Here is a 51,853-nt window from a genome sequence, read left to right as displayed (position 1 = left end):
AGGGGAGCCTTCGCCGGTGCGCTATGGCGTTGTCCGTCCTTCGCCGGACCTTCCGCCGGCGAGTGTCCAGCGCCGCCGCATCGAGATGGCCGGGAGCGACGTCATCGTGGCCGACGGCGCACACAGGCTTTGGGCCGCACGCCCCCTGCTGGCGCCGGGCGACGAGATCCTGGTGTACGCGCTGGAAGCGTTCGGCCTGACCACGGGGGAACTCGCCCGGCTGCTCCGCCGCCTCCTCGAGATCGGCGTGACTCTGCGGATCGTCGGGGGATCCCAGGGCGAGACACTGACGCCGGAAGGCGGCGTGCCGCGGGCCCTTGCGCTGCTGGCGGACTACGAGGCGCGGCATCCGCGCGCGGTCGGCGAGCGCCGCCGCGGGCGGGCGACGGGCTCGCCCCTCACCCAGCACCAGCTCAAGTTCGCACGGCAGATGCATCGGCGCGGACACTCGATGCGCGCCATCGGCCTCATCTTCCAGCAATCGCCGACCGAGATGGCCGCCCTGCTTCGTGAGACGGCGGAGGAGGGCGAGGACGACGGCGCCCTCCCCGAGCCGCCCGACGCCCGGACGGGGCCCACACCGCCGTAGCGGCCCGCGGCGAGGCTATCCGGCGCGGAGCAGGCCCCGCGCCGTCTTGCCTAGAACTTGGCCGTCAGGCCGACGCTGTAGCTCTGGCCGATCTTGTAGGAATTGGTTTCGAACCGCCGGCCGTTCAGCGCCTGGTACTCGAAGGAGTCCCGGCCGGTCAGGTTCCGCGCCTCGAAAGATGCGGACAGTTCGCGGTCCATGATCGTGAAGGTCTGGCGGTAGACGAAGTCGATCCGCAGGCCCGGGTTCTGGACCAGGTCGGGCAGGTCGATGCTGCTGGCCCGCGCCGAGACGCGCTTGCTGGCGTAGGTCACCAGGAACGTCGCCTGCGAGCCCGCCTCGTCGTCCTCGAAGCCAAGCTGCAGGTTCGCGAGGTGGTCCGACTGGCCCTGCAGCGGCTCTCCGCTCACGATGTAGTCCGTGGCCGCGGGCGTGGTCCGCACGCCGGTCGTGTTCAGCACGATCGTGTCGCCCGCACCGGCCTTCAGCTCGGACTTCGTGTAGGTGTAGTTGACCGCCACCAGCCAGCGCTTGCCGTCGACCCAGCCATAGCCGGTGTCGAACTCGAAGTACTTCTTCACCTCGGCCTCGAGGCCGTAGAGGTCGGCCGACGGCGCATTGAAGAAGGTCTGCTGGAAGTTGCCGTCGGAACCGAGGACCGCCAGGACCTCCACCGGCTTGTCGAGCCGCTTGTAGAAGCCTCCGAGCGTGAGGTACTGGCCGCGCGCGAAGTAGTACTCGTAGCGCAGGTCGGCGTTCTTGAAGCGCGTGTCCTCGAGGAACGGGTTGCCCGTCAGGATCCTGTCCGTCTCGCTGTCGCGATAGCGCTGCGGCGCAAGCTCGCGGAACTGGGGCCGGCCGATCGTCTTGGAGAGGCCCAGGCGCAGCTGCTGGTCCTCGGCGAAGTTCCAGGTCAGCGTCGCCGCGGGCAGGATGTAGTCGTTCGAGATGCGGCGGCTGAACTGCGCGCCCGCCGCGCGGTTGAAGATGTCGAAGGTCGAGATCGTCTCCTCCGCATCCTCGTAGCGCACGCCGATGCTGCCCCGCAGGAGGGGCCGGATCTCGGAGTCGATCTGGACGTAGCCCGCGTAGGTCTTCAGTCCTGCGTTGTAGAGCGCGGTGTCGCCGGTCAGGGCCGAGCCCGTGAGTTCGCGCAGGACGATGATGTCGTCGTTGATGTTGCGATCCGAGACCAGGAAGTCGATGCGCTCGCCCGCGTACCGCGCGGGGTCCCAGTTGCGGCCGGCGTCGTAGGTGAAGTCCCGACGCACGGAGACCCGGTCGTTCTCCTGCCAGGCCAGGCCCATGCGCAGCTCGGCCTGCCGGACGAAGTCCACGGGCAGGTCGTAGCGCACGTCGAGGTTGGCGGTGGCGATGTTCTCGTCCAGGTCCGAGAACGAGACCAGCTGGTTGGCGCCGGACAGGAGCGCGACGCGGGTCCCGTTGGCGCCGAGGCCATAGCGATAGAGCCGCTCGTACGGCGCTTCGCGGGTCGTGCGGCCGTAGGTGCCGCGCCAGTCCACGTCGAAGTCGCCCAGCTTGTGCTTGCCGGACAGCTGGCTCATCTGCAGCTCGCGCCGAAACCACTCGGTGTTGAACGAATTGACGTTCGCGCTGCCCGACGAGACGGCGGAGTTCTGGGTGATGCGGGCGCGCTTCGAGGTCGAGCGGATCCACAGGCCCGTGTAGCGGATCTCGTTGTCGCCGAACTCCCAGGCCAGGCCGCCCAGGCCGCTCCAGTTGATGTCGTTCTGGTTCGACTCGAACTGCGCGTCGCTGGCGAGCGCGATGCCGCCGACGTCGGGCAGCGTCGTCTGGCGCACGCCGACGCGCTCCAGCCAGCTGTTGCGGTAGCTGAGCACGCCCACGACGCCGACGCGGCCGTAGTCGGTGTCCAGGCCGGCGCCGCCGGCGAGGTCGAGGCTTCCGTTCAGCGGGATGCGGTCGCGCTGGATCAGGTTGAGCGGCGCATTGTTGAAGCTGCGGCCGACCGCCTTGAACTCGTCGAGGGTGAGCCCGCCCTGCGAGCCCGTGAACACGACCGGACGGGTGGCGGCGAACTGGCGCACGCCCACCGGCAGCTTGCGGGCGCCGTCGTCGAAGCCCGTCTCGTCGATCTTCGAGCCGTAGTACGTCAGGCCCTTCTCGTCGCTGATCTGGGTGTCGAAGCCGACGCTGCCGCCGACGTTGAGATAGGCCTTGTCCGGCACGCCGATCGTCTGCAGGTCGATGACCCCGCCGCCGAATTCGCCCGGGTAGTTGGCCGAGAACGTCTTCTGCACGGCCGTGCCGGCCAGGATCGACGCCGGGAACAGGTCCAGCGGCACGACCCGCTGCAGCGGCTCGGGGCTGGGCAGCGGCGAGCCGTTGAGCAGCGCCTGCGAATAGCGCTCGCCCAGCCCGCGGACGTAGACGAAGCGGCCGGAGACGACCGAGAGACCGGTGACCCGGGTCAGGGCCTGGGCGGCGGTGTCGTCGCCGGCGCGCTGGACGTCCTCGATGGTCAGGAAGTTCGCCACCTCGGGCGTGTCGCGGATCTGGTCCGGGATGAACTTGCCCTGGACGATGATCTCCTCGACCTCGGTGTCGGTGGCCGGCGCGGGCGTGGCCGGGGCCTGGGCCCAGGCCGGAGCGGCCGCGGTCAGCGCGGCGCTGGCGAACAGCATCGCCCGGAGGCTGCGAAGGTTGGCTTGCATCGATGTCTGGCCTTCGTCGGAAGGAAAGGGATCGGGCGGCGGCTCAGGCCGCCGCCCGTGCTCCGGGGATCAGCAGCTGGCCGCGCCGGCGAGGCCGCAGGTCCAGCCCACGTACCAGTTGTCGTTCGGGCCAGAGACCGCGCCGATGTAGTTCACGCCCAGGAAGAAGGCGGAGGTCGGCGTCGGGTTGGTCGCCACGCGGCCGCTCTCGTTGCTTCCGTTGATGAACACCTGGCTGAAGGTCGGCGTGAAGCCGGTCGAGATGTTGTTCGTCCCGGCGGTGAAGCGCTGTGCAGGACCGTCGTTCTGGTTGTTGTCGGTGGTCCGGAAGGGACCGGCGCCGCAGGACAGGGCCACGGAGGCGAAGTTCGGGGCCGGCGCCGCGAGTGTCGCGGCGTCGTCGATGTCCAGGCACGGGATGGCGGGGTTGGCCGAGTAGATCACCCCGTTGAGCAGATCGAAGCCGGTGCCGCTGTTCAGGACCATGCCCTGGTGCTGACGACTGTCGAACACGGTGTTCTGAAGGCCCTGGCGGCAGACGAAGTTGGACACCTTCGGACGCGAGCGCAGCAGCGGCGCGCCGTTGGCGGTCGAGCCGGCGCTGGACGCCTCGAAGCAGCGGCTTTCCTCGGTCGGGCTGTCGGAGAACACCATCAGGAACTGGATGGAGCCGCTGTAGCCCTCGTCGGTGTCGAGCCCGTCGTCGTCGTACTGGTCGATCACCACGTGACGCATGTTGACCGTGCCGCCGAAGAGCTCGATGCCGTCGTCGGCGCCCTTGTGGACCTGCACGAAGTCGACCGTGGTGCCGCTGCCGACGCCGCCGAACGTGATGCCGTTCAGCTCCTCGTTCGGCGCCACCTCGTAGCCCGCTTCCTTCACCTGCACGTAGCGCAGGACGCCGCTGGACTCGGTCGGCGCATTGCCGCCCCAGTTGATGGTCTGGATCGCCTCGAACCGGAACTCGCAGTTCGACGGATTGGCGGGGAAGCTGGTGGCGGTCGGCGGGCAGCGATTGATCGGCGCGCGGCCGGCAATGACGATTCCCCCCCACTGGCCCGAGAGGTCAGGGCCGCCGTTGAGGTCGTTCAGGCTGGTGAAGATGATCGGCCGCGAGGCGGTGCCGTCGGCGACGATGCGCGAGCCGCGATTGACGACCAGGTACTCGGCGATGCCGCCGAAGATCGTCACGCCGGGCTCGATGGTGAGGACGCCTGACGCCGCCCCGGCGCGCGGCGCCTGGGCGTCCGGCCCCTGGTCCTGCCCGACGGCCACGACGCCATCGATGCGGTAGGCGGTGCCCGGCCGGAACGGGATCGTGAGATTGCCGGTGACGGTGCGCGGGATGCCGCACGACCGCAGCGTCCCGTTGGCCACCGTGCCCAGGTTGATGAACCCGGTGGGGCAGTCGGCCGACGCCTGGCCGTTGCCGACGGTTCCGCCGCCGGTCCCGCCCGTGCCGCCGGTCGCGAACTGCCCTTCCCCGGGCGAGGACACGGACGAACCACCGCCGCCGCAGGACGTCAGCAGCAGCGCAGCCAGCGCGCTCAGGGCGAATGGCTTCAGCGAGTTCAAGGCTGGCATCGGGATCTCCCACCGTTCGACGACGCGCGGGCAAGCGGCCGCATCGGAGAGTCCCCGCCCGAGCCCACTGCCCAGTCCGGACACTTACGGGCCCTTCGTGACGGCTCGGCTGCGCTCTTGTGACGGTTCGGATTCGCTGGGCTGGGCGCGGCGCCCGGGCTGCATCTGCGCGACACGGCGACCGGGGCCGGGCTCTGAGACCGTCGCAATGCTGTCGCATCGAGGCCCTAACCGCCGCGACAAAGTGATCTGGCCGCGCGCCGCCCCCTTGGGCTAGTGTGAAGGCCTCATGGGTGGGGCGTACATGAAGCGGGGCGACGCACATCGCACGGTCTTGGCGGCAGCGCTCTGCCTGTCCGCCATGACGGCCGGCGCGGCCTCGGCCCAGGTGCTCTCCATCGGCGACGACGGCGCCGTGACCACCTACGCGGGCCCGATGGTGTACAGCGACAGCGGCGCGACCCTGATCGTGCGGCCCTCGCCGGCGGCGACGCCCGAGACCGCCCCGCCGCAGGAGGTCGTCCGGCTGATCCACGAGTCCTCCGCGCGGCACGCGGTGCCGGCGCATCTGGTCGAGGCGGTCGCCTGGCAGGAATCCCGGTTCAACAACAGGGCGGTGTCACCGAAGGGCGCGCTGGGTGTCATGCAACTGTTACCCAAGACGGCTAGCGACCTCGGCGTGGATCCTTCCGACCTCCGCGGCAACATCGAAGGCGGCGCGGCCTATCTGGCCCAGCAGCTGCGCCGTTTCGGCGACGTGCGGCTGGCGCTCGCGGCCTACAACGCCGGGCCGGAGGCCGTGCGCCGCTACGGCGGGATCCCGCCCTATGCCGAAACCCAGGCCTATGTCCGCGCGATCCTGGCGCGGCTCGCCGCCGCCCGACCCGAGTGACCTGATGAGAACGACCTACGCCCTGGCTGGCCTGGCGGCCCTGATCGCGGCGCCCGCGCAGGCCCAGGCCCAGGATCCCGCCGGATCGGCGCCGATCCTGGCCGCGCTCAACTGGGTCCAGAACACCCTGCTGGGCAATGTCGCCACCACGGCGGCCGTCATCGCCGTGGCCGCCGTCGGCTTCCTGATGCTGACCGGCCGGATCGAATGGAAGCGGGGCCTGACGGTGATCGTCGGCGCCTTCATCATCTTCGGGGCCGTCTCGATCGTGGCCGGCATCCGGTCGCTGGCGGGAGGCTGATCCCGTGAGCCGCCTCGCGTCCGATCCCGTCTTCGCCGCCCTGACGCGGCCGCAGATGATCGGCGGCGTCACCTACCCGTACATGGTCCTGAACCTGATCGTGACGCTGGAGGTGTTCCTGATCACCCGGTCGTGGTGGTCGCTGGGCATCGCGGTGGTGGTGCACGCCATCGGCTACGTGGGCTCCCTGCGCGAGCCGCGCTTCTTCGACCTCTGGATGACCCGTCTGCAGACCTGCCCGCGCGTGCGGAACTTCAGCTTCTGGGGCGGGAACTCGTACCGGCCATGAGCGACCACTTCATCACCACCGCCGCCGCCAAGGTGCTGGCGCCGCGCGAGGCGGCGGTGGGAGACCGGCTGCCCTACGAAGGCCACGTCGACGACGTGACGCTGCGCACCCGTGACGGGCTGCTGGTCCAGGTGCTGCATCTGGCGGGCTTCCCCTTCGAGACCGCGGCGGACGAGGAGCTGAACTACCGCAAGGCGATCCGCGAGACCGTGCTGCGCGGCGCGGCCAGTTCGCGCCTGGGGGTCTGGCACCACGTGGTGCGCCGGCGCGTGACGCCGAAGTTCCCGGCTCCGCCCGAGGAGCCGTTCTGCAATGCGCTGGACGGACGCTGGCGCGAGCAGCTGGCCAGCCGCCGCCTGTACGTGAACGAGATCTTCCTGACCCTGGTCCTGCGGCCGACGCAGGGCAGCGCCGGGTTCATCGAGCGGCTCCTGAAGGGGCCCCGGGCCCGCGACGCCGACATCACGCGCGACCTGCGCGAGCTGCACGCCACCCGCGAGGCCTTCGCCGCCGCCCTGGCGCCCTACGGCGCGCGGACCCTCGGCCTGTACGACGCCCCCGGCGGCGCGCGGCGCTCGGAGCCGGCGGAGTTCCTGAGCCTGCTGCTGAACGGCGACGTGCGACCGGTGCTGGCGCCCTCGGGCGACCTGTCCCACGCCATCGCGGCCCGCCGCCTCAGCTTCGGGCTCGAGGCCATGGAGTTCGGCGGGGGCTCGGGCGAGCCCGCGTTCGGCGCGATGATCTCGATGAAGGACTACCCGGCGCGGACGGCCCCGGGCCTGCTCGATGGCGTGCTGCGCCTGCCGATGGAGTTGGTGCTCACCGAGAGTTTCGCCTTCGTCGACCGCCAGGCGGCGCTCGACCGGATGGGCCTGGCCCTGCGCCGGCTCAAGGCGGCCGAGGACGACGCCTACAGCCTGCGCGCCGAACTGGCCCAGGCCCGCGACGACGTGGGCGCCGGGCGGGCCGCCTATGGCGAGCACCACCTGACCATCCTGGCCAAGGCCGATACGCTCGAAGACCTCGACTTCGCGGTCGCCGACGTGCAGTCGGCGCTGGCCGAGGCGGGCGCGGTCGCCGTGCGCGAGGACGTCAATCTCGAACCCGCGTTCTGGGCGCAGTTCCCCGGCAACTTCAAATACATCGCCCGCAAGGGCCTGATCTCGGCCGGCAATTTCGCGGGGCTGGCGAGCTTCCACAACCACCCGAGCGGCACGGCGGAAGGCAACCACTGGGGACCGGCCATCGCCGTGCTCGAGACCACCGCCTTCGGGCCCTACCATTTCAACTTCCACCAGGGCGACCTCGGCAACTTCACGGTGATCGGGCCTTCCGGCTCGGGGAAGACGGTCCTGCTGACCTTCCTGCTCGCCCAGGCCGAGCGGCTGAAGCCGCGCATCGCCTACTTCGACAAGGACCGCGGCGCAGAGCCGTTCATCCGCGCCGTCGGCGGCCGCTACGACGTGCTGTCGCCCGGCGAGCCCACGGGCTTCAACCCGCTGGCCCTGCCCGACACGCCCGCCAACCGGGCCTTCCTGTCCGAGTGGGTGGCCCAGCTCCTGACCTCGGAAGGCGACACGCTCGACAGCGAGGACCGCGCGATGATCGCCGACGCGATCGACGCCAACTTCGCCCAGCCGCCCAGCCACCGGCGGCTGCGCTATCTGCGCGAGCTGTTCCGCGGCGCGCGGCGGCCACAGGCCGGCGACCTGGCGGCGCGCCTGTCGGCGTGGTGCGACGGCGGCGACCACGCCTGGCTGTTCGACAACGCCGACGACCTGCTCGACCTCGAGACCCGCATCCTCGGGTTCGACATGACCCGCCTTCTGGACGCGCCCACGGTGCGCATCCCGGCGATGATGTACCTGTTCCACCGCCTCGAGCAGCGGCTGGACGGCGAGCCGGCCATGTTCATCGTCGACGAGGGCTGGAAGGTCCTGGACGACCCGGTGTTCGTCCGCCGGATCAAGGACTGGGAAAAGACCATCCGCAAGCGCAACGGGCTCGTGGGCTTCTGCACCCAGTCGGCCTCGGACGCGCTCGACAGCCGGATCGCCTCGGCGATCATCGAGCAGGCCGCGACCCAGATCTTCTTCCCCAACGCGCGCGCCAAGGCGGCCGACTACATCGACGGCTTCGGCCTTTCCGAGCACGAGTTCGGCCTGGTGAAGAACCTGCCCGATACGTCCCGCTGCTTCCTCATCAAGCGCGGCGATCACTCGGTGGTCGCGCGCCTGGACCTCTCGGGCCTGTCGGGCGAGCTGGCGGTGCTGGCGGGCACCGAACGGGCGGTGCGCCGGCTGGACGCGCTGCGTGCGCAGGTGGGCGATGCGCCGGCCGACTGGCTGCCGTCGTTCATGGAAGGCCGGAACGCGGCATGAGCGGAGCCTGCGCCAGTGTCGTCGACGACGGCGTGATCCGGGGCGTCCTCGCCACGATCGACTGCCAGACCCAGGCGTACGCCCAGGGCGGATACCTCGCGCTGACCCAGGGCTCGCCGGTGTTCCAGGCCGCGCTGACGGCGCTCCTCACCATCTATGTGGCGTGGATCGGCTGGAGGCTGCTCTTCGCACAGGGCGGCATCCGCCTCACCGACGCCACCGGCATCGCCGTCATGGTCGGGGTGATCCTCGCGCTCGTGACCAGCTGGTCGACCTTCCAGACGCTGGTGTTCGACATGGCCGGCCGAGCGCCCCTGCAGATCGCCGCCATCGCCTCCTCGCCGTGGACCGAGGCGAGCCGCTCCTCGCTGGCCGCGGACCCGATCGCCGGGCTGGAGGCCGCCTATGACGAGCTGACCCAGACCGCGGCGGCCTTCGGCAAGGTGGCCGGCGTCGACGCCAAGCCCTACGCCAGCCCGCAGGCGGCCGCTGCCGAGGCGGTGTCGCTGGCCAGCGGCGCGCTCTTCTTCTCCAGCGTGGGGGTGATCTCGGCGGCCACGCTGGCGATCGGCATCCTGACGGCGGTCGGGCCCGTCTTCATCGCCCTGGCGCTGTTGCCTGCGACGCGCGGGATCTTCGTGGGCTGGCTGCGGGCGCTGCTGGCAGCGGCGCTCACCCCGATGGTGGGCTGGCTGCTGCTGGTCCTCATGCTGGCCGTCATCGAACCCTGGCTGGGCGCGCTGGCGCAGCAGCGCGTCGCCCTGCAGCTCCAGCCGCAGACCGCGATCTCGACCGCCGCGCTGATCTTCGTGTTCGCCGCCGGCCAGGCTGCGCTGGTGCTGGGCGCCTGCGTGATGGCGCTGGGCTTCCGGATGCCGCGGGCCCGCAGCGAGGCGGGCCTCGGCGAACCCGCCCGCGCCTCCGGCTCCGGCGCGCCCATCGCGGCCGCCGACATCCTGCCCTCGCGCGCCGAGCGCCTGGCCCTCGACCTCCAGCGCGACCGCGCCCAGGCCGCCGCGCAGCGGTCGCGCGCGGCCTCGACGGCCGCCGCCGCATCGGCCGCGCCGCGCGGCGTCTCGGTGCAGCTGGGCGACAGGCCGGCCCGCCTGGGCGAGACCTACCGCCGTCCCACCGTCACCTCCCGACCCGCGGGAGCGCCCCGATGACCCGAACCGCGACCTCCCTGGCCCTTGCGGCCGCCCTGTTGGCGTGCGCCGCGCCGGCGTTCGCCGTCACGCCCCAGCCGGGCCCCGGCGACCCCCGCATCCATGTGGTGGACTACGATCCCGCCGAGGTGGTCGAGCTCCGTACCGCCCTCGGCTACCAGCTTTCCGTCGAGTTCGACCCGGCCGAGAAGATCGAGAACGTGGCCATCGGGGACTCGCTGGGCTGGCAGGTGACGCCGAACCGCCGCGCCAATCTGCTCTTCCTGAAGCCCATGGCGACGCGGCCGCCGACCAACATGACGGTCATCACCAACCTGCGGCGCTACAACTTCCAGCTCAGCGTCCAGAAGCGGTCGGCCGCCCTGCCCTTCTCGGTCCGGTTCCTCTACGCCGCGCCGGTAGTGGCCGTGATCGCGCCGCCGCCGCCTCCGCCACCGCCCGTCGAGGCGAATGCGGCCTACAGCTACGACGGCTCGACCCGGACCCTGCCGATCAAGGTCTTCGACGACGGCCGCGACACCTACTTCACGTTCCGGGGCGAGGAGGACCTGCCCGCCATCTTCGCGGTGGACGCCGACGGCGGCGAGGCGGTGGTGAACACGCGCTTGCGGGACGGCTACGTCGTGGTCGACCGGATCGCGCGTGGCTTCGTGCTTCGCCGCGGCTCCGAGGTCACCCGCATCTACAACGACGGCTTCCGCGTGGAGGAGGCCAGCATGCTGCGGCAGCGCAAGAAGGACCCCTGGTGGCGCAGATGAGCGGCAAGAGCCCACGTGACGTGAGCCCGGTGTTCGCCCGCGGCGAGGCGCGAGCCCCGCGCGTGCGCGCCCCGAATTCGCCCGTGACGCTGTGGGCGGGCCTGGGCGGCGCAGCCGTGCTGGGTCTCATCGTGTTCAACGGCCTGAGCAGCGGCCGGCAGGCGCACGCCCAGGCGGCGCCGACCCAGACCGAGCGCCCGGCCGCGACGCCGGCCCCCGCAGCTCCCGTGCCCGCGCCCCAGCCGGCCCCGACGCCGCCCCCCGCCCAGGCCGCGCTGCCGCCCCCGGCTCTGGTCCCCGGCGTCGATCCCAATCAGGCCCACTGGCGTGCGCCCGCGATGGTCGTGGACTTCTCGGCGGGCGACGCCGCGCCGGCCCAGCTCGCCCAGGCGACCCCGGGCGCGGTCGCGGTGGTCGCACCCCCGGCGAACGACGTCCGCGAGAGCTCGGACGAGCGCTTCGCCGCCCGGGTCATCGGCAACACCGCGGATTCCGCGCGCGCCAGCCAGATGCGCGACCTTGGCCGCACCGTGCCGCAGGGCACGGTGATCGCCGCGGTGCTGGAGACCGCCATCAATTCCGACCTGCCCGGCTCCGTGCGCGGCGTCGTCAGCCGCGACGTGCGCAGCTTCGACGGAAGCCGCGTGCTCATCCCGCGCGGCTCGCGCCTTGTGGGGCAGTACAAGTCGGCCGCCGCCGTCGGCCAGACCCGCGCCTTCGTGGTCTGGACCCGCATCATCAGTCCCACCGGCGTCACCATCGACGTCGGCTCGCCCGCGACCGACCGCCTCGGCCGTGGGGGCCTGGACGGCGAGGTGGACACGCACTTCTTCCGCCGCTTCGGCGCCTCGATCCTGCTGTCGGTGGTGTCCGCGGGCTCGCAGGCCCTGGCCAACAGCGTCGCCGACAACAACAACACGACGTTCGTGATCGGCTCGCCCGCCCAGGCCAACCAGGTCGCCTCCATCGCCCTGCAGAAGCAGATCGACATCCCCGACACCATCAAGGTGGCTCAGGGCGCGCCCGTGCAGGTGTTCGTCGCGCGCGACCTGGACTTCTCGGCCGTCGCGCGCTGAGGGAGGCCGAGCCATGACCGCCAACGTCTATCTCTCGGCCTATCTCGCGCCCCTGTCGCCCTGGCTGTCGCGACCCGACGTGACCGACGTCCTGGTGAACCGCGCAGGCGAAGTCTGGGTCGAGACGACGGGCGGCGGGATGACGCGCGAGCCGGCCGACCAGCTGGACGAGAGGGCGCTGCAGCGCCTGGCCCGGCAGATCGCCGCCGCCAGCCACCAGGGCGTCAACCGCGAGCAACCCCTCCTGTCGGCCACCCTGCCGGACGGCGCCCGCGTGCAGGTGGTGGCGCCGCCTGCGACCCGCGGGGGGCTGGTGCTGGCGGTGCGCAAGCACCTGATCTCGGACCTGACGGTCGCCGACCTCGCGCGCGACGGTCTCTTCGACGCCACGACGCGCTCGGACCCCGCTCGCGACGCGCGCGACGACGCCGAGCTCGAGGCCCTGCTCGCGGCCGGCGACCATGCCGGCTTCCTCAAGCTGGCCGTCCGGCGGCGCAAGACCATCGTGATCTCGGGCGGGACCGGCAGCGGCAAGACCACCCTCCTCAACGCGCTCGTCAAGGAGATCGACCGGGACGAGCGGCTGGTGGTCATCGAGGACGCCCCGGAGGTCCGGCTCGACCATCCCAACAGCGTGGGCCTCGTCGCCGTGCGGGGCGATCTCGGCGAAGCCAAGGTGGACGCCGACCAGCTGCTGGCCGCCTCGCTGCGACTGCGGCCAGATCGCATCCTGCTGGGCGAGCTGCGCGGGCGCGAGGCGTTCGCCTTCCTTCGCGCGGTCAACAGCGGCCATCCGGGCTCGCTGACCACGGTCCACGCCGACAGTCCCGCCGGGGCCCTCGACCAGATCGCCCTCCTGGCCCTGACGTCGGGGGTCGACCTGGGCTGGGAGAAGGTCCAGACCTACGTCAGCCGGGTGATCGATATCGTCGTGCAGGTGGACCGCGTCGACGGTGCGCGGCGGGTCACCGAAGTGCGATTCCAGCCCACGGCCCCCTAGGCGCGCGAAAACGCCGCAGAATTTCGACCCGATGGGGACGTTCTCTTAAGCATAGTCGGTCATGGTGGCGGCCATGGATCGTGCCGCCAGACAGTGGATCGAGCGCCGCGCCGAGCCTCGCGAGCCGGTCAGCCTGCGCGCGCGCGTGCTGCACGGCCAGGGGCTCGCCATGTGGGCCGACTGCGTGATCCGGGACCTGAGCGCGTCGGGCGCCAAGATCGAACTGTCCCACTTCCACAAGCTTCCGCCCCGCTTCGTGCTGCTCCATTTCGAGGACGGCGTCGCGTTCGAGGTGGTCCTGAAGTGGCGCCGCGCCGACCTGGCGGGCGCAGCTTTCGAGGGCCGTCATGACCTCAAGGGCGAGGTCCCGGCGCACATGAAGGCGGCGCAGGACCAGTACATCGCCCTGAAGCCGGCCCTGGGCCTGCGCTAGAGCCAGTCCGCTCCCCCCCGAGCCATCCGGCCGGAAGAGCAAGGCGGATCGAGATCTCGAGCGCGCTTCAGACGAAGCCCAGGTAGCGCGTGCTGAAGTTCCGCACGCGCGGGAAGATCAGGTCGACGTCGCTGTCCGACACGCCGAACCACCGCCCGAGCGTGGCCCCGTACTGATCGACCGACGTGGTGGGGATCAGCGCGCCGCCCACGTTGTCCGGGTTGTTGAAGCCGTTCACGTCCGCGCCCAGGGTCGGATACTGGCCGTACATGTCGCCGCCGTTCACCGCGCCGCCCATGATGAAGTGGTGCGCGCCCCAGGCGTGGTCGGTGCCGTCCCCGTTGGTGGTGAAGCTGCGGCCGAAGTCCGAAGCCGTGAAGGTGGTCACCTGCCCGCGCCGGTCCACGCCGCCGATGTTGGAGAGCGCCGTGTCGAAGTAGCTCATGGCGTGGGCCACCTTGGCCAGCAGGTTGGGCTGGGTGGCGTTCTGGAAATCGTGGGTGTCCCAGCCGCCCAGGCTGACGAAGAACACCTGCCGCCGCACGCCCAGCACCGAACTGGCCGCGATCATCCGGGCCACCGTCTGCAGTTGCAGGGCGAGCGTGTTGGCCTCGACCCTCTGGGTCAGCGGATTGGTGTAGGCCGGGGCCGTCGCGACGCCCGTCACGGGACTCTGGCTGAAGGCGCTGTTGACCGTCGACGCCGCCGAGATCGAGCGGCTGACGGTCGTGGCGTAGTCCGCCGCGAAGTTGCTGGCGACGTTCGTGTCGGTGATCAGGCTGCGCAGGTTCGACGGACCCAGCGACGAGCCGAACAGGGTCGAGCCCTGCTGGCCCGAGATGACGACCGCGGGCTGCGCGCCGGTGGAGAGCTGGTACTGGACCACCGACTGTCCCGACAGGAACACCGCATTGCCCGCCGTGGAGATCGCGGTGAACAGCGTGTTCTGGCCGTTCATGCCGGCGACGACGTCGGCCATGCGGCCGCCCCAGCCGGTGCGCGCGCCCTCCTGCGATAGCGCCTGCCAGGTGGACTGCTGGTCGTTGTGCGAGAAGAGGCTGGTGGGAATGGCCACCGAGCGGGCCTGGTACTGCGCCTTGGTGGTGGGCTGGATCAGCGTGCCCACGTTGGCCAGCACCGCCAGCCGGCCCTGGTTGAACAGCGTCTGCAGGGGGGCCAGGAACGGGTGCAGCGCAAAGGTGCGCGACGCGGCGTTCGTGCCTTCGGGAACGCGCTGCGCCGTCCGCGGCGTGATCGGCAGGACGCCGCCCCAGGCCTCGGGCGAGCCGAGGTCCGAGACCCGCCCCGTGACCGAGCTCGTCTGGCCGACGGGCGTCGGGGCGGCGCCCACGGGCATGAGCGCGATGGGGTCCGTCCCGGTGTTGCGGGTGTCGAAGTAGCGGCCCCACGAGTCCTGGTCGGTCGCCAGCACCGTGTTGTGGGCGTCGTTGCCGCCGAAGAGGAAGATGCAGACCAGCGCCTTGTAGTCGGGCGCCGACTGCCCCGCCGCCGAACCGGCCGCGGCCAGCTGCAGGGCGAACGGCGCGCCCACGCCCAGGCTGCCCAGGGCGCCGGAAAGCCGCAGGAACCGGCGCCTGTCCATGGCCCGGCTCATCGCTGCACCAGATAGTCGGACGAGGCCATGGTCATGAAGATCGCCAGCTTCACGCGATTGAGCAGCGCCGTGTTCTGCGCCGTGCCGGCCGCAGTCGGCACGGTGATCGCGCCCACGGCCGCGACGATCCGGCTGCGCGTCGCGCTCGACATGCGGCCGTACGTCAGCAGCAGGTCCACCCGATCGACCAGGGCGTTGACGTCGTTCGCGAGGGCCACCTCCGCCGTGTAGCTGGATCGCACGTCCCGAGAACTTCCGATGCCCGCGTCGATGGTTGACTGCATGGTGTTCAGGTAGCCGGCGACCGTGACTTCATCGACGATCTGGAATTCCGGGGCCACCAGGCCCGCGTTCCCGATCCGCGTGTTCGGCGGCGAGTAGCCGGGCCGATAGAAGTTGAAGACGGACGGCGAGGTCAGCGGGCTCTGGCCCAGGGAGGTGTTCGCGCTGGTCGACGGGATCAGCCAGCCTCCGCTCGCGGACGTCGCGTTGAACGCCCGCGCCCAGTTCGCCAGGCGGATCATGGGCTCGCGCACCTTGCCGTAGTTGGGGCTGGCCGCCGTCGTCGCGTTCCGCGCCTCCGGATCCAGCAGGATCGCGCGCACGACCGCCGCCATGTCGCCCCGCACGCCCTTGCCGTTGTTGTTGAACACCGCAGCGACGCGGGCGACGTACTCCGGGCTCGGATTGCTGGTCACCAGGCGCTGGATCAACTGCTTGCCGATGAACGGCCCCACGTTCGGGTGATTGAACAGCGTGTCGAGCGCGATCTTCAGGTCGCCCTGCGGATCCGCCGTGTTGCTCGCCGGGATGGTGACGCCCAGGAAGCTCTTCGCACTGGTGGAGTGGAAGGCCGCATACGGGATCATCGAGCGGATCGTGGCGTCGTTCGTGAAGCGGCTGGCGCCGCGGAAGGTGGCGGTGCTCGGCGCCGGCGCAAAGTAACTGTAGCCCGTGAACACCTTCGCAAGGCCGCTGATGTCGTTCGCCGTGTAGGTGGGCAGGGGGCGCCCGGAGATGTCCACCTGGACCGTGCCGTCCTGGTTCAGCTGATAGAGACCGATGGTCATCAGCTGCATGACTTCGCGGGCGAAATTCTCGTCAGGGTTCCGCCCGGTGGCAGGGTCCTCCTTCTGATTGCCGAGCCAGGTCAGGTAGATCCCCATCATCGGATGGAGGCTCACCTGCTCGAGCAAGGTGCGGAAGTTGCCGAAGGCGTTCTGGCCCAGCATGTCGTAGTACGAGGCCGCGCCCCGCACGTCGATGTTGCTGTCGGCCAGCGAGATGACGAAGATCTCGGAAAGCGCGAGCTTCATCCGCTGGCGCAGCTGATCCGGCGAGGAGATGGCCTGCCGCCAGTAGCTCGCGTAGAAGTCCGGCGGCGCGAGGCCGCCGACGTCGGTGCTGATGTCGCTGACCTCGGCGAGATGGCCGCGCGGCGCCGGCATGACGATCTGCTGATCGATCCACTGGGCGTAGCCGCTGGCCCGGACCTGGCTGATGGTCGCCTCGGTCGGGCCATACGTCGCCTGGGTCAGGAAGCGCGAAGCTTCGGCCGCAGTCGGGGGCGCATCGTTGCCGCCCGTGCTCCGGGCGCCGCTGCAGGCCGCGACCAGCAGGGCGGCGATGATCGCCAACCAGCGTACGCCTCCGCGCCGCATCCCAACCCCCGATCTCACGTCCATGCCCGAGCCCCGCTGTCCGGGACTCAAAGTCTGCAATAAGAATACTACGGCTTGACCATTCGCACGGTTTAAACGCGACGAAATATCCGATCCGTCGGACGGAAAATCCGCTCCCGCCCGTTAAAGGCGAGCGCAGGAGCGTCTTGGGGGAACACATGGCGACCTTCACGGCCGGCGTGGTCGGCATCGACGTCGACATTCTGGACCTGGGTCCACTTGCACTGGCCCCGGGCGCGGGCGCGACTCCGACCTCGCTGGGTCTCAGCATCGGCGGGATCACGACCCAGATCTTCGGCTCCGGCTTCACCTTCGCATCCAGCGGCCCGCCCGCGACGGGAACCATCAACCGGATCATCGTCAGCGCCGACGCGGGCACGTTCTACGACATCACCGGGCTGCAGCAGTCGGCCGCGATGTTTCGGAACTGGGTGCTCGCGGGCGACAACGCGTCGGCCAAGGCCGGCCTCTTCGCAGCCGACGACACCTTCATCGGATCAGGGTTCGACGACCGGCTGCGCGCGTTCGCAGGCGCGGACACGATGACGGGAGGCGGCGGTGCGGACTTCCTGGACGGCGGCGAGGGCGATGACGACGTCTTCGGCGGCGTCGGTTCGGACACGATCGTCGATCCCGGCGGGGGAAACTACCTGCGCGGCGACGAGGGCGACGACCTCGTCATCGGCGGAGCCGGCTTCGACGACATCAACGGCAACATGGGCAACGACACCGTCCAGGGCGGGTTCGGCGACGACTGGGTGGTCGGCGGCAAGGACAACGACCTGGTCGTGGGCGACGACGGATCCGATCTCGTCTACGGCAATCTCGGCGACGACACCTGCGACGGCGGCGCCGGCGCGGACACGCTGCGGGGCGGGCAGTCGAACGACAGCCTGTCGGGGGGCGCGGGAAACGACTTCGTGTCAGGCGACCGCGGCGACGACACCATGACCGGAGGAACCGGCGCGGACCTGTTCCACTCCTCGCCCGACGCCGGCATCGACCGCGTCCTCGACTTCAGCGTCGCGCAGGGCGACCGCGTGATCCTGGACGCCGGCACGACCTTCACCGTGAGTCAGGTCGGCGACGACACGGTCGTTCAGCTCACCGGCGGACAGGTGGTGCTGGTGGGCGTGTCGATGTCGAGCCTTCTCAGCAGCAGCATCTTCATCGGCTGAGCGCGGCGCCGGCCGCATCGCCGCAGGTCTCGCGGCGAAGCGCCTCCAGCCGCTCCGGCGGCGCCTGGGCCTGTCCGCCGATGCTGCGGTTGTCGGCCATGGTCCAGTCGGACCCCGCGGCCCCCCTCGTGGTGATGCCGTTGCTCACATTGCCGCGCACCGTGACGGCGAGATCCTTGCCCGAGAGCTGCGCGCCCATCTTGCCGCCCACGAGGACGTTCCGTTCGATCGACACCCCGCGTACGGGCTTGTCGCTGCTCCAGCTCGTGAGGGCGGCCGCCGAGCCCTTTGTCCCCACCAGCAGGTTGCAGGCGAAGACAAGGCTGTTCTCCACGCCCTTGCCGCCGTGGAACGTCAGAGGCCGCGTCGCCCCCGCGATGGTGTTGCCGACGACCCGAACATTCTGGTTGTCGAGGTAGACGGAGAGCCCGTTGCCGTGGACGCCCTGGACGTCGGTGATCGTGTTCTGCGCCACCTCGGCGCCCACCACGTTCATGAGCATCATGCCCGTCCTGCCCACCCGGCGGACGCTGTTCCCGCTCATCTTCACGTCCGAGACGTTGGACAGCCGGACGCCCGAGCCGACGCCCACGGTATCGATCGCGTTGCCCGTGATCGTCAGGCCCCGGATGCCGCGCAGGGTGATCGCCCCCTGCCCGTTGCCCATCCACAGCCGCGAGAAGCGGTTGTTCTCGACCGCAACGCCCTCGCCCTTGTTGAGGAAGTTCTGGACGGGCACGCCGGTGCGGACATTGCCGACCACGCCCATCATGTTCTCGAAGCCCAGGCCCCGGATCGTCACGTGGGACGCCCCCCGGAGGTCGAAGCCGCCGCGTCCGGAGGCGACCGAGACCGCCCCTGCCCCTTCAGGCAGCCAGATCACCGCGGCCCGCCGATCGTCGATGAAGGCGTACTCGCCGGGCCGGTCGACCAAGGCGGGGTGGCCCACGACCGCGACGCGATCCGGACGATCCGTGTAGAACTTGAGGCCCTCCGGATTGAACAGGGCCGCCCCCTCCGCGAAGCCCGTGATGTCGCGAAGTCGAACCTGATTGCCGCGCGTCCATACGGCGATGCGGCGTTCCCCGGGCGACGAAACGCGACGGATGAGCTCGTCGGGCAAGGGGGCCCGTCCCAGCGCCAGGTCCTCGCCCGGCGCCTTGAGGAAGTGCTCGACCTCGTCGCTGTAGAACGGGTCCGGCATGTTCGGGTGCTGCGCGGCGGTCAGGAGCTGGGTCGTCGTGAAGAGCGCCGCCTCGGCCGGGACGGCGGCCGCGAACTCGGCGCGCGTGAGCTGCGCCCAGTTCGACGCCCCGCCGCAATCCTCGGCGCTGCGGCAGGCCCGCAACGCCGTCGCGGCGTCGCTCCCGTCGATGATGGCGGGGACCTTGCCTGGCGCGCTCTCGAAGATGATGGGCGCTCCGGGCGCACCGCTGCCGTTCACGACGATCGACCCGCGATAGCGCACCCCGGCCGCGAACACGATGCGGTGGCCGGCAGACAGCTTCAGCCTGGCCGGGCCGCCCTGGGCGGCGGGATCGCCGGGGGCGCGCCGCCAGGCTGTCGCCGGCGTCAGGCCATCCCGGCTGTCGTCACCCTTCTCGAAGTCGACGTAGTGAGTGAGCTGTCCGCCCTGCGACTGAGCCGGCGCGCAGAACGGGAGCGTGCCTCCCAGCCCAAGCGCGAGCGCGGCCAGGAGTATCGGTTTGACGTTCATCGGACCTCCGCGGAAGGCGGCAAGCCCGCATGTACCTATGCCCGGCGGTCCGGGGCAAACGCCAAGACCTCGCGGCTCCGACGTTCGCCCGGGTCGCCGAAGCTAGGCCTCAGCCGATGATGTCTGCGCGCGTCAGGGTTCCAACGCCGATGAGCTTGATGGAGAAGTCGGCCGCGCCGTCGCCATTGACGTCGCCCATCAGGTAGGCGTCGCCCGCCTTCACCTCATAGCGCAGCTCGCCCGCCGACCGGCTGAAGGCGGTGGTTCCGATGAAGCGGAACGCGTCGTCTCCGGCCGTCGTCGCGTTCGCGTCGATGGAGTGGACCTTGATCTTGTCGCCCTCCGCCGCGCGGAAGTCGAAGATGGTGTCGACCGCCGACCCGAGCGCCTTGGCGTCGAAGTTGAAGGTGTCGGCGCCCGCTCCGCCCCGTAACGAGTCGGCGCCCACGCCCCCGTTCAGAAGGTCGTTGCCGTCGCCGCCCGACAGCGAGTCGTTCCCGGCGAGGCCGGTCAGCGTGTCCCCGCCTTTTCCACCGACGAGGATATTGGTGTCGGCGGACTTCGCGGTGAGCTTCACGCCGAGATCGCTGGAGGCGGTCTGGGTGATCGCGCTCACGGCCTTGCTCGAGACCTCGGACGTCGGCGCCGAAATGCCGCTCATCAGCGAGCTCTTCGTCAGCGACGCGGTCGTCGTGGACAGGACGCTGTCGACCAGGGACGACGTGTAGTAGCCGCCGCTGGTGGGGTCGAAGCGCTGGACCTGGGTGTTGTCCTGGATGAACTTGGTGTTCGTGCCCTGCACATCGTCGATGTAGCCGGTCAGATTGCCGGTGATGCTGACGCTGTGCGTCTTGTCCGTCAGGTAGATGCCGGGCGCGTTCTTGCTGGTCCCGCTGCTTTGCAGGAACACGTTGTTCTGGAGGCTCGAGTCGAACGTGTTCTCCAGCCGCACGCCGATGGCGTTGCCGTTGACGACGACGTTGTTCGAGATGGTCGCCTTCGAGAACCCGAGATTGTTGCCGTTGTCGTCCAGGTAGATGCCCAGGATGGCCGTGCCATCGCCCTGCAGGATCTTATTGTTCGTGATGGAGATCCCGGTGCTCGGGCCGGTCTGCTTGGCGTCGGTCCAGAAGTGGATGAAGTCGGCATGATCGCCGTTGTTGCCCCACTGCCAGGGACGCGAGTTCGTCAGGGTGTTGCCGTCGACCTTGATGTTGCTGACATTGGCGCCGGAGATCGTGCCCGTGCGGACGTCGCCGACGGTGTTGCCCTGGATCGTGACCTCCGACGAGCTGTGCAGCACGATGCCCTTGTGGAACTTGCTGACATCGTTGGCCTGGATGGTGACGTCCTTCGACCACTCCACGGTCACGCCGCGCCCCGTGGGCAGCCCGATCACGTTGCCCGTGGAATCGAGGTCCGTGGCGCTCTGCGCGACGCCGGTGACCGCCGGCCCGCCTGTGATCTTCCCGTTCGTGAACTGGATGTCGGTGGAGCCGCTGATGCGCACCGCCGAGTGGTGAGCGAAGGTCGTCTCGTTGGGGACGAAGCTGACATCCACGTTGTCGACGTTCACGCCGGAGCTCTTGTAGACCAGCAGCGAGCGCATCACGGCCGGGTTCGAAGGGTCGGCCGACGTGATGGTGAGGTCGGTGGCGTAGGTCTTCGACTGAATTGAGACGTCGCCGTAGTTGCCGGGAGCGAGGCGAATTGTATCCCCCGCCTTGGCCGACTGCAGCGCAGCGTTCAAACCCGCAGGGTTCTTCACGAGAATATCAGCCACTGCCCCGACTCCAGTACTACTAAAGTTGTTACTGGATGCACTTGTACTGAGGGGTAATTTGGAATTGGCTAAGCGGGACGGTTAATTGTTCTTTGCCGATTGCTGGAGTAGACCGCCCACGGAGTGTCAGCCTTCCACGAGCCGCGCCGCGCTGAGCCGGTGCTGCGCGGAGGGGCGGTTGAACTCAGAGCAGGGTCGCAGGCGGCAGTGAGCGTGACGGACGAACCTCGGCAGGATGCGGGACCGGGCCGCAAAGGCGCTCGGGCTTACCTCTTCGCCTCCATGTTCGGGCAACTGTGCGCCCTGCTGCGCTACGTCGTCCTGGCCCGCATCATCGGCCCCGAGCAGCTCGGGCTGGCCGCGTTCCTGATGCTGACCGCGCAGTTCCTCGAGAATGTCAGCGACACAGGAAGCGACCGCTTCATCGTGCAGGACCGCGAGGGGGACTCGGCCCGGCTGCTCAGCGTCGTGCATTCGGCGATGACGCTGCGCGGCGTGCTGATCGCGGGGGCCTTGGTTCTGTTCGCAGGTCCCGTCGCCAAGCTCTACGGCACGCCTCAGATCGGCACGTCGATCATGTGGCTGGCCATCACCCCCTTCATCGCCGGGTTCGTCCACTATGGAATCAGGCAGGCGCAGCGCGCCCGCGACTTCCGGCCCGAAAGCGCGACCATCATCGCAGGTGAGTCGGCGGCCCTCTTGGGCACCGCCGCAGCCGCCTACATCGTCCGCGACCACACCGCGGTCATCTACGGCCTGGCCATGCGGGCGATCGCCATGGTGGTCGCATCGCACGTGACAGCGCGGCGCGCCTACCGCTGGGGCTATGCGAAGGACGAGGCGGTGCGTTTCGGCGCCTTCGCGGCGCCGCTCTTCCTGAACGGCTTCCTGCTCTTCGTCGGCTCGCAGGGCGACCGTCTGCTGATCGGGAGCACCGTGGGCCCGACGGCGCTCGGATACTATTCCGCCATCCTGCTCCTGATCCTGAGCCCGATGGCGGCCATGTCGCGGTTCATGATGACGCTGCACCTGCCGACGCTCTCGGCCAGGCGAGACGAGCAGCCCGCCTTCGATCAGGCGAGCAACCGGCTCGGCGGCCGCGCCATTGTGCTGGCGGCCGTTGCCGCCGCCGGGTTCACGCTGGTCGGCCCAGGCATGACCTGGCTCTTCTACGGCAAGGACTATCTTCAGCCGGTGCTCGTCTTCGCTCTCCTGGCCGCACTTCAGGCGCTGCGGTTCGTGAGGGTGTGGCCCAACACCATCGCGGTGGCGGTCGGCAGGAGCTCGGTGGTCACCGTCAATAACCTGGCGCGCCTTGTGGCCCTGCCGGCCGCTCTTCTGGCCGCCATGGCGGGGTGGGGGCTCGAAGGGATCGTCGCGGCCTATATCGCGGGCGAGGTGATCGCCCTGCTGGCTGCGCTTGCGCAGCTGGCGCGGCGCCGGGCGATCAACGTTCGCCGCGAGCTGAAGCGAACGGCCATGTTCTGTGTCTTCCTGGTCACCATCTGCGGTTGGGGACTGGCCATTCAGGCCGGCGTCGTGTGGACCTTCCCCGTGCTAGCCTTCATGACCGTCGCGACGGCCGCCGAGATGGCGACGCGCGAGCGGCCGGTCCTCCTTGAGGCGTTCGAAATGGCAAGGCGGAGATTGGGACGCAGACGATGAGATTCCGGTTTCGTCTTCCCGGCCTTCCCGCCCGCGGACAGCCCGCATCCGGCGTCCTGGCGCCCTACCGGCGCTTCAGCCCCCGCTGGCCGCTGCGCATCCTTTGCGCCGGGCTGTTGCTCACGGCGATGATCGCCTGGGGCATGACCTACGCCCTCACGTTCCCCTATCTCCTGGTTCCGCTGGCGGTGCCCGCTGTCGCCGTGGCGGCCATGGTCATATGGGCCCTCCCAGAGAGCAGCAACCCGCCCGTCGGCGGCCTCTCGCCACTCCTCTTCGCCTTCACCGCGGCGATGTACCTGTGGCCGAACTACCTGGCGATCGCGCTGCCCGGTCTGCCCTGGCTGACGCTCCTGCGCATCCTCGGCGTCCCCATGGCGCTTCTGCTGCTGATCTGCGTCTCGACCTCGACCGACTTCCGCAAGCAGCTCGGCGGGGTCCTGTCCACCGACGCGCTGATCTGGCGGCTGCTGGTCGGGTTCCTCGCCATTCAGTTCCTGACGATCGCCTTCTCTCCGGAGCTCGGCGGCTCCTTCGCCCGTTTCACCATCACGCTCACCAACTGGTACGCGGCGTTCTTCGTCGGCTGCTACGTGTTCAGCCGGCCTGGAGCAGCGGCGCGATGGGTGTTCCTGCTCTGGGTGTGCGCCGTCATCCTGTGCTTCATCGCCATCTGGGAAGCGCGCCTGGGGCGTCCGCCGTGGGCGGGCTACATCCCGTCCTTCCTCAGGGTCGACGATCCCGCCGTCCAGCGAACCCTCGCCGGCTCCGCGCGCGGCGGCCTGACCGCCCGAAGAGTCGCCGCGACGACGGCGCACCCGCTGATCTTCGCGGAGTTCCTGGGGCTCATCGTGCCGTTCGCCGTGCACTACGTGATGCAGAACTACGCCCTGTGGCTGCGCGTGGCCGCGGCGCTGTCCCTGCCCCTGATCGCCTACGCCATCATGCTCACCGACTCCCGCCTGGGCGTCGGCGCGGAGCTGCTGTCGATCGTGATCTACCTGTTCATGTGGGGCGCGCTGCGGTGGGCCAGGACCCGCTCCAGCATCTTCGCGCCGGCCCTGGTGCTGGCGTACCCGGTGATCTTCTCACTGTTCATCGTCGCGACCTTCGCCATCGGACGCCTCCGCGCCGAGGTCTGGGGAGGCGGCGCGGCGCAGCCCAGCACGCAGGCGCGCATCGATCAGTGGAACAGCGGGCTCCCGAAGGTCTTCGCCGCGCCCTGGGGCCACGGCATTGGCCGAGGCGGCGACGTGCTGGGCTTTGTGAACGGCGCCGGCACCCTGACCATCGACACCTACTACCTAAACCTGCTCCTCGAGTACGGCGTGCTCGGCTTCGCGGTGTACGCGTGCCTGTTCGCCCGAGGCGTCTGGGTCTCCGGCCGGGCCGGCATCTCGTCGAAGGCCACCGACGAGCTGCTGCTCCTGATTCCGATCTCCATCGCGCTGATGAACTTCATCATCATCAAGTCGGTGATGGCGTCGGAGTCCAATCACCCGCTGGTCTTCATGATGCTCGCCGCCACGCTGGCGCTCACCGCTCGCGTGCGGGCCGCGGAAAAGGAAGCGCTGGCCGAGTCCGGCGACCGCGAGGTCAAGCCGCCTTCGCGGCGACGTCCGAGAACAGCGCCCGCAGTTCGGCTGAATAGGCGCTGAGGAGCGGTTCGACCTGCTGCATGCCCTTGGCGGCCGCGGCCCCAAGTTCGTGCCGCCGGTCGAGGCAGTCCAGCAGGAAGGCCAGCGCCTGATCCGTGTCCCGGCCCTGTGTGTCGACGTACCAGGGGTAGTTGAGCTGTCCGAAGACGCCCCGGAACTTCCGGCTGTACGCCACCGGAACGACCGGCGTCAGCGCGGAGAAGGCCCCGATGCAGGCGTGCATGCGCGCGGCGGTCAGGAAGTCCAGGCTCGAGATGTAGCTCTTGGCCTCGGACGGGCCGGCGAAGTCCGGCACGCGGATGGCGTCCGGGAATTCCTGGGCCATCTGGTCCACGGCCCACCCGTCGTCATCCTTGTGGTAGTCGGCGGTCGCGTGGGTGATGAGGTGGATCTCGACATCCGGGCGTCGGGAGAGCTCGGCCAGGAAGCGGCGCGTCAGGTCGCCGTAGTGGAACGAAAGTCCGAAGTGGTTCTGCCCCTGCTCATCCCAGGATGAGAGCAGACCCGACACATTGACGCCCACGCGGAGCTTGGCGCCATTTCGCTCGCGCCCCCGGTCGTCGAACGGAAGGGCGAAGGCCACGTCGGTGGACTGCACGACCTTGGCCCGGGGCGCCAGCTTGCGCGCGAGTTCATACGAAGGGATGTCGCGAGCCACGACGGGGTGGGACCGCTTCAGCGACCAGCGCGCGAAGGCCGTATGCAGGGGCTTCGTGAACGGCCCGATGGTCTGCGGGCTCAGCAGCAGCGGGACGCCACGCAGGTGGGTCATGCCCTTCGTCAGCGAGATATAGGCATACCGAAGGTCGGAGTAGATGTCGGTGAAGCTGTCGCCGCCGCCGATATCCAGCACACAGTCGAGCCGTCCGACCTCACGCAGGAACCCGCCGGGCCCCAGGAGGGACCGCGTGTTCAGGATGAAGACCTCGGCCTCTTCGGGCCGCACATAGCTGCAGATCCCGTCGCGCATGCCCAGGATCACGAACTCGCATTCTACGCCGACGTCCTTGGCGGCCTGCTTCGCGATCGCCATGTTCGCGACCGTGAGCGCAGCCACCCCGAGGTTGCCGGAACTCGCCGAGTGCCAGAGCAGCCCGACTTTCAGCTTGGCGCGCGCCATCTTGATACGTCCTGGACGGATTAGAGCCGAAGCTGCCTGTCGGCCTTCACGACATCCTGGTTGTAGCGGGGGTGCGCGAAGCTGGAGCAGCTGTAGATCTGGCGCTGCCACATCCGGTAGGGCCCGTAGGCGAACTCCAGGTGGGTCAGTTGCGCGACCTCGTGATCCGGATGCGCCGCGTTGAACTCGCTCAGCGCGAGGGGGACGCCGGTGCGCGGGGTCACGTGGCCCAGGTCGCTGCTGTAGATGTCGTCGAGGTAGGCGAAGATCCGGGGCAGCCGCCGCTCGGGCTCGACCAGCAGGATCTCCAGGGCGTCGCGGGTCGAGGAATAGTAGTCCAGGTCGAAGGAGACAGCGCCGATCGGCGCCGGATCGTGCTTGGCGACGAAATCGCGGACCGTTTCCTTCACGAGCCCCAGCACCAGCTTGGCGTGGGTGAGGCGCTTCTTGAGCGCCTCCTGATCCATCTTGAAGTTGCTCTCCTGCCAGATGTACGGCAGGTCGCGGTAGTCTTCGGGCGGGGGAAGCCCCATGCCCGTGTCGAAGCCGTAGACCTCGATGCCCACGCCGGTGATCTTCGACACGCGGTCGGCATGGTGTTCGAGGTTCAGCAGGCCGCGGCCGCCGGCGACGCCGAACTCCAGCACGCTGATCTTCTGTAGTCCCAGACGCCTGGCGAGGTCCGCGGCGTGGAAGACGATGTACCCGTAGTGGGGCCGCTCCACGGCGTTGTGGCGGATCAGACGGGGATAGTCCTCGCCGACGAAAGCCCTCACGAGCTGCTTACGAATCTGCCTGGCGCGACCGATCATGTGATCCCCACTATTCCCCTCGGACTGGAAGCTCGGCGGGCGGGCCCGGCGCATCCTTCGCGCGTAATGCCTTAAGCCGATCTGATTGAACGAACCTTACGAGATTGCGGCCGTCATGCGACGGATATCCACGAGGGCGGACCGCGTCGGTTCAAGAGACCGTCCCGCCACCCCTCCAACGCGTAGCCGAGCTGCCGCCAGGCCCCCTTGCGCGCGAACCGGAGGAGCGCGAGCGCGAAGGCCGAGGCTGCAGCCACCGGCAGCAACGCCGGGAAACAGTCCCGCGTCACAAGCATCTTGTTTCTCTCGTCGAGGTAGATCGGTGTCTTCGGACGCAAGCGGACGGCTTCGTGCGCGCCCGTCGTCGCACCCGACCGATGCAGCACCTGCGCATCGGGCGCAAAACCGAGCCGCATCCCACGCCCGGTGGCCCGCAGACACCACTCCACCTCCTCGCAGTACAGGAAGTACTCCTCCCGCATCGGACCCGTCGTCTCGAGGAACCGTCGGCTCACGAGCATGCAGGCGCCGCTGAGGTAGGAGAGCGACCGCTCGACGGCCCGGGAGTCCACGTGATCCGCCAGGCTGGCGCCGTAGCCCATGGACACGGCGCGCGCCAGCCACCTGCGCCAACGGCCACCGTGGGCCTGCACCGTCTGGCCCGGCAGGTAGATCGTCCCGCCGACGGCGTCGCAGTCGCCGGACTGCAGGCGGTTCACGAGAGCCTCGAGCGCTCCGGCCTGCGGCTCGGTATCGGGGTTCAGGATCCACCAGGCGTCCGCGTCCGGCGCCGCGGCCATCGCGCGGTTGACCCCGCCCGCATACCCAAGGTTCGCGCCCGCATCGATCACGCGCACGGGCTGACCGGCAGGCAGGCGCGCCGGCACCTCCGAAGACAGCCGCGCGGCCCACTCCGCGCCGCCGTTCTCGCAGACGACGACCTCGAACTCGCGCCACGTGGAGCGGCTCAACGCGTCGAGACAGCGGACGATGTCTCCAGGGTTGCGGAACCCGACGATGGCGACAGCGACGCGCACGGTCAGAGTCCCCGGCGGGACGAGGCCGCGGGCCTGCATCGGAACGAGGCGCTTCCGCGCGGCATGTCGGCCTCAGTCCAAATGTCAGGCGATCTGGCTCGAGAGCTTCGTCCCGATCAGGGCGGGCCGCCCGTCCTTGCGCGACGCGGCGAGCATCTCGGGGACGAAACGGCGAAGGACCTTGAAGGATTCCTCCGGCTCGCCCACCACCGAGCAGCGCACCAGAATGCCGTCGGCGACGTAGCCTTCCATGGCGTTCTGCAGCCGTGCGTCACGCTGCTGGCCGCCGCTCTGCGGGATCCGTTCGCCCAGCCGCGTCCAGTAGAGGATGTTCTCGGTGCGCTCGCTGGTCTGTGCGATCACCCGCCGCGCCGGCAACACCCCCTGCCCCACGCGAACGTTGTCGGGCTGGGTCAGCGTCACCGTGAAGCCCACGGCGGGGTAGCAGCTCTCGGGGCGGTGCAGCTGCAGGAGGTCGCTCTGCGTGTCTCCATAGGCGGCCAGCAGCATGACCGTCGCGCCGGTGACCTTGTCGTCGTAGGTGCGCTGAACGGTCTCGCTGTAGAGCGTCTTGGCAAGGCGGCCGGCCATTTCGGGGCCGACGAGGCCTGACGAGGGGTGGGCCTGCCAGGCGCCGAAGCTCTGCGGGAGGACGTCCTCGATCTTGGCGTTGCTCTTGAGCAGCACAAGGCGCCGCCGCGGCCGCAGGCCCTCGGCCGCGGCGAGCGCGCCGACCCCGAGGCCGGCGATCAGCAGGTCTCTGCGTCTTGGCATCATGCCGCGACCTTTCCATTCCGCCAGAAGCGCGAAACCAGGCTGTCGAGCGCGAACATCAGCACCAGCGAGAGCGCGAAGAGGAACAAGCCGGCCGTGACATGCAGGAAGCCTTGGCCGACGGCGTCGCCATAGAAATAGGTGAGCAGAATGAGGATTACGATGCGGATCGCGTTCGCGATGATCGCGATGGGAATGATCATGCACACCAGGAACAGCGAGTACTGCCACGTCGCGTTGCGCAGGAGGTAGATGTAGAAGAGCGTGATGGCGATCAGGCCGACCAGCGAGTTCAGGCCCGAGCACGCGTCTTCCACCAGCAACTGGTACGGACCGACGGTCATGGTGACGCCCTCGCGCACGAGGGGGATTCCCATCAACTCGACGACGCTCGCCGACATCACCGACACAAGAAGCTTCAGCGGCGCGGTGAATTCGTCCAAGAACCACCCGGGCATGGGCAGCAGCAGGGCCAGGTAGAAGATCGGAAACCAGTTCTTCAGGAGCGTCATGACGCCGAAGCGCTGATGCAGAAGGGCGACGCCGAAGCCGTAGACGCCGGCCGTCTCGAGGCTGATCAGGTCGTACGCGCGGCCGAACACATAGACCGGCAACGACAACGCCACGGCCAGGAGCGTCAGCCCCATGTGGCCTGGCCGCCCGGTCTCGGACATGGCCGGAATCTGACGCCACAGGAGCCACGCGCCGGTCGCCAGCACGATCGGCCCATGGGCGCCGAACTCCTGGGACCAGACCTGCGCGCCAAGCCTGATGATCGTCGGAATGCCGATGATCAGGAGGGCCGCCAAGGGCGCCCAGTTTCGCAGGATTGGGCCGTACGGCGGGTCTACCGGCGCACGTTCCTCTATTGCCGCGTTCATGCCCCTCAGATCTCGCTCAACACCGTGCCCACAACCCGGGCGCCGTCTTCATGCAATTGGCTCGCCAAGTCGCTGAGCTGACTGAGCAAGGTGACGTTGGCGCGCGCGACCACGAGGGTATAGCCGACGATCGAAGCGACCTGGACGGCGTCTGCGCCGAGGTCGGCGGCAGGCGTGTCGATGACCGTGAACTGGAAATCACGAAGGCAACGGTCGACGAGGCGCTTGAAAGGCTCCCCCGACAGCAGTTCCTGAGGATATTCCGCCGTCCCGCCGGCATACAGGACCGAAAGGTTCGGCAGGACGTCCGAATGGACATAGGCGTGCAGGCGCCCGTCCTCCTCCGCCAGGAACTGTCGCAATCCCTGGGTGGGGATTTCCGGCCGGATGAACTCCTCGACCCGCGGCGCACGAAGATCCGCGTCGATAAGGAGCGTCGAAATCCCAACTTGGGACAGCGCCACCGCCAAGTTCACCGCCGTATAGGTGCAGCCGACGCCCGACGTCGGCGCGGCCACGGAAAGGCCGCGGCGGCCGTCTTCCAGGTGCCGGGCGACCATGTGGGTGCGCACGGTGCGGATCGCCTCGGCCTCGGTGGGGCGAGAGTCCGAAATGGTCACGAGATCGGCGGACAGCTCGTAACGCTGCCGCGTTTCGTCATCGGGAAGCTGACGTTCGATCGGGTTCTCCGGCGGCTGGACCGGCTGCGGACGCGGCGACGAACTCATGCACGCACCACCCTGCGGCGCAGCAGCGGCGCTGCGAGCGACGGCAGCGCGAACATCGACTTCCGCTTCGGCGTCTTGGCCGGGTTGCGGATGATGGCGAGCACGGGCGCGTCGATCGCGAGCGCGAGGTCCTCCGCGCTTCGCACCCTGCGGCCGAACAGCTCGGCCAGGAGGCCGATGAACGCGCCGAGCCCGGCGCCCCCGGCAAGGGCCGCGCCCATGATGAGGCCCTTCTTGGGGAACTCGGGCTGCTGAGGCGTGATGGCGCTGCCCAGCGGGATCACGCCCGACTCGGTCACGTCCGCTTCCTGCCGCAGCTGGGCGGCGCGGATCATCGCCTTGTTGTACTGGTCGCGGCGGAGGTCGATCTCGGCCTGCATGACCCGCAAGCGCTCGACCTTGTCGCGCTGCGCCATGACCTTGGCCTTCTGGGCCTCGAGCATTCCGCTGGTGGCGCGCGCGGCGCTGAGCGCGGCGCTGGCTGCGGCCGAGGAGGCGTTACGCGACTGGGCCACCTGCTGCGCCAGCACCTCGCGGCGCCGCTTCAGCGCCTGCAGCGTGGGGTGGTTGGGGCCCATCGACTTCGACGCCTCGGTGATCTCGGCGTCCAGCGCCGCGAGCTGCGTGGCGCTCTGGATATCCACGCCTGCGGAAGGCGCGACCATCGGCGTCGAGCCCTGGGAGGCCAGGGCGGCCAGTCGGGCGCTGTCGATGTCGACCTTGTCGTCCTGCAGGAAGACGCCGTTCTGGCGCTCGTAGTCCGACTTGGCGGCCTCGGCCTGGAACAGGACCGACTTCGCCTTCTCGGCCTGGTTCTCGTACCACTCCGCATTCCGCCGCGCGGTTTCCCGACGCGACTGCAGGGTCATGTCCATGTAGGCCTTGCGCAGCGCGTCGGCCACGATCTTGGTCTCGGCGGCCGAGGACGAGGAATACGTGATCTCGAGGATGTTGCTGCCCTGGATGAGGCTCGCATCGGCGCCCTTGACGACCTGCTGAGCGGCCCAGCGCTGGAAGTCGAGATCCTCGTCGCCGCGGCGCTCGCGGTAGCGGCGTTGGAAATTGGGGTCGTTGGCCCAGTTCAGGTCCTCGACGACCCGGCGCGCGACCTGCTGGTCCTTGACCAGCTCGATCTGCGTCTTGGTGTACGCGCGCAGGAACGCCGTCGCCATCACCTGACCAGTCACAGGGTCCGGCTTGATGACATCCAGCATCACCCGCGAGCGAGCCTCGTACCGCGGCGGCACCAGCTGGACCGTCAGGAACGCCAGCGCGAAGCAAACGATCGTGCTGCCCAGGATGAGCATCCGGTTGGCCCAGACGATCCTAAGAAATTGCAGGATGCTCATGCTTTAGCTCCGGGAACCTCTGCCTAGAACATCCGCTCGCCGACGACGAGGACGTCGCCGGGCTGGATCTCGGCGGCCATGTCGAGCTTGGTCTTCTTGCCACTGCGGGTCGCGTCGATCTTCTTGTCCGACCCCGAGGGGGTCAGGCCGCCGGCCTTCGCGATGGCCATCCGGACCGTCATGCCCGTCGCGAGCGCGTAGGCGCCGGGCGAGTTCACCTGGCCGTAGATGTAGAACTGCTCGGCGGGCGGCGCGAAGATCTTGTCACCCGAGACGACATACGGATCCTGCTCGGCGCCGCCCATGGACAGGTCGCGCACGCTGTACCGCTTTTCCTCGCCGCTCGCAGAGCGCACGACGATGAAGTCCGCGCCGCCGTCGCGGATCCCGCCGACCCGGGCGAGGATCTCCGAAAGGCGATAGGGACGGTTCATGGGGATGAGGCCGGGGGCCCCGACCGATCCGAGCACGGTGACATAGCGGCTCGCATACCCCACGACCTCCACCGTCACGATGGGATCGGCGAAGTACTGACCCGCCTGGAGCGCCTTGCGGACGGCTTCCGCCAGCTCGGCCGTGGTCCGGTCGGCCGCCTGCACCTTCCCGATCAGGGGAAGCTGGATGGTCCCGTCGGCCTGGACGCGGGCGGTGCCGCCGAAGTCGGTCCTCCCGAGAAGTCCAACCACGAGCCTGTCGTCGCGACCCAGCACGTAGTCGGACGAGGCGCTGTCGCCGAGGCCGGGCGCGGCCTGGGCCGCCTGGGCGGCCTCGGGCTGGGAGGCGGCCGCCGGGGTCTGGGCAAAGGAGGCGCCGCCGAAGACGGTGACGACCGAAGCCAACAGCGCGATGAGCAGCGTCTTGATCTTCATTCCGGTCTTCCCACTCAGAAACTGACTTCGGCCGACAGGCCTACACGCGTGTCATTGTAGTTGAAGTTCACAAGATTGGTCTTCCTGTCCTCCTGTCGGACGTCGAACAGGAAGGACGTGCGCTCGCTCTGCCGATAGGCGATCGAGCCGAAGATTGTGTTCGCACGAGACCTCGTGATCACGCTCATGGCGCTGATCGTATCGGTGTTCGAGGTCGACCGAAGATAGCTGTCGCCGGCCGAAATGGTGAAACGCGTGCCCAGTTCGTACCGGATCACACCGTTGTAGGCCGTCGTGATGTCGTAGAGCTTGCCGGTCCGCTGCGACGGCACGATCTGGCGCGCGACGTCAGCCGAGATCGTCAGGCGGTTGCTGGGCCGATACTCGGCCGACCCGACATAGGTGGTCGTGGTCAGCTTCAGGGGCAGGCCTGGCGGGGCGAACTCGCGCTTGAGCTCCGTGCGGGAGACCATCCCGCTCACGAGGATCCGCTGCCCGAACTGGCGCTCGTAGCCCAGCCCCAAGGTCTCGGTGAAGAAGCCGTCGCCCACGGGCCGTCCGGGGATGATGCGGTTGGGGAACTGGGCGTCCGAGTAGGTGTAGAGCACGGTCGCCGTACCCAGCGACGGGCGGCCGTAGGCCAGCGTCATGGCCAGCACCTTGCCGTCGGAATCCGACAGCTTGCGCGTCCCGGCCGAGTTCTTCGCCTGCGTCTTCTGGACGACGATGTTCCCCTGAAGGCTGTCGGGACGTCCACAGGCGATCCCAACGCCGACGCCGTTCGTCTTCAACAGGTTCTTGGAGGTCCCGAGGTCCAGGTCCTGCAGTTCGGACTGCGAGGCCCGGTAGCTTGCGAAGACGGTCTCCTGGCACCCCAGCACGCGCGAGACGCCGGCCCCGGTCACGTCGACCCGCTGCCGGTTCAGCCGCGTGTTGTGGCGGTAGAAGTCGTAGCCTCCAGCCCCTTGCAGCACCAGCATCTGCTGTCCGACGGGCTGGGTGATGGAGACCACGGCCTGCGGGCGGAACGTGTAGTCCTCGGCCTTGATGTCGCGCGCGATGGCGGTCGCCCTGTCCGCGCGCGCGACGTTGGAGTCATACGTGACCCCGGCGCGCACGCCGATCTTGACCTCCCGCTGCGCAGCCGCAGCCGGCACGGTCGGCATCACTTGGGCGGCCGCCTGGAACGAGGCGCCCGCCGTCGCAACCGCTACAAAGATCAGCGGCCTCAGTCGCATCCACACGCCCCCGAAAAGCCGGTTTCATAGAGGTCAGTCACTAACTATCAACTAAGGCCGAAAAGAGTATAGGCCCGTCGGGTTTTAGAGACGGCTCCGACGCCCCTGCAAGGTTCGCCGCACCGTCCCGACGAGATTGCGCAGCGCTTCCATCGGCGGAGCCAGCCTCGCGGCCGCAAGCACTTTCAGGCCCGACATCCGCGGACGCGGCTGGAGCGTCAGCGGCAGGGCTGCGACCCGCGCCAGTATGAGACGTTTGCGGCGGGCTTGAGACGGCTGCATCTTTTCGATCTCGCCGGGGTCCAACGCATCCACGCTCACGGCGCCGGCGGCGACGGCGGCGTCCAGGAGCGCCGCCCCGGCCTCCGTCCGCGCGATGATCAGGCTGCGCCCTTCCTCCTCGTCGAAGCTCGGGTAGCCGTCATCGTCGCCGTACCAGGCGTCGGCGCACGCGATGTCGGCGACGCCCCCGACCGCGTCGGGGCAGATCTTGCAGCGGAACTGCACCTCGCGGGACAGGTGCCCGCCCCACGACTGGGCGTAGCTCATCCGGGCCTCGCCCGCGGGCGTCGTGGCCACGCAGTCGCCGGGCCAGCCGCGGCCGCGGAACCGGAAGTCGGTCACCGCGGCGGGCTCCACCCCCATCGCGGCCAGGATGCGACCGACGCCTGCATGGCTGGGGATGCCGCCGCAGAAGAAGGAGACGATCAGCGGCACGTGCCGGCCGACCCGCTCGTCACGAGCCGCAAGCCGCCGCAGCGCCGAGGCGTCGCAGGGCTTGCAGACGACGGCCATGCGGCCTCCCTCCGCGAGCGCGGCCGAAATCTCCGCCAGGGGCGACGAGGCCGTGTAGCGTGACCCCGCCCGGGCAATGATCTCCGCCGCCGAGCGGGACACCACGGTCGCGTTGCGTGTCGGATCGCGGGGGTCCGGAGCGATATGCAGGACCCGGTCGACCACACCGGTCTCCAGGGCGTGCACGAGCAGGCCGGATATGGCTCCGCCGGAGGAGCCCTCGAACCGGGTGTGCTCGTCGCCGGCCGCCCCGGTGGCGGTCCTCCGCAGCGGCCCCCAGTACGGGTGGGCCTCGCCCGGCCAGGAGGCGACGACGGCGCCCGGGCAGGACTGGGCGATCAGGGCCTCGGCGGCGGAGCTCACAGGCGCGCGCACCACCGGACGGTTGTAGCCCGGCGGCGTGGACTGCATCTCGATCGCGCCGTCCGAGACGGCGGCGCAGAGCCCACAGCCAGAGCAGAGTTCTCCCTTCAGGACGCGGGAAACCGTGGGGGAGGTGTCGAGAACGTCTGGCATGAATCTCCCGGAGCTCGATTGGCTGCGCCGCCGTACCGCCGCCAGGGCCCGATGTCAGCCGAAGCCTTGGCGACGCGACAATCCGCGATGGATGTTCACCAGTCCTTTACGACGCTTCGGCGCAAGGATACCGCGGGAGCGATCTACACATGGCCGCCGGACAGACTGCCGACTCCGAACCTCAGAACCCGACGCGCGACCGCGCCGGCCTAAGGGTCTGCCTCGCAGCCTCGGGCGGCGGCCACGTGCGGCAGCTGCTCGATCTCGAGCCTGTCTGGTCGCGCTTCGACCACTTCTTCGTGACCGAGGATACGGCGCTCGGACGCACCCTGAGCGAGCGCCACCGGACGCACTTCCTGCCCCACTTCGCCTGGGGCCAGGCGAAGCTGGGAGCCCCCTTCCGCATGCTGGCCGGCGCGGCGCGCAGTCTGGCGCGTTCGGTGGGCATCATGCTCCGCGAGCGGCCGGACGTGATCATCAGCACCGGCGCGGGCGCGGTCTACTTTCCGGTGCTGCTGGGCCGCTTGCTGGGCGCCCACGTCGTCGTCATCGAGTCGTTCGCCCGCTTCGAACAGCCCTCGCTGTTCGGCCGGCTGGCCTCGCCTCTGGCGCACGATCTCGTGGTGCAGTCCGCGAAGCTCGCGCCCTACTATCCCAGGGCCAAGGTCTTCGACCCCTTCCGGGTCCTGCCACCGGCCCAGCGTGACAAGCAGCCGTGGCTGTTCGCGACCGTCGGCGCCACCCTCCCCTTCGATCGGCTGGTCGCCACCGTGGCAACGGCCGCCGAGAAGGGTCTCGTCCCAGAACGGATCACCGTCCAGACAGGGATTGGCGGCCTGAAGCCCGAGGGGCTGGAGACGCACGAGACCCTCTCGTTCGACAGGGTGCAGGAGATCCTCGGCGACTGCTCCATCGTGGTCTGCCATGGCGGCACGGGATCGCTCATCACGGCGCTGCGCCAGGGCTGCCAGGTGATCGCGATCCCCCGCCTCTCCCGGCTTGGCGAACACTACGACGATCACCAGTCGGAGATCACGAGCGCGTTCGAAGCCAGGGGTCTGGTGCAGGTGGCGAACACGCAAGAGGAATTCGAGCAGGCCCTCGAGCGCGCGCGCACGCGAACGGCGACCCCGGCCACCACCGACCCGCGCGAACTGATCGCCTTCCTCGACGAGGTCCTGGCCTCGCTGCGCGGCCGGGCGGCGCGGTCCGCGGCGCGCTGAGCGCCGGGTCCACGATCTCAGACGGCGTTCAGCACCGACCCTACGATTTCGACACCGTCCTCCTTCAGGGACCGGGAGAGGACCTCCACCCCGTCCACGTGGCTTGCGCCCGACCGCGCCACGACCAGGGCGTAGTGCGCGACCGCCGCGATGCGCCTCGTGCTGGCCGAAAGGCTGGCGGGCGGCGTGTCGATGATCACAAGGTCATGGTCGCGCATGCAGGCGCGGACCAGGTCCGCAAATCGCGCCTGCCCGATCAGTTCGGAGGCGATCTCGCTGGGCCCACCCGCATAGATCACCGAGAGGTTCGCGACGACATCGCGGTGGATCACGTCCGATGAGGTCACCTCGGGGTCGAGAAGGTACTCGCGCAGGCCCGCCGTCTCGTGGCTCGGCTGGATGAAGGTCTCGAGCGAGGGCTGATCCAGGTCGGCGTCGATCACCAGCGTCGAGACGCCGTCCATCGCCAGCGCGAGGGCCAGGTTGATCGAGAGGAAGCTGACGCCGGCCCCGCGCGCAACGCCACAGAGCGCCAGGGAGCGGCGACCGCGGCTGACGTGGTGCGCTATCAGCTCGAGCGCGGTCTGGCGGATGGCGACGGCGGCGCGGCTCGACGCCGAGCTCAGGAGCAGGAGGTCGGGTCCGTAGGTGTACGAAATCGGCAGCGCATCCGCCGATGCGACAGCGGCCGGCGGCGGCGGGGAAACGCTGGGGCGCGCCGGCGTGCGGTTGTCCGTGACCTTCTGAGCGTCGGCGGATCTACGCTTCCGGAACAGCCTCATGCCTGGACAGCCGCAGCCCGGCCTGCCGGCAGGCGTCGCGGCTTCGGCCAGCGGCCGCGACGAGGCGGACCTCGACGACGATTGCGCGGCACGACACCGAGCACCGGCGCGCTCGCCGCCGCCTGCAGCGCCTCGGCGGACCGGACCTGCCGCGCGAGGAACTCGACGAGCAGCGCCAGCAGGGCTCCGTAGAGGACGCCCATCGCGACGGCCGTCGATATGATCAACGTGGAATTGCTGCGGATCGACTCCCTGGCTTCCGACGGCTCGCCGATCGGAATCAGTCCGGACTGCTCGCCCGTGGAACCCTGACGTTCCTCGGCCGTGCTCTCGGCAAGGCTCGTCGCAATCTCGCGTTCCCTGTCGATCTGATCCTGCAGCAGCTTCAACTGCAGGGCGTCCGGCCGCTGGGAGAGCACCTTGGCCTTGAGCGCCTCGAACAGGGCCGCCTCGGCGCGGGCCTGGCTCTGGAAGAACGAGCTGAACGCGTTCTCACGCTGGCCGGCCTGCTCGGCCATGGCCTTGGCCTGCTCGCGTTGCCTCAGCATGGCCTGGTACTGCGGGTGGTTGGGGCCGAGGCCCCCTGCGCGCGATGCGATCGCCGCGTCCACGGCCGCGAGGTTGTTGGCCTGGACGCTCGGCCTGCCCTGCCCGGGATCGACCACGGGCGCCCGAGGCCTGGCTGATGCCAGGTTGGCGAGCTTCGCCGCGTCCAGCTCTCGCCTGCTGGCGTCGAGGATCAGGCCCGTGGCGCGCTCGACGCGCGTCTTCTGCGCTTCCAACTCCGCGAGGCGCTTGTTGGATTCCCGCAGCCGGAGTGCGTTCGCATTGGCGCGTTCCTCGGCGGACCGGCGCAGCTGATTGGTGCTCGCCTGCAGGTAGGCGTCGCGAATGGCGCCCACCATGGCCGTCGCCATTTCGGGACTCGCCGCCGTGTAGCGCACCTCGAGGATGTTGCTGTCTTCGACCATGACCGCGCTGATGCCGCCCATCAGGCGCGCCGCGGCCCAGGTCGCCATGTCCCGCGTGTCCTGCGGGTCGCGAAGCGCATAGGCTTCCTGCATCTCGGGAAGGTCGAGCCACCCCATGGCCTCGGCGGCCAGCGCGGAAACCTCGGGTTCGCGCAGAAAGTCGATCTGAGTCTTCTCGTAGGTCTCGACCATCTTCGAGTTCACCACGATGCCGGTCTCAGCGTCCGGCTTGATGTAGTTCAGGACGACGCGGGCCGACGCCATGTAGCGCGGGGGCGTCACCGCCATGGCGATGCTGGAGCCGATCAGGGCGCCCACGACCGGAACCGCGAACACCGCCCGACGCGCCCAGATGATGGACAGGATCGGCGGCAACTTCATCACGGACTCCGCGTCGGCATCGGGGCTGTATACGTGGTGACGCCCGCACCGTGAACAGGCGAACGGCCCCGACATACGAAAGCCGCCGCTCCGGCAGGAGCGGCGGCTCAGTATTCTCGTCAGCCGTTAAGGCTGGATTTAGGCAGCGGCCATCTGGCGACGGCGGCTGCGGATCATGGCGCCGGCGCCGCCGAAGCCCATGATCATCAGGGCCCAGGTGCCGGGTTCCGGAACCGCGCCGAGGATGATCGTCGGCGAGGTGGTGCCGCCGCCCGTCGTGGAGATGTCGTAGCGGTTGGTCACCGAGAACACGCCATCCGGAACCGCGCCCGGAGAGATGAAGTTCGAGGACTGCGAACCCGACGCCGAGAACGTCGAGCTGGCGAGCAGCGTGTCCAGACCGAACACGTCGTCGTCGTCGTCCACGTAGGTGGAGGTCACGACCGTGAAGCGGTTGTTCGAGTTGTTGCTCGAGAAGCTCGAGAAGAACCCGCCGTAGGTCGGCGCCGAGATGCCCGTCCGCGTGACGAAGATCGACACGCTGGCCGCGCCGCTCGCGTTCACGTTCACCACATCGCTGTGGAGGAGAGCGGGCAGGATCGACGGGTCGCCTTCGACGCTGATCGTGTCGAAGCCGCCGAGGTTCGTGGTCAGGTACTCGAAGGTGGCGTCGCCGCCCGAGAACACCTGCGTGATGGTCGCGCCGCCATCGGTCGAGAGACCGATGAAGACAGCGGCTTGCGCCGAAGCCGCGCTCATCGAGAGAGCGACCGCTGCGCCGGCCAGAAGCTTGGTAATGGTTTTCATGTCAGCACCCCATTTAACTTATCGTTCACTCTAGGAGGGGGCGAAGACCCTGTCATCACCCTTCCCCTAGCAGGCGAGTCGAATGACCCTGTCGCCAGAAAAAGCCCCGATCCTGCTGCCCTTTCCGAGCCGCTGGTGATGCATATTCGCACCAGCCGTGCGGTTGGACGCAAGATCCGTACCACAAATTATCACGACCAAGTCTCACTGGCGAGAAGCTTGAGCGAATCGCGGCGCACGGGGGCGCGCCCGGAGTCGCCGATTCGCCTTCGGAATGCCATTAAGTAAACAGAAGGCAGCGCCGGGCGAAAAGGCATCCGTGCGCTGGGCGCGCGCGTAGGCGTTCCCTGTGGGCCCTCGCGCGCGGAGATGGAGATCGACTTGGCAGGCTGGAATCCCTTCAAGCGGAAAGCCCCGACGAAGGCCGCGCGCGCCGAGACGCAGGCGCAGCCGTCGATCGTGAAGCCCTTGATCCGCGAGGCCCACCGTCGGGCGAACGACGCCGGCGGCCTTCCCCGCTTCAACACTACCGCCAGCGACCAGATGAGCGGGCGCGGCGGTGATCGCTTCAGCGCCGTCCGGGCCAAGCTGCGCCATGCGTTCACGCCGTCTCAGCCCGTGGCCGATCGACGGCTGTTCGCCGGCCGCGACGACGTGCTGAAGACCGTGATCCGCGCCATCGAGGACCAGCGGCTGCACGTGGTGCTCTACGGCGAGCGCGGGATCGGCAAGACCTCGCTGCTGCATGTGCTGAGCCAGGCCGCCAACGAGGCGCGATACATCGTCGTCTATACGTCGTGCGGCGCGAACTCGAACTTCGACGAGACCTTCCGCGCCGCGGCGGCCGAGATTCCGCTGCTGTTCCACTCCGGGTTCTCGCCGACCGCGGCCGAGACGGAGAAGGGCTCGACCCTCGCCGACCTCCTGCCCAGCGAACCGCTGTCGCCGCGCAAGTTCGGCGACCTGTGCGCCAAGCTGACCGGCACGCGGGTGCTCATCATCCTGGACGAGTTCGACCGGGCGGAGTCCGGGTCATTCCGCCGCGACGTGGCCGAGCTGATCAAGAACCTCTCGGACCGTCTGGGCCGGGTGCAGCTGGTGCTGGCCGGCGTCGCCGCCGACCTGACCGAGCTCGTCGAACACATCCCCTCGATCCGCCGCAACATCTTCGCCCTGCGCGTGCCGAAGATGAGCGAGGGCGAGGTCATGCAGATCGTCGCCAACGGCGAACGTGAGGCCGACCTGAAGTTCGACAGCCAGGCCGGAGCCTTCGTGGTCGAGGTCGCGCGGGGCTCTCCGTACATCGCGAACCTGATCTGCCACCACGCCGGCCACGCGGCGCTCGACCAGGGCCGCGCGACCGTGTCGCCCGTGGACGTCGCGAGCGCCGTCGACCGCGCGATCCTTGAGTTCCAGGGCCGCATCCCCACGCCGGCGCAAACCCAGGTCCGGCGGCTGTTCGACCAGGGGCGGCAGGATGCGCTGGCGATGTCGGCGCGAGCCGCCCTGGCCGCGGACGGCGTCTTCGACGGTCGAGATATCGAGACCGCGAACGAGATCACCGCGCGCAAGGCGCAGGATGCGATCGAGGTGCTGGTGGGCGAGCGCCTGCTCCGGCCGGTGCAGGGCGAGGACGTGAACCAGCGCTACGCCTTCGTGGAGGAAGGGCTCCCGACGCTCATCTGGATGATGTGGGCCCAGCGGAACCTGAACCGCGAGGCGCCGCCGGCGGCGCCGGCCCGCACCGCGACGGCGGTCTCTTAGTTCGGGTCGCGGCAACGCCAAAAGACAAGGGCCGGCGGGTCTCCCCGCCGGCCCTTTTTCGTGACTGAGCGGCTCGCTACTTGGCGGCCGGTTCCGCGGCCGGAGCCGCCGGCGCCGGCGCCGCCGGGGCGGCGGCCGGCTTGGCGGCCGGGGCGGCGCCCGGCTTCTTCTCCGGCGGCGGCTTGAACGCCGCATTGTAGGTGATCTTCGGCTCCGCCGCCTTGCGCATGTCGGCCAGCTGCTTGCCGACCAGCTCCTGCGCGCGCTCCTGCCGCAACGCGTTCATGGCGTAGGCCACGGAGGCGTCGCCGCCGAACGGCACCGCCCGCGAGGCGGTCACGCGGTTGAAGAGGATCGCGCCGCCCTGCGGGATCACGAAGATCTCGCCCGGCGGCAGGTTGTTCACGCCCTGCACGAGCCGCGGATTGGCCGACAGGGTGTCGAGCACCACCGCATTCTCCTGGTACTGGACGCCTTCGCTGTTCAGCAGCGCCTTGACCTCGTCCATGGTCTTGAGCGGCTGGAACCGGTCAGGCGAGATCTTGTTCGGCGCCGCGATGATCTGGTCGACGAACATCACCTTCCGCTCGCCGAACTTCTCGGGGTGCGCGGCGACGTAGGCCTGAGCCTGAGCCTTGGTCGGCTGGGCGGCCTTGCTGGCCATCTTGCGCTGCAGGAGGGACCCCAGCAGCGCCTCTTCGCCCCGGGCGACCTGCAGGTTGTACTCGGCGCTCTTGTCCAGCTTCTGTTCGCGCGCCTCGGCGGCCATCAGCTTGCGCATGATGATCCGCTGCAACGCCTGCTGCTGCGCCGCCTTCATCACGTTGGGGTCGCGAGACGCGAAGTTACCGAGTTCGGTGCGCAGCTCTAGGCTGGTGATCTCCTGGCCGTCGACGGTGGCGACGACCTGGCCCTCGGCCTTGCCCCCGCCCGCCAGGCGGCGCACCTGGTCGCAACCCGAAAGCGTGAGTCCCACGCTGACTGCAGCCACCACGATTAGTGCTCTAGTCTTCAAGCGCCCCTCCATGATCAGGACCAGCCTACGGGCCCCGGGCGATCTGCTGCAAATTCCGTTCCAGCCTTGGCCGTGGGCGCAGGCGATCGCCCGCGCTTCGAAGCAAGGTTCGTATGCTCATGCCTAACAGCGTCCTGCTCGCATGGCGAGTGCTGCGGCATTCAGTTCTCAGCCCCTCCCCGCCAGTTCACGCAGGTAACGGCCGTACTCGCTCTTGCCCTGGACTTCGGCGGACTTGAGCAGTTCGGATCGGTCGATCCAGCCGTTCTCGAAGGCGATCTCTTCGAGGCAGCCGATGCGCAGGCCCTGGCGCTGTTCGAAGACGCGGATCAGCTCGCCGGCGCCGATCAGGCTGTCATGCGTACCGGCGTCCTCCCAGGCGAAGCCGCGACCCAGCAGCTCGACGTGCAGCCGGCCTTCCTGCAGGTAGACGTCGTTCAGCGCCGTGATCTCGAGTTCGCCGCGGGCCGAGCGGGTCAGGGTCTTGGCGATCTCGCTGGCGCGGCCATCGTAGAAGTAGAGCCCCGTCACCGCGTAGTTGGACTTGGGGTTCGCGGGCTTTTCCTCGATGGAGAGCGCCCGGCCGTCCGCCGAAAGCTCGACCACGCCGTAGCGCTCGGGGTCGTGCACCGGATAGCCGAACACCGTGGCGCCCTCGGTCCGGGCGTCGGCGTTCTTCAGCATCTGCACGAAGTTCTGCCCGAAGAAGATGTTGTCGCCCAGGATCAGGGTGGACGGCTGGCCGCCGACGAAGTCCTCGCCCAGCAGGTACGCCTCGGCCAGGCCGCCCGGATGCGGCTGGATCACATATTCGAACCGGACGCCGAAACGCGAGCCGTCGCCCAGCAGGCGCTTGAAGCCGGCCTGATCCTCTTCGGTCGTGATGATCAGGATTTCCCGGATGCCGGCCAGGAACAGCACCGACAGCGGATAGTAGATCATCGGCTTGTCGTAGACCGGCAGCAGCTGCTTCGACGTCGCCATGGTCAGCGGGTGAAGGCGGGTGCCGGCGCCGCCGGCGAGAACGAGCCCTTTCCTCATGGCCGCGCCCTCAGGCTTTCACCAGGCCGAGGCGATCGGAATGGAACCCGCGCTCGCGGATGCGCTCCACCCAGCCGTAGTTGTCGACGTACCAGCGCACGGTGTCCTCCAGGCCGCGGTCGAGCGGCATGCGCGCCTTCCAGCCCAGCTCGCGCTCCAGCTTGGTGGAGTCGATCGAGTACCGGAAGTCATGGCCGGGCCGGTCGGTGACGAAGGTGATCTTGTCGGCGTGCGGCGTGTTCGCGGGCGCCATGGCGTCCAGATGGGCGCAGATGGCGCGCACGACCTCGATGTTGCGCTTCGTCGCGTCGCCGCCGATGCAGTAGGTCTCGCCCAGGACGCCCTTGTGCAGGACCAGGAGCAGGGCCTCGGCGTGGTCGTCCACGTGCAGCCAGTCGCGCACCTGGCGGCCGTCGCCGTAGACCGGGATCGTCTTGCCCTCCAGCGCGCGGGTGATCACCGTCGGGATCAGCTTCTCCGGAAACTGGTGCGGGCCGTAGTTGTTCGAGCAGTTGGTGATCACCACCGGCAGCTTGAACGTGTGGCCCCAGGCGCGGACGAGGTGGTCGGCCGCCGCCTTGGAGGCCGAATAGGGCGACTTCGGGTCGTAGGGCGTCTCCTCGGTGAAGTCGCCGGTCTCGCCCAGGGCGCCGAACACCTCGTCGGTCGAGACATGGTGGAACCGGAAGGCGTCCTTCCGATCTCCGGGAAGGCCGCCCCAGTAGGCGCGCGCCACCTCGAGCAGGACGGCGGTGCCGGTGATGTTGGACTTCACGAAGTCGAGCGGGCCTTCAATCGCGCGATCGTTGTGGCTCTCCGCCGCCAGGTGCATCACCGCGTCGGGCTGATGCTTCGCGAAGACGGCCTCGAGCCTGGCCCGATCGCACACGTCCACATGCTCGAACGCGTAGCGCGGGTCGGCCGCGACGCTTTCGACATTCTCGAGGTTGGCCGAGTAGGTGAGCGCGTCGAGGTTCACCACCTGATGGCCGTCGGCGATGGCGCGCCGAACCACGGCCGAGCCGATGAAGCCGGCGCCGCCGGTGATCAGGATCTTCATGCACGCCTTCCTGTGCGGGACGCCGCCCGCCGTCAACTCCCGGACGGCAACCTGGACCACCTCGGGTTTACGGGTCGTTTCAGATGCCCCGCCTCTCAGCGCCCCGCGACGGCGCGGCCCTGGAGCGGCGCCTCGGCGACGGCGCCCGCCGGACGGCCGAAGCGCTTCTCGATATCGCGCTGCAGTGCGCGTGCGGCGAAGGCGTGGCCGGTGAAGAGCGTGTCGAGGGCCCAGCCCACGATGGGGACGCCGGACGCCACGCTGTCGAGGCCCAGGTAGGCGGCCATCCGCGCGATCGTCGCCTTCGACGCCCCCGCCTGGACGGCTTCCGACAGGAGGAGCGCCGCAGCGCCGAGCGAATAGGCCGTGCCGGCGACCGGAATCCACGCCACGACGCCGTCGATGCCCAGGCCCCAGCGCCCGATGCCGATCACGCGATCCGACAGCTGCTTCACGCGCTCGGCCCGCCGCCACGCCTTGTGGGCGCGTTCGATATCACTGGTCATGGTCGCTCAAACGCCGGCCGCCAGGGCGGCGGTTCCATGATTCAGATCATGTCGCCGCCGGCCGCGTCGAGCAGCAGGAAGATGCGCCCGGAATCTGCGGCCAGCATGTTCGCCAGGACGAAGCCCTCAGGGTCGCGGCCAACGGCGTCGTCCACCAGCGTCTTGTAGCGGCGGACGTAGACCTCGGCCTTCCGCCGGATCGCCTCGTCGGTGAACAGGCGCCGGCCGATCCGGCGCGTGGCCGCCGGCGCCAGGCGCTTGACCACCGCCCGCGCGCCCTCGGCGTCGCCCGTCTGCATGGCGGCGGCGATCTCCTCGACCCGCCCCAGCGGCAGGAGCTTCTCCGCGTCCACCCCCATGTTGGCGAGTTCTGTCGCCAGCGTCTCTTCCAGCCGCTCGCCCTCGCCCTCGGCGCCGTCGAGGGACGCGAGCAGGTCCTTCCACGTCCAGGTGTCGTCGCCCGGGGCCTCGTCGGCGTCCTCGTCGTCGTCGGAGCCGGTCGGATGGCCGCCGGCGGCCTGGAAGACGGCGGAGAACTCCCGGTCGGTGGCGGTGGGCGTGAAGCGTATCCGGTTCTTCAGGCCCAGACGGTCGGCGAGCGCGCCGGGGTCTTCGGCCGGCGGCTCGGCCAGGGGCGTCGCGGTCTCCGGCGGCGGCGCGGCGGCCGACGCACCGCCGGTCCCCGCCTCGCGCCGCGGCGGCCGGGGTGTCGGCGCCGGCAGCGGCTGCGGCGACGCCGCGGCGACGCCCATCAGGCGAACGGCCTCGGAGAGCATCTCGAAGTTCTTGCGGACACGCTCCTGGAACGCCGCGTCGATCGCCTGCGCCTCCTCGGCGGTTCTGCGCGCCTGGGCCATCAGCTCATCCATGCCCTCGGCGACCACGGCGCGGGCCTGCTCTGCCTGTGCCGCCGCAGTGGCCGGGAGCTGCGCGGCGCGAGCTTCGATGTCGCCCAGCATGGCGGCGAGTTCGTCCAGCGTCGCGCGCGCCGAGGCCGCCCCGTCGGCCAGCTTGCGGGCGGTGAGGGCCCCGGCGTCCTCGACCATGCGGGAGGACTGCTCGATCAGCGCCTTCGCCTCCTCGAGGCGCGCCTCGAAGACCTGATTGGCCTTCTGGCCGGCGCCGAAGGCGGCTTCGGAGAGGTTGTCCACCTGCTCGCGCGCGGCGGCGGCATGACGGGCCGCAGCCTCCCGAGTCTCCTCGGCCGCCTTGGACAGCGCCTCGATCGCCGCGCGCGTCTGGGATTCGAGCTGCGCGCGCTGCTCGGCGGCCGCGCGCGAGACCGCCTCCAGCGAATGCAGCGTCGACTGCCCGAACTCCTCGCGCTCCGCGCGGGCGGTCTCGGCCAGGTCGCGGAACTGCAGGGCCGCGTCGGCCATCAGGCGCCGAAGCTGCTCGCCGCCGCTGGTGGCCCGCTCGGCCATGGCGGCTGCGGAGGCGCGCGCCGACTCGATGAACTCGCCCAGCTTCTCGGCATGGGCGGCGGCCTCCGCGGCGAAGCCCCCGTGGTCCGCCTGCAGCGCCTGGCTCAGCGAGACCAGCGCCGTCCGCTGCTCGGAAAGCCCCGCCTCCACGGCCCTCACCTGCTCGGCCACGCCCGTCCCGGCGGTCTCGAGGCGGGCGATGTGGCGGGTTAGGTCCTCGCCGGCGGTCCGGGCCGCGGTCGAGACCTCGCCGGCCGCGGCGGCCAGGTCGGCGGCGCGGGCCGCCAGCGCCGTCTCCGCCTCGCGGATCTGCGTCTCGGCCACACCGGCCGCCTCGCCCACCATGCGGGCCTGCTGGACGATGGCGTCGCTGACCTTCATCGCCTGGGCGTCGAGGGTCTGCGCCAGGACGCTCATCTCGGAGCGCTCGCGGCCCAGCGTGGCGGCCAGTTCCTGCGCCGTGCGGGCCGAATGGGCGGCGGCCCCGGTCAGCTTGTCCGTCTCGAACGCCAGGGCGTCGCGCATGGCCAGCAGGGTTTCGCGGGCCTCCTCGGCCGCCTGGCTGGCGCGGGCGATCTCGTCACGCACGGCGCGCGTCACGTCGCCGGCGCGGGCGGCCGCGACGAGGGCGGGGCCGAGCATGTCCTCGCTCGCCGCCTTGGCCCGGCGGTTCTCCCAGGCGAGCTTCTGCCCCTGGCGGATCATGAACGCGGCGCCGAAGACGAACGCCGCAGGCCCGATCGCCAGGAGCGCGAAGACCGCGAGGGCGAACGCGTCATCCTGCAGCGGGGCGACGTTCGACCGGTAACCGAGCGCGAACGCGATGGGCGCCAGCGCCCAGAGCACGGCCACCGCGAACGCCGTCAGCCAGATCGGCCATCCCGCGGGCGCGCCGTCCTCCAGGTCGACGAGTACGGCGGTGGACCGAGGATCGGCGACGGTTTCGGCGAGGGCGCCGCGGCCGCTGGGCACCGTGACCGACTGCTCGCTGTCGCGATCGATGGGACGAAAGCCCACGGGCTCGGCCGGCCCGACGTCGGCCACGCCCGGATCGGCCTCCGACGGCGCTTCGGCCGCGGGCTCGGACGTTCCGAAATCCATGGGCTGCCGCCGCTTCGAGAACAACGCCTCGTCCCTTCCACTCGAGCCGGCGGATCCGTCGCACCGGGCCTGACGCCAGCCGACAGCCGGCAAGACGTCAGGTTCGCAGGATTACCCGCGGCGGTGGCGTACGCAAACAGGCGGGCTGCACAAACACCGGTGGGACGCCGGAATGTCGCGGCGCGACGTCAGGCCCGGATCAGGCGCGGACGAGCGGCGTCTTGTCGGGGCAGATCCCGGCCTTCTGCAGGCCGGCCGGCTCCACGCGCGCAGGCCGCGCCGCAGCCTGGCGCGGCGTACGGGCCACGACGCGCTCGGCGGCGACGTTGCGTTGCTCGACCTTGGGCAGGTCGAAGGTCACCCCGAAGTGCGAGAAGGCGGCGGCAGAGGAATGAACGACCACCGCGGCCACCATTTCCGTCAATGTCGCCATGGGTTCGCCCCCGGACGATTCCTGCCTACCCAAGGTATGCCACGCAGCTTCGCCATCCGCACCGGGGCCGACGGCTTAAATTTTCGCAATGTTCGTTCAGTCCGCGACGGGATCGACCGGCGCGAGCGTGACGATCACGGGGTAGTGGTCCGAGCCCAGCTCGGGACCCCGTTCGACGCTGACGGTCGCCCAGCCGGGACCGGCGTAGACATGGTCGATCGGCAGATAGGGGAACGGAGCCGGCAGCCTGTTGTGGCTGAGCTGGGCCGCCGGCCATGTCGACAGCCCCCGGGTCCGGCGGATCACGCCCAGGTCGCGGTCGTCCCGCCGCCGGGCGAACGACCAGCTCGTCGAGTTGAAGTCCCCGGCCAGGATCAGGCGCTCCTTGGGGAATGGCGCCATGTAGTCCCGGAGCGCCTGGGCCTCGCGGCGATCGCGTTCGAAGCGCAGCGGCCAGGCCCGGTGCACCCCCACCACGGTGAAGTCGCCGTTGGGATCGGCAAAGGTCGCCGCAGCCAGGAAGCGGGTCCGGTCGTCGCGCGGATCGCGGCCGGCGCTCCAGACCGCCTTCTGGCGCGTGAAGATGAGCGCGCCGCAACCCCGGCATGCGACCTGGTAGCCGGCCGCCTTCAACCGGTCGGTGATCTGCTTGCTCTCGATCATCACGATGATGTCCGGGGCCTGCTCCAGCAGCCAGGCGGACGCCCGCTCAGGCGCGACGTTGCGGCTCCACGCGTTGAACTCGATCACCTTGATCTGTCCGGGCGCGTCGAGGGGGGCCCTGGGCTCGGCTGGATTGGGCAGGAACTCGGGCGCGACCAGCGCCCCCGACGCCGCTGCGCCGACGAGCGCGACGCCCGCGAGCGCCAGACGGCCGCGGCGCGGAGTCAGGGCCGCGCCCAGCAGGCAGGCGAGCGCCACGAACAGGTAGATCAGCGCAAAGTGGGTCAGCACGTCGAGGTGCGGACTGACGCGCCCGCCCTGCGCGGCGAGCGAGACCGCCATGACGGCCAGGGCGAGCGGCCACAGCATGACCGCCAGAATGCGCTGCAGGAGACCCATGAGGCTCCCTAACACGCGCGCCGGATTCGTTCAGGCCGCCCGCTGCCGCTTGAACGCGGCGCCTTCGTGCTCGAGCAGCCACCGCTTTCTGGGCAGCCCGCCGCCATAGCCCGTCAGCGCGCCGTTCGAGCCGATCACGCGATGACACGGCGCCACCAGCGCCACGGGGTTGGAGCCGTTGGCGAGCCCGACCGCCCGCACCGCCGTGGGACGCCCCACGCGGCGGGCCAGCTCGGCGTAGCTGATGGTCTGGCCTGGAGGGATGTCGCACAGAGCCCGCCAGACCTGCTGCTGGAAGGCCGTGCCGACGCCCTCCCAGGGGACGGCGCTCAGCGCGTCCACGTCACCGGCGAAATACCTGTCGAAGGCGGCACGCAGCGGGCCCTCGCCTTCCGCCAACGGGACCCCGGGGTAGCGCCGTGCGATCCACCTGCGCATGGCGTCTTCGTAGTCCGCCCAGTTGAAGGCGCGCAGGACGCCCTGCGCGTCGGTCACCACGAGCGCGACGCCGATCGGGGTCGCCATGCGGTCCAGGGTAAGCGTCTCAGGCGGCGCGGCGGGCATGGGCCCTGTCCTTTCGAATGGGGGGCCTCGGCTGGGCGGCGACGCTCGCGTCGGCGGCCCACAGGTGCTGGGCGGCGTAGGCGCGCCACGGCTTCCACGCCTGGCTGCGCGCCAGCAACTGGTCGGGCGTCGGCCGCACGCCCGCAGCGTCCGCCATCGCGCGCATCAGGCCCACGTCGGCCTGGGGGAACGCGTCAGGCTCCCGAAGTTCGCGAAGCGCGATGTACTGCGCGGTCCACTCCCCCACGCCCGGCAGCGCCTTCAGGGCCGCCACGGCGCTCTCGAGATCGGCGCGGGGCGTGAAGATCGCGGGATCCTCGGCGACGGTGCGGGCCAGGGCCTCGACGGCCGCGCCCCGCGCGCGCGGCATGTTTAGCGTCAGCGAGATCGGCTGTCCCACGAGCCGGTCCGCGCTCGGGAACACGCGCGTGAGCCCGAACCCGGCCGCGATCGGGTCGTCGACCGGCTCGCCGTACGTGGCCACGAGCTTCGCAGCGAGATTGCGCGCGGCCGAAACGCTGACCTGCTGGCCCAGGATCGCGCGAACCGCGAGCTCGAAGCCGTCCCAGGCGCCGGGCGCGCGCAGACCCGGCCGCGCCGCCACCAGGCCGGCCAGCGCCGGGTCCTGGCTCAAATGGGCGCCGATCAGCACCGGGTCGGCCGAGAGGTCGAAGACGCGGCGCACGCGCGCGATCACGGCCGGAAGGCTCTTCAGCCTGGGGAAGCGGATGTCGGCCTGCAGCGCGTCGTCGTTTCGGGGCGTGACGATGACCACGCCGTGTTCGCCGTCGACCGCGAGCGTGCGGACATACCGACGCGCCTCCACGCGCTCCACGCCGGGGATGGCCCGATCGGCGAGGAAGGCGATCATGGCGTCCCAGTCGTAGGGCGGCTTGTACGGCAGGCGCACCACGATGCCCTCCGCGGCTGAGACCTCGGCCGCCCGGGACCGCCTGAGGGCTCCCGGCGGGCGGCCGAAGAGCTGCTGGAACGTCTCGTTGAACCGCCGCACGCTGCCGAAGCCCGCGGCCAGCGCCACTTCGCTCATCGGCAGGCGGGTCTCCTGGATCAGCTGCTTGGCCAGCAGCACCCGGCGGGTCTGGGCCACCGAGACCGGCGAGGCGCCCAGATGCTGGCGGAACAGGCGCCGCAGCTGACGTTCGCCCACCCCCAGCCGGGACGCCAGCGCGTCGACGTCGCCGGAGTCCATGGCGCCGCCCTCGATCAGAGCCAGCGCCCGCGAGACGGTGTTGGACGTCCCGCGCCACGCCCCGAGGTCGGGCGAGGCCTCCGGCCGGCAACGAAGGCACGGCCGGTAGCCCGCCTCCTGCGCGGCGGCGGCGCTGGGATAGAAGGTCATGTTCTGCGGCTTCGGCGTGCGCGCCGGGCAGATCGGGCGGCAGTAGATGCCTGTCGTCCTGACGGCGCCGAAGATGCGCCCGTCGAACCGCGGGTCGCGGGTGACGAAGGCGCGGCGGCAGGCCTCGAAGTCCATGTCCATGCCGGACAGCATGCCGCCTGCCCGACCGCACGTCTCGCGGTTTTCGGACATCCATGGCCACGCGGGATACCGCTCCCTTCCAATCTCGCGGGCGCGATTTACTGTCCGCTCACGGTCTCCGCTTAGGCGGTTGGACGAGCGGGACGGTTCGCGCGAGGTCTGAATGTCATCTGCACAGCCGGTCCGGCCGTTCGTCAGCGTGATCATGCCCCACTACCAGGACCTGGCCGGGCTGCGGATCTGCCTGGAGGCCCTGGAAGCGCAGACCTATCCGCGCGATCGCTTCGAGATCGTGATCGCCGACAACAACTCGCCCGTGGGCATCGAGGCGGTCCGCGAGGTCGTCGCCGGTCGGGCGAACCTGGTCGTGGTCACGGAGAAGGGCGCGGGCCCCGCGCGGAACGGCGCGGTCGCCGCATCCCGGGGCGACATCCTGGCCTTCATCGACTCGGATTGCGTCGCAGAGCCCCAGTGGCTGGCCGAAGGCGTGGCCGGCCTGGAACGCTACGACCTGGTGGGCGGCCGCGTGCGCGTGCTCGTCGGCGACGTGGATCGCATGACGCCGGCCGAGGCCTTCGAGCGGGTCTTCGCCTTCGACTTCAAGACCTACATCGAGAAGAAGGGCTTCACCGGCGCCGGCAACATGTTCTGCCGCCGCGAGCTGTTCGATCGGGTCGGCGGCTTCGGCGTCGGGCTTTCGGAGGATGTGGACTGGTCCCGACGGGCCGTCGCGGGCGGGGCGCGCCTCGGCTACGTCCCCGCGGCCGCCATCGGCCATCCGGCGCGCGTGACGTGGGAGCAGCTCACCGGCAAGTGGCGGCGCCTGAACCTCGAGACCTTCGGACTGATGGCGGACCGTCCGCACCAGCGGCTTCGCTGGCTCGCCCGCAACATCCTGATGCCGCTGTCGGCGGTGGCCCACACGCCGAAGGTGTTCACGAGCCCCGAGCTCACGACGTTCTCCCAAAGGGGCGCGGCGCTGTGGACGCTGTATCGCCTGCGGTTCTGGCGCCTCGCGGACGCCATCTCCCTGCTGGCGCAGACGCGGCCGGGCTCAAGCGCGCCGTAGCTTTCCTGGCGGGCCGAGCGTCGCGCCGGCCCTTCGCGCTCCACGCGGGGCGCGCCTGCCTCCAACTTCACTGTGCCCGCGTACAGAATTCCTGCGGACGCTTCGCCTTGTGGCCCCGCCGCCACCCGCTTAACTCACGCCGGGCCTGAAAGCCCGCCCGTGTCGGCGCGCGGGCTTGCCATCGGTTTTCGTAAGGTCCTTCCATGGGCGCGCCCGTCCTCACCCGTTCAGAAAAGCTTGAAGCCGGCTTGACCCCTCAGACCCTGACCCACCTGCAGCGGCTCGAGGCCGAGAGCATCCACATCTTCCGCGAGGTGGTGGCCGAGTGCGAGCGGCCGGTGATGCTGTACTCGATCGGCAAGGACTCGGCGGTGATGCTGCGCCTGGCCCAGAAGGCGTTCTATCCGTCCAAGCCGCCGTTCCCGCTGCTGCACGTCGACACGACCTGGAAGTTCCGGGCGATGTACGAGATGCGCGAGCGCATGGCCCGCGAGAGCGGCATGGATCTGCTGATCCACCAGAACCCCGAGGCCAAGGCGCGCGGCATCAATCCGTTCGACCACGGCA

45 protein-coding genes are annotated in these 51,853 nt (G+C 69.7%); 17 read left to right on the top strand and 28 right to left on the bottom strand.

All coding sequences use genetic code 11. The features are described from left to right. A partial coding sequence (locus JNK30_RS06415; RefSeq protein ID WP_293481228.1) for a hypothetical protein occupies positions 1-589 on the top strand: 589 nt, incomplete at its 5' end. A gap of 50 nt (positions 590-639) precedes the next feature. On the opposite strand, the gene JNK30_RS06410 is transcribed toward JNK30_RS06415, so the two are convergent. Both JNK30_RS06410 and JNK30_RS06405 read right to left on the bottom strand, forming a co-directional pair. Continuing rightward, the gene (locus tag JNK30_RS06410) at positions 640-3,285 is read right to left on the bottom strand and encodes a TonB-dependent receptor (protein ID WP_293481227.1); all 2,646 of its coding nucleotides are present in this window, start codon (positions 3,283-3,285) and stop codon (positions 640-642) included. Between the two features lie 69 nt (positions 3,286-3,354). Next, positions 3,355-4,869: a hypothetical protein gene (locus JNK30_RS06405; protein ID WP_293481226.1), complete on the bottom strand. Its 1,515-nt coding sequence runs from the start codon at positions 4,867-4,869 to the stop codon at positions 3,355-3,357. A 334-nt stretch (positions 4,870-5,203) separates the two neighbouring features. Here JNK30_RS06405 and JNK30_RS06400 point away from each other — a divergent pair, with 334 nt between their 5' ends. The 9 genes from JNK30_RS06400 to JNK30_RS06360 all read left to right on the top strand — a co-directional run bounded on the left by JNK30_RS06400 (position 5,204) and on the right by JNK30_RS06360 (position 13,165). After that, positions 5,204-5,761, top strand: coding sequence for a lytic transglycosylase domain-containing protein (locus tag JNK30_RS06400; protein ID WP_293481225.1), 558 nt, complete (start codon positions 5,204-5,206; stop codon positions 5,759-5,761). Positions 5,762-5,765: 4 nt separating this feature from the next. Further along, on the top strand, positions 5,766-6,062 hold the full coding sequence (locus tag JNK30_RS06395) for a TrbC/VirB2 family protein (RefSeq protein ID WP_293481224.1): 297 nt from the start codon (positions 5,766-5,768) through the stop codon (positions 6,060-6,062). A gap of 4 nt (positions 6,063-6,066) precedes the next feature. Next, positions 6,067-6,351 carry a type IV secretion system protein VirB3 gene (locus tag JNK30_RS06390; RefSeq protein ID WP_293481223.1) on the top strand — a complete coding sequence of 95 codons (285 nt, stop codon included), beginning with the start codon at positions 6,067-6,069 and terminating at the stop codon, positions 6,349-6,351. Next, complete coding sequence (locus JNK30_RS06385) at positions 6,348-8,732, top strand: VirB4 family type IV secretion/conjugal transfer ATPase (protein WP_293481222.1); 2,385 nt, start codon at positions 6,348-6,350, stop codon at positions 8,730-8,732. Before JNK30_RS06390 ends, JNK30_RS06385 begins: the two co-directional genes overlap by 4 nt. Further along, on the top strand, positions 8,729-9,898 hold the full coding sequence (locus tag JNK30_RS06380; RefSeq protein WP_293481221.1) for a type IV secretion system protein: 1,170 nt from the start codon (positions 8,729-8,731) through the stop codon (positions 9,896-9,898). Before JNK30_RS06385 ends, JNK30_RS06380 begins: the two co-directional genes overlap by 4 nt. Beyond that, complete coding sequence (locus JNK30_RS06375) at positions 9,895-10,656, top strand: TrbG/VirB9 family P-type conjugative transfer protein (RefSeq protein ID WP_293481220.1); 762 nt, start codon at positions 9,895-9,897, stop codon at positions 10,654-10,656. The genes JNK30_RS06380 and JNK30_RS06375 overlap by 4 nt, the downstream gene beginning before the upstream one ends. After that, positions 10,653-11,732: a type IV secretion system protein VirB10 gene (gene virB10 / locus JNK30_RS06370; RefSeq protein WP_293481229.1), complete on the top strand. Its 1,080-nt coding sequence runs from the start codon at positions 10,653-10,655 to the stop codon at positions 11,730-11,732. Before JNK30_RS06375 ends, virB10 begins: the two co-directional genes overlap by 4 nt. A 13-nt stretch (positions 11,733-11,745) precedes the next feature. After that, the gene (gene virB11, locus JNK30_RS06365) at positions 11,746-12,732 is read left to right on the top strand and encodes a P-type DNA transfer ATPase VirB11 (RefSeq protein WP_293481219.1); all 987 of its coding nucleotides are present in this window, start codon (positions 11,746-11,748) and stop codon (positions 12,730-12,732) included. A 73-nt stretch (positions 12,733-12,805) separates the two neighbouring features. Further along, positions 12,806-13,165 (top strand): PilZ domain-containing protein, encoded by a 360-nt coding sequence (locus tag JNK30_RS06360; RefSeq protein WP_293481218.1) that lies wholly within the window; start codon positions 12,806-12,808, stop codon positions 13,163-13,165. A 67-nt stretch (positions 13,166-13,232) separates the two neighbouring features. On the opposite strand, the gene JNK30_RS06355 is transcribed toward JNK30_RS06360, so the two are convergent. Together JNK30_RS06355 and JNK30_RS06350 are read right to left on the bottom strand one after the other, a co-directional pair. After that, positions 13,233-14,768, bottom strand: coding sequence for a DUF1501 domain-containing protein (locus tag JNK30_RS06355; RefSeq protein ID WP_293481217.1), 1,536 nt, complete (start codon positions 14,766-14,768; stop codon positions 13,233-13,235). An 8-nt stretch (positions 14,769-14,776) separates the two neighbouring features. Beyond that, complete coding sequence (locus JNK30_RS06350) at positions 14,777-16,417, bottom strand: DUF1800 domain-containing protein (protein ID WP_293481216.1); 1,641 nt, start codon at positions 16,415-16,417, stop codon at positions 14,777-14,779. 203 nt (positions 16,418-16,620) lie between these two features. On the opposite strand from JNK30_RS06350, the gene JNK30_RS06345 reads away from it, so the two are divergent. Then, complete coding sequence (locus JNK30_RS06345) at positions 16,621-17,640, top strand: calcium-binding protein (RefSeq protein ID WP_293481215.1); 1,020 nt, start codon at positions 16,621-16,623, stop codon at positions 17,638-17,640. Here JNK30_RS06345 and JNK30_RS06340 read toward each other — a convergent pair. Further along, the gene (locus JNK30_RS06340) at positions 17,630-19,357 is read right to left on the bottom strand and encodes a right-handed parallel beta-helix repeat-containing protein (RefSeq protein WP_293481214.1); all 1,728 of its coding nucleotides are present in this window, start codon (positions 19,355-19,357) and stop codon (positions 17,630-17,632) included. The genes JNK30_RS06345 and JNK30_RS06340 overlap by 11 nt on opposite strands. 109 nt (positions 19,358-19,466) lie before the next feature. Then, a complete protein-coding gene (locus JNK30_RS06335) occupies positions 19,467-21,140 on the bottom strand; it encodes a right-handed parallel beta-helix repeat-containing protein (RefSeq protein ID WP_293481213.1) in 1,674 nt (557 codons plus the stop codon). A gap of 123 nt (positions 21,141-21,263) precedes the next feature. Here JNK30_RS06335 and JNK30_RS06330 point away from each other — a divergent pair, with 123 nt between their 5' ends. Together JNK30_RS06330 and JNK30_RS06325 are read left to right on the top strand one after the other, a co-directional pair. Further along, positions 21,264-22,805, top strand: a complete 1,542-nt coding sequence (locus JNK30_RS06330) for an oligosaccharide flippase family protein (protein WP_293481211.1) — start codon at positions 21,264-21,266, stop codon at positions 22,803-22,805. Beyond that, positions 22,802-24,463 carry an O-antigen ligase gene (locus JNK30_RS06325; protein WP_293481209.1) on the top strand — a complete coding sequence of 554 codons (1,662 nt, stop codon included), beginning with the start codon at positions 22,802-22,804 and terminating at the stop codon, positions 24,461-24,463. Before JNK30_RS06330 ends, JNK30_RS06325 begins: the two co-directional genes overlap by 4 nt. Here JNK30_RS06325 and JNK30_RS06320 read toward each other — a convergent pair. From JNK30_RS06320 to JNK30_RS06275, 10 genes are all read right to left on the bottom strand, one after another. Beyond that, positions 24,402-25,583 (bottom strand): polysaccharide pyruvyl transferase family protein, encoded by a 1,182-nt coding sequence (locus tag JNK30_RS06320; RefSeq protein WP_293481207.1) that lies wholly within the window; start codon positions 25,581-25,583, stop codon positions 24,402-24,404. The genes JNK30_RS06325 and JNK30_RS06320 overlap by 62 nt on opposite strands. Before the next feature lie 20 nt (positions 25,584-25,603). Then, positions 25,604-26,359 carry a hypothetical protein gene (locus JNK30_RS06315; RefSeq protein ID WP_293481206.1) on the bottom strand — a complete coding sequence of 252 codons (756 nt, stop codon included), beginning with the start codon at positions 26,357-26,359 and terminating at the stop codon, positions 25,604-25,606. A 149-nt stretch (positions 26,360-26,508) separates the two neighbouring features. Next, a complete protein-coding gene (locus JNK30_RS06310; RefSeq protein WP_293481205.1) occupies positions 26,509-27,471 on the bottom strand; it encodes a glycosyltransferase family 2 protein in 963 nt (320 codons plus the stop codon). 45 nt (positions 27,472-27,516) lie between these two features. Then, complete coding sequence (gene epsI, locus JNK30_RS06305) at positions 27,517-28,209, bottom strand: exosortase-associated protein EpsI, V-type (RefSeq protein ID WP_293481204.1); 693 nt, start codon at positions 28,207-28,209, stop codon at positions 27,517-27,519. Next, positions 28,206-29,087: an exosortase V gene (gene xrtV, locus JNK30_RS06300; RefSeq protein ID WP_367118733.1), complete on the bottom strand. Its 882-nt coding sequence runs from the start codon at positions 29,085-29,087 to the stop codon at positions 28,206-28,208. Before xrtV ends, epsI begins: the two co-directional genes overlap by 4 nt. Before the next feature lie 5 nt (positions 29,088-29,092). Next, a complete protein-coding gene (locus JNK30_RS06295; RefSeq protein WP_293481202.1) occupies positions 29,093-29,815 on the bottom strand; it encodes a CpsD/CapB family tyrosine-protein kinase in 723 nt (240 codons plus the stop codon). Further along, complete coding sequence (locus tag JNK30_RS06290) at positions 29,812-31,164, bottom strand: Wzz/FepE/Etk N-terminal domain-containing protein (RefSeq protein ID WP_293481201.1); 1,353 nt, start codon at positions 31,162-31,164, stop codon at positions 29,812-29,814. The genes JNK30_RS06295 and JNK30_RS06290 overlap by 4 nt, the downstream gene beginning before the upstream one ends. 23 nt (positions 31,165-31,187) lie before the next feature. Next, positions 31,188-32,033 (bottom strand): polysaccharide biosynthesis/export family protein, encoded by an 846-nt coding sequence (locus tag JNK30_RS06285; protein WP_293481200.1) that lies wholly within the window; start codon positions 32,031-32,033, stop codon positions 31,188-31,190. Between the two features lie 14 nt (positions 32,034-32,047). After that, entirely contained in the window at positions 32,048-33,271 is a 1,224-nt protein-coding gene (locus JNK30_RS06280; protein ID WP_293481198.1) for a hypothetical protein, read from the bottom strand. 84 nt (positions 33,272-33,355) lie between these two features. Next, positions 33,356-34,582 carry a Coenzyme F420 hydrogenase/dehydrogenase, beta subunit C-terminal domain gene (locus tag JNK30_RS06275; protein ID WP_293481197.1) on the bottom strand — a complete coding sequence of 409 codons (1,227 nt, stop codon included), beginning with the start codon at positions 34,580-34,582 and terminating at the stop codon, positions 33,356-33,358. A gap of 149 nt (positions 34,583-34,731) precedes the next feature. On the opposite strand from JNK30_RS06275, the gene welK reads away from it, so the two are divergent. Continuing rightward, complete coding sequence (gene welK, locus JNK30_RS06270) at positions 34,732-35,805, top strand: beta-1,4-glucuronosyltransferase WelK (RefSeq protein ID WP_293481196.1); 1,074 nt, start codon at positions 34,732-34,734, stop codon at positions 35,803-35,805. A 17-nt stretch (positions 35,806-35,822) separates the two neighbouring features. Here the strand turns inward: welK and JNK30_RS06265 are convergent, their stop codons facing one another. The 3 genes from JNK30_RS06265 to JNK30_RS06255 form a co-directional block, all read right to left on the bottom strand. Continuing rightward, on the bottom strand, positions 35,823-36,587 hold the full coding sequence (locus JNK30_RS06265; RefSeq protein ID WP_293481195.1) for a CpsD/CapB family tyrosine-protein kinase: 765 nt from the start codon (positions 36,585-36,587) through the stop codon (positions 35,823-35,825). Beyond that, on the bottom strand, positions 36,584-38,014 hold the full coding sequence (locus JNK30_RS06260) for a hypothetical protein (protein ID WP_293481194.1): 1,431 nt from the start codon (positions 38,012-38,014) through the stop codon (positions 36,584-36,586). Before JNK30_RS06260 ends, JNK30_RS06265 begins: the two co-directional genes overlap by 4 nt. Before the next feature lie 63 nt (positions 38,015-38,077). After that, positions 38,078-38,746 carry a PEPxxWA-CTERM sorting domain-containing protein gene (locus tag JNK30_RS06255; RefSeq protein WP_293481193.1) on the bottom strand — a complete coding sequence of 223 codons (669 nt, stop codon included), beginning with the start codon at positions 38,744-38,746 and terminating at the stop codon, positions 38,078-38,080. A gap of 369 nt (positions 38,747-39,115) precedes the next feature. On the opposite strand from JNK30_RS06255, the gene JNK30_RS06250 reads away from it, so the two are divergent. Then, positions 39,116-40,510, top strand: a complete 1,395-nt coding sequence (locus JNK30_RS06250) for an AAA family ATPase (protein ID WP_293481192.1) — start codon at positions 39,116-39,118, stop codon at positions 40,508-40,510. A 76-nt stretch (positions 40,511-40,586) separates the two neighbouring features. Here JNK30_RS06250 and JNK30_RS06245 read toward each other — a convergent pair whose 3' ends face one another. The 9 genes from JNK30_RS06245 to JNK30_RS06205 all read right to left on the bottom strand — a co-directional run bounded on the left by JNK30_RS06245 (position 40,587) and on the right by JNK30_RS06205 (position 50,268). After that, positions 40,587-41,525, bottom strand: a complete 939-nt coding sequence (locus JNK30_RS06245; protein ID WP_293481191.1) for a SurA N-terminal domain-containing protein — start codon at positions 41,523-41,525, stop codon at positions 40,587-40,589. 168 nt (positions 41,526-41,693) lie between these two features. Beyond that, on the bottom strand, positions 41,694-42,566 hold the full coding sequence (rfbA, locus tag JNK30_RS06240; RefSeq protein ID WP_293481189.1) for a glucose-1-phosphate thymidylyltransferase RfbA: 873 nt from the start codon (positions 42,564-42,566) through the stop codon (positions 41,694-41,696). 10 nt (positions 42,567-42,576) lie between these two features. After that, positions 42,577-43,626: a dTDP-glucose 4,6-dehydratase gene (rfbB, locus tag JNK30_RS06235; RefSeq protein WP_293481187.1), complete on the bottom strand. Its 1,050-nt coding sequence runs from the start codon at positions 43,624-43,626 to the stop codon at positions 42,577-42,579. A gap of 95 nt (positions 43,627-43,721) precedes the next feature. After that, positions 43,722-44,132, bottom strand: coding sequence for a DUF4112 domain-containing protein (locus JNK30_RS06230; protein WP_293481186.1), 411 nt, complete (start codon positions 44,130-44,132; stop codon positions 43,722-43,724). Positions 44,133-44,173: 41 nt separating this feature from the next. Further along, the gene (locus JNK30_RS06225) at positions 44,174-46,657 is read right to left on the bottom strand and encodes a polar localization protein TipN (RefSeq protein WP_293481185.1); all 2,484 of its coding nucleotides are present in this window, start codon (positions 46,655-46,657) and stop codon (positions 44,174-44,176) included. Positions 46,658-46,856: 199 nt separating this feature from the next. Continuing rightward, complete coding sequence (locus JNK30_RS06220) at positions 46,857-47,090, bottom strand: hypothetical protein (protein WP_293481184.1); 234 nt, start codon at positions 47,088-47,090, stop codon at positions 46,857-46,859. Between the two features lie 96 nt (positions 47,091-47,186). Next, a complete protein-coding gene (locus tag JNK30_RS06215; protein WP_293481183.1) occupies positions 47,187-48,152 on the bottom strand; it encodes an endonuclease/exonuclease/phosphatase family protein in 966 nt (321 codons plus the stop codon). A gap of 30 nt (positions 48,153-48,182) precedes the next feature. Next, positions 48,183-48,677 (bottom strand): methylated-DNA--[protein]-cysteine S-methyltransferase, encoded by a 495-nt coding sequence (locus tag JNK30_RS06210; RefSeq protein ID WP_293481182.1) that lies wholly within the window; start codon positions 48,675-48,677, stop codon positions 48,183-48,185. A 19-nt stretch (positions 48,678-48,696) separates the two neighbouring features. Continuing rightward, entirely contained in the window at positions 48,697-50,268 is a 1,572-nt protein-coding gene (locus tag JNK30_RS06205) for an AlkA N-terminal domain-containing protein (protein WP_293481181.1), read from the bottom strand. Between the two features lie 112 nt (positions 50,269-50,380). Between JNK30_RS06205 and JNK30_RS06200 the strand changes: the two genes are divergently transcribed. Together JNK30_RS06200 and JNK30_RS06195 are read left to right on the top strand one after the other, a co-directional pair. Then, complete coding sequence (locus JNK30_RS06200) at positions 50,381-51,286, top strand: glycosyltransferase (RefSeq protein ID WP_293481180.1); 906 nt, start codon at positions 50,381-50,383, stop codon at positions 51,284-51,286. 203 nt (positions 51,287-51,489) lie between these two features. Beyond that, the coding region (locus tag JNK30_RS06195) for a phosphoadenosine phosphosulfate reductase family protein (RefSeq protein WP_293481179.1) at positions 51,490-51,853 on the top strand (364 nt) is incomplete at its 3' end.

This window comes from Phenylobacterium sp. (genome assembly GCF_016793225.1).
Taxonomy (GTDB): Bacteria; Pseudomonadota; Alphaproteobacteria; order Caulobacterales; family Caulobacteraceae; genus Phenylobacterium.
Note: the sequence above shows the minus strand (reverse complement) of the source record. Positions and strands in the feature narration are given on the sequence as shown.

What these genes read in the sequence shown, in the direction of transcription:
- JNK30_RS06410 (WP_293481227.1), bottom strand. Translation starts at nt 3,285, where the DNA reads ATGCAAGCCAACCTTCGCAGCCTCCGGGCGATGCTGTTCGCCAGCGCC.
- JNK30_RS06405 (WP_293481226.1), bottom strand. Translation starts at nt 4,869, where the DNA reads ATGCCAGCCTTGAACTCGCTGAAGCCATTCGCCCTGAGCGCGCTGGCT.
- JNK30_RS06395 (WP_293481224.1), top strand. Translation starts at nt 5,766, where the DNA reads ATGAGAACGACCTACGCCCTGGCTGGCCTGGCGGCCCTGATCGCGGCG.
- JNK30_RS06385 (WP_293481222.1), top strand. Translation starts at nt 6,348, where the DNA reads ATGAGCGACCACTTCATCACCACCGCCGCCGCCAAGGTGCTGGCGCCG.
- JNK30_RS06380 (WP_293481221.1), top strand. Translation starts at nt 8,729, where the DNA reads ATGAGCGGAGCCTGCGCCAGTGTCGTCGACGACGGCGTGATCCGGGGC.
- JNK30_RS06375 (WP_293481220.1), top strand. Translation starts at nt 9,895, where the DNA reads ATGACCCGAACCGCGACCTCCCTGGCCCTTGCGGCCGCCCTGTTGGCG.
- virB10 (WP_293481229.1), top strand. Translation starts at nt 10,653, where the DNA reads ATGAGCGGCAAGAGCCCACGTGACGTGAGCCCGGTGTTCGCCCGCGGC.
- virB11 (WP_293481219.1), top strand. Translation starts at nt 11,746, where the DNA reads ATGACCGCCAACGTCTATCTCTCGGCCTATCTCGCGCCCCTGTCGCCC.
- JNK30_RS06360 (WP_293481218.1), top strand. Translation starts at nt 12,806, where the DNA reads ATGGATCGTGCCGCCAGACAGTGGATCGAGCGCCGCGCCGAGCCTCGC.
- JNK30_RS06355 (WP_293481217.1), bottom strand. Translation starts at nt 14,768, where the DNA reads ATGGACAGGCGCCGGTTCCTGCGGCTTTCCGGCGCCCTGGGCAGCCTG.
- JNK30_RS06345 (WP_293481215.1), top strand. Translation starts at nt 16,621, where the DNA reads ATGGCGACCTTCACGGCCGGCGTGGTCGGCATCGACGTCGACATTCTG.
- JNK30_RS06340 (WP_293481214.1), bottom strand. Translation starts at nt 19,357, where the DNA reads ATGAACGTCAAACCGATACTCCTGGCCGCGCTCGCGCTTGGGCTGGGA.
- JNK30_RS06325 (WP_293481209.1), top strand. Translation starts at nt 22,802, where the DNA reads ATGAGATTCCGGTTTCGTCTTCCCGGCCTTCCCGCCCGCGGACAGCCC.
- JNK30_RS06320 (WP_293481207.1), bottom strand. Translation starts at nt 25,583, where the DNA reads ATGGCGCGCGCCAAGCTGAAAGTCGGGCTGCTCTGGCACTCGGCGAGT.
- JNK30_RS06310 (WP_293481205.1), bottom strand. Translation starts at nt 27,471, where the DNA reads ATGCAGGCCCGCGGCCTCGTCCCGCCGGGGACTCTGACCGTGCGCGTC.
- epsI (WP_293481204.1), bottom strand. Translation starts at nt 28,209, where the DNA reads ATGATGCCAAGACGCAGAGACCTGCTGATCGCCGGCCTCGGGGTCGGC.
- xrtV (WP_367118733.1), bottom strand. Translation starts at nt 29,087, where the DNA reads ATGAACGCGGCAATAGAGGAACGTGCGCCGGTAGACCCGCCGTACGGC.
- JNK30_RS06295 (WP_293481202.1), bottom strand. Translation starts at nt 29,815, where the DNA reads ATGAGTTCGTCGCCGCGTCCGCAGCCGGTCCAGCCGCCGGAGAACCCG.
- JNK30_RS06290 (WP_293481201.1), bottom strand. Translation starts at nt 31,164, where the DNA reads ATGAGCATCCTGCAATTTCTTAGGATCGTCTGGGCCAACCGGATGCTC.
- JNK30_RS06285 (WP_293481200.1), bottom strand. Translation starts at nt 32,033, where the DNA reads ATGAAGATCAAGACGCTGCTCATCGCGCTGTTGGCTTCGGTCGTCACC.
- JNK30_RS06280 (WP_293481198.1), bottom strand. Translation starts at nt 33,271, where the DNA reads ATGCGACTGAGGCCGCTGATCTTTGTAGCGGTTGCGACGGCGGGCGCC.
- JNK30_RS06275 (WP_293481197.1), bottom strand. Translation starts at nt 34,582, where the DNA reads ATGCCAGACGTTCTCGACACCTCCCCCACGGTTTCCCGCGTCCTGAAG.
- welK (WP_293481196.1), top strand. Translation starts at nt 34,732, where the DNA reads ATGGCCGCCGGACAGACTGCCGACTCCGAACCTCAGAACCCGACGCGC.
- JNK30_RS06265 (WP_293481195.1), bottom strand. Translation starts at nt 36,587, where the DNA reads ATGAGGCTGTTCCGGAAGCGTAGATCCGCCGACGCTCAGAAGGTCACG.
- JNK30_RS06260 (WP_293481194.1), bottom strand. Translation starts at nt 38,014, where the DNA reads ATGTCGGGGCCGTTCGCCTGTTCACGGTGCGGGCGTCACCACGTATAC.
- JNK30_RS06255 (WP_293481193.1), bottom strand. Translation starts at nt 38,746, where the DNA reads ATGAAAACCATTACCAAGCTTCTGGCCGGCGCAGCGGTCGCTCTCTCG.
- JNK30_RS06250 (WP_293481192.1), top strand. Translation starts at nt 39,116, where the DNA reads ATGGAGATCGACTTGGCAGGCTGGAATCCCTTCAAGCGGAAAGCCCCG.
- rfbA (WP_293481189.1), bottom strand. Translation starts at nt 42,566, where the DNA reads ATGAGGAAAGGGCTCGTTCTCGCCGGCGGCGCCGGCACCCGCCTTCAC.
- rfbB (WP_293481187.1), bottom strand. Translation starts at nt 43,626, where the DNA reads ATGAAGATCCTGATCACCGGCGGCGCCGGCTTCATCGGCTCGGCCGTG.
- JNK30_RS06230 (WP_293481186.1), bottom strand. Translation starts at nt 44,132, where the DNA reads ATGACCAGTGATATCGAACGCGCCCACAAGGCGTGGCGGCGGGCCGAG.
- JNK30_RS06225 (WP_293481185.1), bottom strand. Translation starts at nt 46,657, where the DNA reads ATGGATTTCGGAACGTCCGAGCCCGCGGCCGAAGCGCCGTCGGAGGCC.
- JNK30_RS06220 (WP_293481184.1), bottom strand. Translation starts at nt 47,090, where the DNA reads ATGGCGACATTGACGGAAATGGTGGCCGCGGTGGTCGTTCATTCCTCT.
- JNK30_RS06215 (WP_293481183.1), bottom strand. Translation starts at nt 48,152, where the DNA reads ATGGGTCTCCTGCAGCGCATTCTGGCGGTCATGCTGTGGCCGCTCGCC.
- JNK30_RS06210 (WP_293481182.1), bottom strand. Translation starts at nt 48,677, where the DNA reads ATGGCGACCCCGATCGGCGTCGCGCTCGTGGTGACCGACGCGCAGGGC.
- JNK30_RS06205 (WP_293481181.1), bottom strand. Translation starts at nt 50,268, where the DNA reads ATGTCCGAAAACCGCGAGACGTGCGGTCGGGCAGGCGGCATGCTGTCC.
- JNK30_RS06200 (WP_293481180.1), top strand. Translation starts at nt 50,381, where the DNA reads ATGTCATCTGCACAGCCGGTCCGGCCGTTCGTCAGCGTGATCATGCCC.